Annotated in this window: 56 protein-coding genes and 1 pseudogene (1 of these 57 running past the window's edge); 11 read left to right on the top strand and 46 right to left on the bottom strand. The window is 36.1% G+C overall.

The features are described from left to right. Window positions 1-378: 378 nt before the first annotated feature. A complete protein-coding gene (locus GMB29_RS07520; protein WP_155443850.1) occupies window positions 379-522 on the top strand; it encodes a hypothetical protein in 144 nt (47 codons plus the stop codon). A 134-nt stretch (window positions 523-656) separates the two neighbouring features. Here GMB29_RS07520 and GMB29_RS07515 read toward each other — a convergent pair whose 3' ends face one another. The 5 genes from GMB29_RS07515 to GMB29_RS07495 form a co-directional block, all read right to left on the bottom strand. Beyond that, a complete protein-coding gene (locus tag GMB29_RS07515) occupies window positions 657-1,907 on the bottom strand; it encodes an NADP-dependent malic enzyme (protein WP_136357661.1) in 1,251 nt (416 codons plus the stop codon). Between the two features lie 63 nt (window positions 1,908-1,970). Beyond that, a complete protein-coding gene (locus tag GMB29_RS07510; protein ID WP_136357659.1) occupies window positions 1,971-3,314 on the bottom strand; it encodes a 2-hydroxycarboxylate transporter family protein in 1,344 nt (447 codons plus the stop codon). Between the two features lie 120 nt (window positions 3,315-3,434). Beyond that, entirely contained in the window at window positions 3,435-4,142 is a 708-nt protein-coding gene (locus GMB29_RS07505) for a response regulator (protein WP_136357657.1), read from the bottom strand. Next, on the bottom strand, window positions 4,139-5,740 hold the full coding sequence (gene dcuS / locus GMB29_RS07500) for a DcuS/MalK family sensor histidine kinase (RefSeq protein ID WP_136357655.1): 1,602 nt from the start codon (window positions 5,738-5,740) through the stop codon (window positions 4,139-4,141). Before dcuS ends, GMB29_RS07505 begins: the two co-directional genes overlap by 4 nt. Before the next feature lie 280 nt (window positions 5,741-6,020). Continuing rightward, window positions 6,021-6,203, bottom strand: a complete 183-nt coding sequence (locus tag GMB29_RS07495; protein ID WP_136357653.1) for a YolD-like family protein — start codon at window positions 6,201-6,203, stop codon at window positions 6,021-6,023. A gap of 767 nt (window positions 6,204-6,970) precedes the next feature. Here GMB29_RS07495 and GMB29_RS07490 point away from each other — a divergent pair. After that, window positions 6,971-7,348, top strand: coding sequence for an SET domain-containing protein (locus GMB29_RS07490; protein ID WP_136357651.1), 378 nt, complete (start codon window positions 6,971-6,973; stop codon window positions 7,346-7,348). A 100-nt stretch (window positions 7,349-7,448) separates the two neighbouring features. On the opposite strand, the gene GMB29_RS27970 is transcribed toward GMB29_RS07490, so the two are convergent. The 7 genes and pseudogenes from GMB29_RS27970 to GMB29_RS07455 all read right to left on the bottom strand — a co-directional run bounded on the left by GMB29_RS27970 (window position 7,449) and on the right by GMB29_RS07455 (window position 12,189). After that, window positions 7,449-7,709: a hypothetical protein gene (locus GMB29_RS27970; RefSeq protein ID WP_168733949.1), complete on the bottom strand. Its 261-nt coding sequence runs from the start codon at window positions 7,707-7,709 to the stop codon at window positions 7,449-7,451. A gap of 393 nt (window positions 7,710-8,102) precedes the next feature. Further along, the gene (locus tag GMB29_RS07480) at window positions 8,103-8,549 is read right to left on the bottom strand and encodes a GNAT family N-acetyltransferase (protein ID WP_136357649.1); all 447 of its coding nucleotides are present in this window, start codon (window positions 8,547-8,549) and stop codon (window positions 8,103-8,105) included. Window positions 8,550-8,630: 81 nt separating this feature from the next. After that, entirely contained in the window at window positions 8,631-9,506 is an 876-nt protein-coding gene (locus GMB29_RS07475; RefSeq protein WP_136357647.1) for a DMT family transporter, read from the bottom strand. A gap of 286 nt (window positions 9,507-9,792) precedes the next feature. Next, complete coding sequence (locus tag GMB29_RS07470) at window positions 9,793-10,305, bottom strand: DinB family protein (protein ID WP_196305233.1); 513 nt, start codon at window positions 10,303-10,305, stop codon at window positions 9,793-9,795. Between the two features lie 416 nt (window positions 10,306-10,721). Beyond that, window positions 10,722-11,117 (bottom strand): annotated as a pseudogene (locus GMB29_RS07465) (sugar O-acetyltransferase); the annotation flags it as partial. Beyond that, the gene (locus GMB29_RS07460) at window positions 11,118-11,651 is read right to left on the bottom strand and encodes a prephenate dehydratase domain-containing protein (RefSeq protein ID WP_136357645.1); all 534 of its coding nucleotides are present in this window, start codon (window positions 11,649-11,651) and stop codon (window positions 11,118-11,120) included. It abuts the pseudogene before it with no gap. Between the two features lie 82 nt (window positions 11,652-11,733). Further along, entirely contained in the window at window positions 11,734-12,189 is a 456-nt protein-coding gene (locus tag GMB29_RS07455) for a GNAT family N-acetyltransferase (protein WP_136357643.1), read from the bottom strand. 214 nt (window positions 12,190-12,403) lie between these two features. Here GMB29_RS07455 and GMB29_RS07450 point away from each other — a divergent pair, with 214 nt between their 5' ends. Next, window positions 12,404-12,832 carry a MarR family winged helix-turn-helix transcriptional regulator gene (locus GMB29_RS07450; protein WP_136357641.1) on the top strand — a complete coding sequence of 143 codons (429 nt, stop codon included), beginning with the start codon at window positions 12,404-12,406 and terminating at the stop codon, window positions 12,830-12,832. A 128-nt stretch (window positions 12,833-12,960) separates the two neighbouring features. After that, window positions 12,961-13,587, top strand: coding sequence for an FMN-dependent NADH-azoreductase (locus GMB29_RS07445; protein ID WP_136357639.1), 627 nt, complete (start codon window positions 12,961-12,963; stop codon window positions 13,585-13,587). A 225-nt stretch (window positions 13,588-13,812) separates the two neighbouring features. On the opposite strand, the gene GMB29_RS07440 is transcribed toward GMB29_RS07445, so the two are convergent. After that, on the bottom strand, window positions 13,813-14,313 hold the full coding sequence (locus tag GMB29_RS07440) for a CBO0543 family protein (protein ID WP_136357637.1): 501 nt from the start codon (window positions 14,311-14,313) through the stop codon (window positions 13,813-13,815). A gap of 428 nt (window positions 14,314-14,741) precedes the next feature. On the opposite strand from GMB29_RS07440, the gene GMB29_RS07435 reads away from it, so the two are divergent. Then, entirely contained in the window at window positions 14,742-15,203 is a 462-nt protein-coding gene (locus GMB29_RS07435) for a hypothetical protein (protein ID WP_155443849.1), read from the top strand. A gap of 794 nt (window positions 15,204-15,997) precedes the next feature. Here the strand turns inward: GMB29_RS07435 and GMB29_RS07430 are convergent. The 17 genes from GMB29_RS07430 to uxaC all read right to left on the bottom strand — a co-directional run bounded on the left by GMB29_RS07430 (window position 15,998) and on the right by uxaC (window position 33,358). After that, window positions 15,998-16,717, bottom strand: coding sequence for a YebC/PmpR family DNA-binding transcriptional regulator (locus GMB29_RS07430; protein WP_136357632.1), 720 nt, complete (start codon window positions 16,715-16,717; stop codon window positions 15,998-16,000). Window positions 16,718-17,053: 336 nt separating this feature from the next. Then, on the bottom strand, window positions 17,054-17,476 hold the full coding sequence (locus GMB29_RS07425) for a hypothetical protein (protein WP_136357630.1): 423 nt from the start codon (window positions 17,474-17,476) through the stop codon (window positions 17,054-17,056). Between the two features lie 81 nt (window positions 17,477-17,557). After that, window positions 17,558-18,163, bottom strand: a complete 606-nt coding sequence (locus tag GMB29_RS07420) for an ABC transporter ATP-binding protein (RefSeq protein WP_136357628.1) — start codon at window positions 18,161-18,163, stop codon at window positions 17,558-17,560. After that, window positions 18,153-19,076 (bottom strand): ABC transporter ATP-binding protein, encoded by a 924-nt coding sequence (locus tag GMB29_RS07415; protein ID WP_136357719.1) that lies wholly within the window; start codon window positions 19,074-19,076, stop codon window positions 18,153-18,155. The genes GMB29_RS07420 and GMB29_RS07415 overlap by 11 nt, the downstream gene beginning before the upstream one ends. Window positions 19,077-19,186: 110 nt before the next feature. Next, on the bottom strand, window positions 19,187-20,023 hold the full coding sequence (locus tag GMB29_RS07410) for an ABC transporter permease (protein WP_136357626.1): 837 nt from the start codon (window positions 20,021-20,023) through the stop codon (window positions 19,187-19,189). After that, window positions 20,020-21,006 (bottom strand): ABC transporter permease, encoded by a 987-nt coding sequence (locus tag GMB29_RS07405; RefSeq protein WP_227551574.1) that lies wholly within the window; start codon window positions 21,004-21,006, stop codon window positions 20,020-20,022. The genes GMB29_RS07410 and GMB29_RS07405 overlap by 4 nt, the downstream gene beginning before the upstream one ends. A 16-nt stretch (window positions 21,007-21,022) precedes the next feature. Continuing rightward, complete coding sequence (locus tag GMB29_RS07400; RefSeq protein ID WP_136357622.1) at window positions 21,023-22,645, bottom strand: ABC transporter substrate-binding protein; 1,623 nt, start codon at window positions 22,643-22,645, stop codon at window positions 21,023-21,025. Between the two features lie 49 nt (window positions 22,646-22,694). After that, window positions 22,695-23,114, bottom strand: coding sequence for a nickel-responsive transcriptional regulator NikR (gene nikR, locus GMB29_RS07395; RefSeq protein ID WP_136357717.1), 420 nt, complete (start codon window positions 23,112-23,114; stop codon window positions 22,695-22,697). 227 nt (window positions 23,115-23,341) lie between these two features. Further along, window positions 23,342-24,040, bottom strand: a complete 699-nt coding sequence (locus GMB29_RS07390; RefSeq protein WP_136357620.1) for a GntR family transcriptional regulator — start codon at window positions 24,038-24,040, stop codon at window positions 23,342-23,344. Window positions 24,041-24,432: 392 nt separating this feature from the next. Further along, entirely contained in the window at window positions 24,433-24,915 is a 483-nt protein-coding gene (gene larC, locus GMB29_RS07385) for a nickel pincer cofactor biosynthesis protein LarC2 (RefSeq protein ID WP_227551573.1), read from the bottom strand. Window positions 24,916-25,142: 227 nt separating this feature from the next. After that, window positions 25,143-26,099, bottom strand: coding sequence for a nickel pincer cofactor biosynthesis protein LarC (locus tag GMB29_RS07380; RefSeq protein WP_136357615.1), 957 nt, complete (start codon window positions 26,097-26,099; stop codon window positions 25,143-25,145). After that, window positions 26,096-26,854, bottom strand: coding sequence for a nickel pincer cofactor biosynthesis protein LarB (gene larB, locus GMB29_RS07375; protein WP_136357613.1), 759 nt, complete (start codon window positions 26,852-26,854; stop codon window positions 26,096-26,098). The genes GMB29_RS07380 and larB overlap by 4 nt, the downstream gene beginning before the upstream one ends. A gap of 76 nt (window positions 26,855-26,930) precedes the next feature. Beyond that, complete coding sequence (locus GMB29_RS07370) at window positions 26,931-28,403, bottom strand: gluconokinase (RefSeq protein ID WP_136357611.1); 1,473 nt, start codon at window positions 28,401-28,403, stop codon at window positions 26,931-26,933. A gap of 100 nt (window positions 28,404-28,503) precedes the next feature. Then, window positions 28,504-29,304 carry an ATP-dependent sacrificial sulfur transferase LarE gene (gene larE, locus GMB29_RS07365; RefSeq protein WP_136357609.1) on the bottom strand — a complete coding sequence of 267 codons (801 nt, stop codon included), beginning with the start codon at window positions 29,302-29,304 and terminating at the stop codon, window positions 28,504-28,506. A 132-nt stretch (window positions 29,305-29,436) separates the two neighbouring features. Beyond that, window positions 29,437-30,207 (bottom strand): SDR family oxidoreductase, encoded by a 771-nt coding sequence (locus GMB29_RS07360; protein ID WP_136357715.1) that lies wholly within the window; start codon window positions 30,205-30,207, stop codon window positions 29,437-29,439. A gap of 72 nt (window positions 30,208-30,279) precedes the next feature. Continuing rightward, the gene (locus tag GMB29_RS07355; RefSeq protein ID WP_136357607.1) at window positions 30,280-31,548 is read right to left on the bottom strand and encodes a nickel pincer cofactor-dependent isomerase, group 22; all 1,269 of its coding nucleotides are present in this window, start codon (window positions 31,546-31,548) and stop codon (window positions 30,280-30,282) included. Window positions 31,549-31,954: 406 nt separating this feature from the next. Continuing rightward, a complete protein-coding gene (gene uxaC, locus GMB29_RS07350) occupies window positions 31,955-33,358 on the bottom strand; it encodes a glucuronate isomerase (RefSeq protein ID WP_136357605.1) in 1,404 nt (467 codons plus the stop codon). A gap of 342 nt (window positions 33,359-33,700) precedes the next feature. On the opposite strand from uxaC, the gene GMB29_RS07345 reads away from it, so the two are divergent. Beyond that, window positions 33,701-34,915: an ROK family transcriptional regulator gene (locus tag GMB29_RS07345; protein ID WP_136357603.1), complete on the top strand. Its 1,215-nt coding sequence runs from the start codon at window positions 33,701-33,703 to the stop codon at window positions 34,913-34,915. A 155-nt stretch (window positions 34,916-35,070) separates the two neighbouring features. Here the strand turns inward: GMB29_RS07345 and GMB29_RS07340 are convergent, their stop codons facing one another. From GMB29_RS07340 to GMB29_RS07305, 8 genes are all read right to left on the bottom strand, one after another. After that, complete coding sequence (locus GMB29_RS07340) at window positions 35,071-35,931, bottom strand: sugar phosphate isomerase/epimerase family protein (RefSeq protein ID WP_136357601.1); 861 nt, start codon at window positions 35,929-35,931, stop codon at window positions 35,071-35,073. Further along, a complete protein-coding gene (locus GMB29_RS07335; RefSeq protein WP_136357599.1) occupies window positions 35,928-36,941 on the bottom strand; it encodes a Gfo/Idh/MocA family protein in 1,014 nt (337 codons plus the stop codon). The genes GMB29_RS07340 and GMB29_RS07335 overlap by 4 nt, the downstream gene beginning before the upstream one ends. Window positions 36,942-37,166: 225 nt before the next feature. Then, window positions 37,167-38,324 carry a Gfo/Idh/MocA family protein gene (locus GMB29_RS07330; RefSeq protein WP_136357597.1) on the bottom strand — a complete coding sequence of 386 codons (1,158 nt, stop codon included), beginning with the start codon at window positions 38,322-38,324 and terminating at the stop codon, window positions 37,167-37,169. Window position 38,325: 1 nt separating this feature from the next. Then, window positions 38,326-39,213, bottom strand: coding sequence for a sugar phosphate isomerase/epimerase family protein (locus tag GMB29_RS07325; RefSeq protein ID WP_136357595.1), 888 nt, complete (start codon window positions 39,211-39,213; stop codon window positions 38,326-38,328). A 38-nt stretch (window positions 39,214-39,251) separates the two neighbouring features. Continuing rightward, the gene (locus GMB29_RS07320) at window positions 39,252-40,112 is read right to left on the bottom strand and encodes a helix-turn-helix transcriptional regulator (RefSeq protein WP_136357593.1); all 861 of its coding nucleotides are present in this window, start codon (window positions 40,110-40,112) and stop codon (window positions 39,252-39,254) included. An 883-nt stretch (window positions 40,113-40,995) separates the two neighbouring features. Continuing rightward, a complete protein-coding gene (gene gndA, locus GMB29_RS07315) occupies window positions 40,996-42,411 on the bottom strand; it encodes an NADP-dependent phosphogluconate dehydrogenase (RefSeq protein WP_136357713.1) in 1,416 nt (471 codons plus the stop codon). 521 nt (window positions 42,412-42,932) lie between these two features. Then, window positions 42,933-44,030: an amidohydrolase gene (locus GMB29_RS07310; RefSeq protein WP_136357591.1), complete on the bottom strand. Its 1,098-nt coding sequence runs from the start codon at window positions 44,028-44,030 to the stop codon at window positions 42,933-42,935. 364 nt (window positions 44,031-44,394) lie between these two features. Next, the gene (locus GMB29_RS07305) at window positions 44,395-44,595 is read right to left on the bottom strand and encodes a cold-shock protein (protein ID WP_136357589.1); all 201 of its coding nucleotides are present in this window, start codon (window positions 44,593-44,595) and stop codon (window positions 44,395-44,397) included. A gap of 219 nt (window positions 44,596-44,814) precedes the next feature. Between GMB29_RS07305 and GMB29_RS07300 the strand changes: the two genes are divergently transcribed. Continuing rightward, a complete protein-coding gene (locus GMB29_RS07300) occupies window positions 44,815-45,606 on the top strand; it encodes a Cof-type HAD-IIB family hydrolase (RefSeq protein ID WP_136357587.1) in 792 nt (263 codons plus the stop codon). Between the two features lie 259 nt (window positions 45,607-45,865). On the opposite strand, the gene GMB29_RS07295 is transcribed toward GMB29_RS07300, so the two are convergent. The 3 genes from GMB29_RS07295 to galU all read right to left on the bottom strand — a co-directional run bounded on the left by GMB29_RS07295 (window position 45,866) and on the right by galU (window position 49,299). Continuing rightward, window positions 45,866-46,861 carry an NAD-dependent epimerase/dehydratase family protein gene (locus tag GMB29_RS07295; protein ID WP_136357584.1) on the bottom strand — a complete coding sequence of 332 codons (996 nt, stop codon included), beginning with the start codon at window positions 46,859-46,861 and terminating at the stop codon, window positions 45,866-45,868. A 93-nt stretch (window positions 46,862-46,954) separates the two neighbouring features. Further along, window positions 46,955-48,262, bottom strand: a complete 1,308-nt coding sequence (locus GMB29_RS07290; RefSeq protein WP_136357582.1) for a UDP-glucose dehydrogenase family protein — start codon at window positions 48,260-48,262, stop codon at window positions 46,955-46,957. 149 nt (window positions 48,263-48,411) lie between these two features. Next, window positions 48,412-49,299, bottom strand: a complete 888-nt coding sequence (galU, locus tag GMB29_RS07285; RefSeq protein WP_136357580.1) for a UTP--glucose-1-phosphate uridylyltransferase GalU — start codon at window positions 49,297-49,299, stop codon at window positions 48,412-48,414. 492 nt (window positions 49,300-49,791) lie between these two features. On the opposite strand from galU, the gene GMB29_RS07280 reads away from it, so the two are divergent. Continuing rightward, window positions 49,792-50,889: a CotS family spore coat protein gene (locus GMB29_RS07280; RefSeq protein ID WP_136357578.1), complete on the top strand. Its 1,098-nt coding sequence runs from the start codon at window positions 49,792-49,794 to the stop codon at window positions 50,887-50,889. A 2-nt stretch (window positions 50,890-50,891) separates the two neighbouring features. Further along, a complete protein-coding gene (locus GMB29_RS07275) occupies window positions 50,892-52,328 on the top strand; it encodes a glycosyltransferase family 4 protein (protein ID WP_227551570.1) in 1,437 nt (478 codons plus the stop codon). Between the two features lie 160 nt (window positions 52,329-52,488). On the opposite strand, the gene GMB29_RS26925 is transcribed toward GMB29_RS07275, so the two are convergent. The 5 genes from GMB29_RS26925 to GMB29_RS07250 all read right to left on the bottom strand — a co-directional run bounded on the left by GMB29_RS26925 (window position 52,489) and on the right by GMB29_RS07250 (window position 56,821). After that, a complete protein-coding gene (locus GMB29_RS26925) occupies window positions 52,489-53,292 on the bottom strand; it encodes a hypothetical protein (RefSeq protein ID WP_196305232.1) in 804 nt (267 codons plus the stop codon). A gap of 257 nt (window positions 53,293-53,549) precedes the next feature. Beyond that, the gene (locus tag GMB29_RS07265) at window positions 53,550-54,785 is read right to left on the bottom strand and encodes a PucR family transcriptional regulator (RefSeq protein WP_136358956.1); all 1,236 of its coding nucleotides are present in this window, start codon (window positions 54,783-54,785) and stop codon (window positions 53,550-53,552) included. A gap of 124 nt (window positions 54,786-54,909) precedes the next feature. Continuing rightward, on the bottom strand, window positions 54,910-55,245 hold the full coding sequence (locus GMB29_RS07260) for a TetR/AcrR family transcriptional regulator (protein ID WP_168733987.1): 336 nt from the start codon (window positions 55,243-55,245) through the stop codon (window positions 54,910-54,912). Between the two features lie 83 nt (window positions 55,246-55,328). Next, window positions 55,329-55,901, bottom strand: a complete 573-nt coding sequence (locus tag GMB29_RS07255; protein WP_136358960.1) for a thioredoxin family protein — start codon at window positions 55,899-55,901, stop codon at window positions 55,329-55,331. Between the two features lie 287 nt (window positions 55,902-56,188). Next, complete coding sequence (locus GMB29_RS07250) at window positions 56,189-56,821, bottom strand: NAD(P)-dependent oxidoreductase (protein WP_136358962.1); 633 nt, start codon at window positions 56,819-56,821, stop codon at window positions 56,189-56,191. A 206-nt stretch (window positions 56,822-57,027) separates the two neighbouring features. Between GMB29_RS07250 and GMB29_RS07245 the strand changes: the two genes are divergently transcribed. Both GMB29_RS07245 and GMB29_RS07240 read left to right on the top strand, forming a co-directional pair. Further along, window positions 57,028-57,474 carry an Rrf2 family transcriptional regulator gene (locus tag GMB29_RS07245; protein ID WP_136358964.1) on the top strand — a complete coding sequence of 149 codons (447 nt, stop codon included), beginning with the start codon at window positions 57,028-57,030 and terminating at the stop codon, window positions 57,472-57,474. 167 nt (window positions 57,475-57,641) lie between these two features. Continuing rightward, window positions 57,642-57,671 carry the beginning of a hypothetical protein gene (locus tag GMB29_RS07240; RefSeq protein WP_136358966.1) on the top strand. 192 nt of this gene lie beyond the right edge of the window, so 30 of the gene's 222 nt are visible here — the first part of the coding sequence; it begins with the start codon at window positions 57,642-57,644; its stop codon lies off the right edge, out of view.

Below are 57,671 nucleotides of genomic sequence, written 5' to 3'. Positions count from 1 at the left end.
AAAAACAACAATCTTTACGAAAATAGCCTTCTTTTTTCATTTGTTTCTAACGGACAAATAAGCTAACTTTTTTCCGTTAGAACAATGCTGTTCCCTTTGCATTTGTTAGATTTAATCAATTAGTTCCAAAACCATACTACTTGGTATCGTGATTACTTTTGCATGTAAAGGACAAAAAACAAATATAGTGATAATAATATTCCTAAAATAAATTGTTCCATGTAACACTTCTTACAATCCCTCTGGTAATTTCCCCTCTTATTGTCCCAATATTGATCGCTTTATCTACAATAACCCGCTCCGTTCGTCCAAGTCTGAATAATAAGAAGATATTCCAGGGATAATAGATGGTGAAAATTAGTATTGGAGGCTAACCTGGTGAAGTCAAACAAAAGACAACAAAATAATAAAATAAATAGTAAGGAACAGCTTGTACAAAATAAAGCGAATAATTCACAGATAAAAGAAAGTGAAACTGCCCAAAAAGACGGTTTTCGCTATGATTACAATGATAATATTTAAAGAAGACATAGTATCATAATTTAGTAATTAGAAAGCGGTATGACTTCAATTTACAAATAATAAAAGACCGTTAAGAAGGAATTTCTTAACGGTCTTTTATTAGAATTCAAACACCACCAGGTCGTTGTCAAAATTTATACAAAAACAGCTTGTTGTTGTTCTACTGCTAGGGTTAATAGACGTTGTTTGATATCTTCTACATTTACATTTTTTTGCGCAACGTCTGTTTCCATTGCAGCGTACGCAACAGTTGCTGCTACATATGCAGCAACTCTGCGGTCAAATGGATCTGGAATGACATAATCGGCATGTAGGTCTTCCTCTGAAATTAGTCCTGCGATCGCATGAACAGCTGCCAGTTTCATTTCTTCATTAATTTCTTTTGCTTGAACATCTAAAGCTCCACGGAAAATACCAGGAAATGCCAGAACGTTATTAACTTGGTTCGGAAAATCTGAACGCCCGGTTCCTATGACAAGTGCCCCCGCTTCTTTTGCTTCATCTGGCATTATTTCTGGGACCGGATTGGCCATCGCGAAAATGATTGGATCTTGATTCATCGAACGAACCATTTCTTTTGTGACAGCACCTGCGACTGATACTCCTACAAAAACATCAGCTCCGATAAGTGCATCTTCTAAACGGCCATGTTTTTGGTCTCTATTGGTTATAAGGGCCATTTCCTCTTTAAATGGATTCATTCCTTCTAAGCGACCTTCATGAATGATGCCTTTCGTATCACATAAAATGATATCTTTTACACCCATATGAAGAAGGAGCTTCACAATCGCCACTCCTGCAGACCCCGCTCCGTTTACGACAACACGGATATCTGCAATGCTTTTGTTTGCTAATTTTAAAGCGTTGAGTAACCCCGCAGCCGTTACAATCGCTGTGCCATGCTGGTCATCGTGGAAAATCGGGATGTTACAAGCTTTACGTAAGCGATCTTCAATGTCAAAGCATTGTGGTGCGGCAATGTCTTCTAAGTTCACTCCACCAAACGTCGGCTCTAACAATTTGACCGTTTCTACTATTTTATCCGGGTCCGTTGTATCTAGACAAATAGGGAACGCATCCACATCAGCAAATGCTTTGAATAACAACGCTTTCCCTTCCATGACAGGCATAGCCGCTTTCGGTCCGATATTGCCAAGACCAAGTACAGCTGTTCCGTCTGAGACAACCGCAACCAAATTCCCCTTCATCGTATACTCATACGCTTTGCTTTCATCGTGATAAATGTCCAAGCATGGTTCCGCTACACCAGGGGAATATGCAAGACTTAAATCTTTTGCATCGCGGACAGGAACTTTTGAATGAACACCTAATTTCCCCTGATTTTCCTTGTGCATTTTTATTGCTTCTTCACGTAATGTTGACATAGTATGTCTCTCCTTTTTTCAATGTTCAAAACTGCTCTTAGCTGCTGTTTTTCATCTATGTTTTTAACTTAATAACTTCATTAAGATTGTTGCTAAAATAACCGTAGAAGCACCCCCGAGTCTTGTCGCTACTTGGGCAAATGGCATTAATGACATACGGTTGGAAGCGGACAAAATCGCGACATCTCCTGTACCGCCTAACCCGCTGTGGCAGCCTGTTACAATCGCGGCATCTACCGGGTACATTTTCATGAATTTTCCGACAATATAACCTGTACCTACCATTGCGACTACGACAGCCGTACAAATCACTACATAAGCTGGCGTGACGATTTTTACTACATCTTCTAAAGGAATATAAAGGATTCCTAAACCGACCATGAGCGGCCATGTTAAGCTTGTAGACACAAATTTATACATATGATAAGCTCCCTGCTCCATTTTCGCAGGCATTAGTTGAAGGCACTTAACCAAAGTGGCAGCCACAATCATTAGGACTGGTCCTGGAATTCCTAGAAATTTATGGGCAAGTGCACCGAAAATGAAGAAACTGCAGGCAATCAGTAATCCAGCTCCCATTAGAGAAAAGTCGATCGGCTTTTTGATACTTGTTTCTTCTTTTATTCCGTCTCCGCCTTTTGTTTTGACTAATACACCGTTTCCTGTAAGGGCCGGTTTTCTTTCACCTAAGTTTTTCATTAATCCTGCACAAATGATCGCAACGATATTTCCGATAACTGCTGCTGGTATCATTTGTGATACGAATGATTCTGCAGACTCACCTAAAATTTGAGAGTATGCTAGTGATAACGGTAAAATCCCTTCACCAATACCTCCGCCAATAATCGGAACAACGATATAAAAGAATGTGTGCTTCATGTCATATCCAAAAAGGGCTCCTACTGAGACACCTGCGACAACAGAGGCAAGAGTACCGAGAATAAGCGGAATGAACATTCTTGAAAATCCTTGGATTAATACACTGCGGTTCATTCCAAGAATACTTCCAGCAACTAAACACGCAATGTACAAATAAAGAAAGTTAGACGTTTTCATTAATGTTGTCACCGCTTCCATTGCAGCGGGGTTTATCAAATTAAAAAATACGAGCATAGATGGGACTAACAGGGCTAAAATAGCAGGTCCTCCAATGTCTTTTAAAATAGGGATTTTCATGCCAAGGTCCCCAAGTAAAATACCCATCACCATGATTACCGCAAATCCTCCGATCATGTCTGGCGGCAGCTGATTATAGACTGATGCAGCATAAATAACCGCTGCTAGTACTAAATAAAGTGGTAAAGGTATGACCCCTACTTTCAGTTGATTGAACTTAGATAAAAAGCTTTTTTTCTCTTCCGTTACCCCCACATAGGGAAGCGTTTCCAACTTTTTCACTGGTTCCATATTATACAACCTCCTATTACTTGTACTCTTATATTAGTAGTTTTGTAGACACTTACATAGATTTTGTAACTTATGAAAGTGTTTTTGTAATTAAAAAAAGTAAGCAGCCAAGTTGGCTGCTTACAAATATTGTTTAATCACATTGCTTTTCGTTTCATTAAATTCATGTTGGTAAACCGGCCTGCCGATCGTTCCATAGATGACTTTTACGTCAAGAACACCGATATCTTTTAGGAATTTCAAGTATTTCCGAACCGATACCCTTGAAATACCTGTCCGACTTACGATGTCTTCTGTAGAAAACGGGGCTGTTTTGATGTCTAAGATCACAGTCCATATGATCTTTAATGTATCGATCGTCAGTCCTTTAGGCAATTCTTCAGGGAGACGTTTTTCTTCCTTACGCAAAATCTGTTGATCCAAATCCTCTTGATTGAGAACATGCTGATTTTGTATAAAAGCTGTCTTTTCCTGATAAGCGGCTAATGCCGTACTAAAACGTTCAAACTCAAAAGGCTTAATTAAATAATCGACCGCCCCTAGCCTTAATGCCTTTTGAATTCTTTCAATATCAGAAGCAGCTGAGATTACGATAACGTCAACCTTTTTTTCACTCTCCCGAATATATGAAAGCAAATCAAGTCCATGTTTTCCTGGCATAAAAATATCCAATAGTAATAAATCGACGCTCTGATTTTCTAATTCATCCATTGCCTGCTCCACTGTAAAACAGACAGTCGCTAGCTCAAAGCCCCCGATCTGTTCCAAATAACGCTTATTAAATTCAGCAACCATTGGATCATCTTCAACAATCATCACACGAATCATTTTGTATCACCTTTACTCTTATATGGAATGTAAACAACAAATGTTGTTCCTTGGCCTATTTTTGAAGAAATATCAAGATCTCCACCTAGTTTTTGCAGGCTCTCATTGACTAAATAGAGTCCATATCCCCTGTTCTCTCCCTTTGTAGAAAATCCTTTTTGAAGGATATGATTTTGTATCTGCTTGTCCATTCCTATACCTGTATCCTTTACCTCGACTGTCAAGATCTCATCTCCGAAGTCAAACTCTACTTCAATTTGTTTGATCGGGCTCTTTTGAACTGCTTCGAGTGCATTATCAATGAGATTTCCAATAATCGTTATTAACTCATGAGTAACACTTGTATCCTCTGGTTCAGGTAATTGAAACTCTGATGAAAACATAAGTTTCGCACCAGCTTCCCTTGCAAAACTTAGCTTACCAATTAAAAAACCAGCTAGTACAGGGTCTTTGATTTTTCTCGCAATAAAACCGATTTCGTTTTTACTGTTGTCGGAGATTTCACTAATATAAGCAGCCAGCTTATCATAATAACGCATATGCACCATACCAAGAATAACATGAAGCTTGTTCATAAATTCATGTGACTGTGCCCTGAGCGCTTCGGCATATAACCGAACACCAGTTAACTGTTCAGCTAGTTGACTAATTTCCGTTTTATCTCGAAAAGTTGCTACAGCGCCGACAATTTTGTTGTCAACAAGCACTGGAACACGATTGGCCAGCAACATAACGCCATTTAAGTTTTGTTCTTCATCCAACTGGACTTGGCCTGTTTCTAATACTCTACTTAATTTTGAAGTGACCATATAGGCATCAATCTTTTTTCCGACTGGATTTTCGTCTAAGCCTGCTTTCTGCAAAAGCCCTAAAGCTGTCTTATTAACAAGCGTTATCTTTGCATCCTGATCGACAGCAATAATTCCTTCGCGTACTGATTGTAACATGGCACTTCGTTCCTCGAGCAGTTTTGAAATCGCAAACGGTTCAAGACCAAATAAAATTTTCTTAATATATCGTGCTAAAACGACTGCTCCGACAATTCCTGTTAAAATGCCCAAAAGTGTTCCGATATAAATATCCCCGCGGCTTCTCTTAACAGCCTCATTGACCTTATCTAGTGAAATCCCCACCGCTACTGCTCCGATCTGCTTTCCGTCTGAATCGAATACTGGTGTGAAGGAGCGTAAAGAAACGCCTAATGTACCTTCTGAAATAGAAACATGCTCTTTTCCTTTTAAAACCACTTCTTCATCTCCCCCAACAAAACGCTTTCCTACCTTATTCGGATCGGGGTGGGATTTACGGATTCCCTCCATATCCATCACAACAACAAATTCGACATTTGTGACCGATTGGATCTCATTGGCAAAATTTTGAATATCTCTATCGTCTCCCTTCCCGCTCAACCCTTCGATTACAACTGGTGAATGCGCCATCATTCGCGCTGTATTTCCTGCTTTTTCAGACTGGGTGTCTTCAATGCTCTCAGCAACGGTTTGACTAATTAGTAAATCGGTTATTAACAGTGAAAGAGCTACAACTGCACACACAAAAATGGTAATGGTCGCCTGTAAACTCCATTTTCCCTTTTTCATCTTTTCTTTTCACCTCAAAAGTTCTAAAACGCTATTTTGCTTATGTAATAAATCATCCTCAAACAGATTGCATACGAACAAAAAGTGTACTCGTAAAACCGTGCAGTACACCTCTTCCCGTTACTAATAGTTTTGGTTTATAATCCTTGAATAACTACCTAATATCATAACTCATTTCGGCCCAAATGATAGTAGATTTGGTGAAATGAGTTATGATTTGTAAAAGTGAATCTTTTTGTTAAATTTCCACCTTTAATGCTAATTTCATACTAGAACGATCTTAATGAATTTCCTTAATATCAGCTAACCTAATTGTACATGACTTTTTCTGGTCATTTTTCACAAAAAGGGTTTGTAGCTGTAAATCAAGATTATACACATGTCCCTTGCATGTTTGCAGCAATCCGTTTTGATAATAAGTGATCGTAATGCAGCTTTTTTTGCTTAATTCTTTTAAGAACATCTCTTTTCTTCCTTTCTACTAAAATAGTTGGGCAGTTATATAAATAAATGGTTCACATCAACATCATCAAATTAGCTCTACTATATAAGTAAGCGTTGCCAATTTAGTCGGAAAAATTTTCGTATTAATCCTTGTCATAGCACCTTTACTTTTAGTTACTGCTAAATTCATGTTAAGTGAATCTTTAAACTTTCATGAAAGTTAGATGATCCAGAAAGCGTTTGCATTATTCACATACCCGGCACTTTCCTTCTATAACCATATCTTAATCATTTTTGAAGTAACTTCATAGATTACGTTACTTTTGTTCGTATTTTGTAATTAAAAAAAGTAAGCAATTCACTAATGAACTGCTTACCGTAGTATGAAGCAATCCTTAAAGATTGTTAAATATTTGTATTAAATTCAAATTCACCCTTCAAAGCATAAACTTTATTACCCTTGTTCAACTAATGAATGCTTTGCTTTCCCCAATAACTGAAGCAGCACCAGTAACGACAACTTTTTCCCCTTCACAGTAGCTACCTAAACAATTAGGTCGCATACTAAGAAAAATATCAGGTTAAATACTCCGCTTCTTTCAAATAATAAAAGAAAGAATATATTACTTCTCTATAACATTTACAAAAGAATGCTTTGAGTTTATTATTAACCTGTTCGTTTAAAAGCTACACGAAATTGATGAAGGATTTATATCGATAGAGATTATACCTTTATTATCAATCAAAAGCTAAAAATAAATCATAAAAGATGAGAAGGTGACTAAGATGATTGAGGTAAAAACCTCTCCACTAAGTGATGGAGAATTCAATAGAGGGGTATTCGCAACATGCGATATAGCAAAAGGGGAACTTATACATAAAGCACCTGTTATTCCTTATCCTAACGACCAACATAAACACATTGAGAAAACATTACTCGGTGATTACGTTTTTGAGTATGGGATAAACCATACAGCGATTCTTCTTGGTTATGGAATGCTGTTTAACCATTCGTATGAACCTAATGCAACGTATGATATTAATTTTGATAATCACACATTTGATTACTATGCTTATAAAAATATAAAAGCAGGAGAAGAAATTCTAATCAACTATAATGGTGATGTCGATGACAAAGACCCGCTATGGTTTAATAAAGACTAAAAAAGTATTGAGGATGTGCATTATGTTTTTATACCATCCTAAAAAGTAACACCCCTCTTAGAGTAAGCTAATATCTCATTGGGGGGTGTTGGTTAATTAACTAACCTGAACGGAGATAATAAAGATAAGTGTCACTTCTATAAGAAAGCTCCCGAATTCGTTCAACCCCTACCAGGCTAATGACACTCTGTATAGGAACTACTAGAGATTTACCCAAATCGTCAGTGTGAACTTTGTTCATTCGTGATGCTAACCAAAGAGCCAGGTGTCCTCCTGCTGAATGCCTAAGAATAACCAATCGAGAAAGGTCAAGCTGGAAACGATCATCTAAATTTGACAGATGATTTACAGCATCTATCACATCATGAAATGTACCTGTCCAGCCTCTTCCATCTTCTTCGACCCTCCGATCCTTCGATATTCAATATTCCATGCTGCATAACCACGACGAGTTAAGTCATTAACAATTGAATCATTTTCTTCGAGTCCATATTTCGCTTGCCAAAAATCTCAATGAATAGTAATCACTACGAGACACTTCCAGTAAACTCCGGAATACGCAATTCTCTAAATTGTGATGAGTGATCTCCATATGCTATTTGAATCGAAGAAACGGATGTCTTTTATAAACCTCTTTCTCTCTATAAGTTACTGACTTTTCATCACTTATATAGCTTCTATTCCTATTTCATTACTTCAACAAAAAAATATGTTAATCCATTTGGATCATAGCATCCTATTAAATAAAAAGGTGTCATTCAAAGCTTTTCTTCATAACTATCCGATTCTCATTCATTACATAGTTATTTTTTTCATAAAACGCTTGCGCAGGTCCTCTATTTGCAGTTAATAAGTAAAGACTATGTATATCTCTTTTCTTTAGTTCACCCTCTAAACAAAGAAGCAATTTTTTACCATATCCTTTACCTTGAATTATATTATTTATACAAAGTTCAGCCAAATAAAAAGTTAATCCTTTAGATGTTTTTTTACTATTACCTGCAATGAGACCAATTAAATGGTCATTTTCGTATAATAAAAACCCAAGGAATTTTGGTGTATGCAGTAAATCAGTAAGTCTTTCCTTAGTAGTTTGATATGTCCAGGTTTCATTCCACGGCTCACAATTAAAAACGTTTATATAGAGTTCGATACATGGTTCCAATTTATCAATTGTCATAGGTACAATTGTTTCTGACACGATAAACTCTCCTTTCACCATAATAAGATAGAAAAGAACCTTTGGACTTATAGATTCCAAAGGCTTTCATTCTTGATTCTTCTACTTTTCTTCCCTAATAACCAGCAAAACTCCACTAAGAATTAAGATTGAACCTATCCAAAACGTTCCACCTATGTTTTCTCCTAACAAAAGCCATCCAAGTATTGTTCCAACTAAAGGTTGAAAAAAGAAAAATAAACCTCCACTTGAAGCATTCAGCAATTGTAATCCACGATTCCAAAGGATAAATGCACAGGCAGTTGAAACGATTCCCAAATATAAAATTCCACCCCAAATTGACGGATGAGTTAGTTGAGAGAAATTAATTTCATCTAAACGTCCCAATACAAAAGGAGTCAGAATAATGATGGCAACTAAAATTGAGTAAGTTGTCACAACAATTGGAGAATAATGACTTGGAACACGTTTTAAAAGTACAGACATCAGTGCCCATGTTAATGCTGCAATAAGCAGCGAAATTCCACCTAGTTGGTTGGACATGTCAATTTGACCGTTTCCAACAATAAGGAATACTCCAGATGTAGCTAAACCAACAGATAGGCACTTTTTAAGGTTCAACCGTTCGTTAAGCAATAGCCTCGCAAAAAGAACCATAAATGCCGGTGTTGAAGAAGTAATGATTGCTCCCATTTGTGCCGTAGACAGGTTCGTACCTATTTCTTGAGTTACAATCGAAATCGTATTACCAACTATCCCAATAATGCTAATCAATAAGATATCACGTCTATGAATCCGCCATGACTGTTTTTTTACCAAGCCAATAATGAGCAAAGCGATAATAGCTACTAAATATCGCATCCAAACAAGTTCTAATGGCGGTATAACTGATACGACAACCTTAACAACAACGTACATACCACCCCAAATACTGGCGGCTAAAGCCAAATAGATCGAACCTAACAAAGTGTTTTTCATTTTTGCACCCTCCGTATTTAAGTCTAGGTCAATATAAATGCCCTAACGGAGAGAAGTAGTCACCTTACCTCCATTATGGGCGGAGAAGGGCTACAGGTACATCATTTTCAAATAATGGAATCCAAAGCATGTTTATTCACCTCTGTCACAGATTAAAGTATTGTTATTATAAGTGAACGCAGTAGAGTAGTAAACTAGTATTTAAATACCTTTTCATACAAGTCACTTGAAACTTGCTTATCTTAGAAAGGAATTAACCTTTTATTTTTATTGATGAAGAACATTCTTATCTTTGGCTAAACCATTTTCGAAGTTGGTTAACATGTGCTTGATGATACCTATTATGGTCTGCTATATGCCAGATCCCCCATCTGATAGTAGCTTCTTTTCCATTTTCATAATCAACTGTTTGATTTAATTGTTTATCTGTTAACTCGTAGCATAAATATTTAATCATGTCTATAATTTCATCATAATCATTAATAAGAATCTCTAGAGAAATACCATTAATTTGCGGTATTTGGTTGTTTTCATTTAACATTGGACCGTATTTCGCTTCAAGTTCTAAGGGCATATCCTCCCCCTTTATTCGAAACACCCAGTTGAGATCCACGTAAGCTAAATGCCTTAGTAATTGTGCAGTACTGTTGTATTTTTGATTAGGACCTTTATAATCTAATTCATCCTGTGTCATACCAGCAACAATCGATTTTAACCGATTATAATTCCCCTTCACCATTGAGTAAAGCATTCCTACAACAGGTTCCATTTCAGGCTCGCCTCTTACATCTAAAATCATTTACACACACCTCAGATCTTTATGCTGTATAGAATTTTAGGTTAGCTACATCTAACTTTAAAAAAACATGACATACTGAAGTATAACTGGCGATCCAAAATAAATTGGTTCTTCTTTTTCACTTAACTCCTAATAGAGCAACTGTCAATAACGTTAAACCTATACTTAATAATAAAGATATTCCCCAATGTCTCTTTTCTGTCATTTTAAGAAGTATATTTAAGACTGAGCTAATACAAATAAAAAGTAAAAATACAAATATAATCATAAAAAATTCCAAAGATACAATTCTCCTAACCTATGAATATAGGTAACACTTCTATCCACTTTATTTAAATAAGCAATAAAAGTTAAGAAACGACTGCTCTTATTAAGCTGTCTTTTGTCATGATGAAATTTCTATTCTCCAATTTGTTTCAATATTTTCCAGAATTCCCACCGACCACATCATCATCTGGTACATCCTTTGTTACGACTGCAACCAGAAGCAATCACAACATTATTCCCTATGTTAACTCCTGGATTTATGACCGTTCTACCGCCAATCCAGACATTATGACGAATATGTATTGGTTTTCCGTACTCTGCACCCGATATTCTTTCCTCTGTTACTTGGGTGAGTTGCTGTAAAGATATGTACATCTGGTGCGATAAAACAGTTATCACCCATGCGAATTTCACAAACATCTAAAAAGACACAATCAAAATTGGCATAGAAATTTTCACCAACGTGAATATTATAACCATAATCACAAACAAAACGTTGGTTCTATGTATAGACTTTCTCCTGTTGACCCAAACCGTTCTTTTAATTAATAGCCTACTATATAAAAAATCGTATAGTCATTATCATTTTCTATATTTTCTGCTAATATTTCTAATCCATATAACTGTGCTGCCCTTTTTGAAGCAATTGCTGCTGTATGTTTCTGCTTATTTTCAGCAATATATCTCGCACCTGCTGCTGTATTAAAATATTCTTCTAATGATACATTCATGTTACGAAGAAACATACTGCATTCCTGAAGGGCCTTTGGATGTGAACAGACGGTATTGACTGTTTTTATTTGCTCACCTTTTAAGGCCAATAAGCAATGATGGGTATGGAGCTTATAGGTTGATTTCACATTCCAATCCCCTGATTTCAATAGTTTCATCACCTCTGTTACATCACCAGAGTTTGATGTCTTTACAGGTACTGCCGCACAATCAGATCGTTTCTCTTTAACAGAGTTTAAAGCATCTTCAAAACTAGTACAGTACACTATTTTTATATCTTCGCTAAATGCTTTTTGTGCAGCCATTTCTGCAAAAGAACCTTCAATTCCACAAATAGATATGATCATTTAACAGCTATCCTTTTCATTTTTTCGATAAATTATATCAATCCGTTTTAACAATGCCGAAAAAGGATCAACATCTAAAAAACTATAATTCCTTCGTCATAAATACACTATTTATATCTTCAATATAATCTGAAAACGGCTTACAATAGTGAAATCCAAAACTAGCATATAATTTTTGAGCCGGTTCAAAAGCCTCCATTGAACCCGTTTCCAAACTAAGACGCTGATAGCCTCGCCGTTCTGCTTCTCCAATGATGTGTTCGAGCAGTCTCCTAGCAACACCCTTCCTTAAATGTAAGGAAGACGTTCGCATTGATTTTATTTCTCCATGTTGACGACCAAGCTCCTTAAGCGCTCCACAGCCAAGTAGTTCATCTTTTTCCCAAACACTCCAAAAAGTAATTTCCGGTTTTCTTAATTCATCAAGATTCAAGGCATGGATACTTTCTGGCGGGGAATGTTGGGACATACCGTGTAGATGTTCCCCAACTAATTGAGCCACTTCAGGTCCGGTTAAATCATCAATTTTAATATTCAAATGACATCCCTCCACACTATATTTTTTTAACACTAGTATATGTTTTCGTATAGTTATACTCAACTATTTACTGTTCTTCTGAAAAACTGCTTTATATCTAACTAAATTTACATAGTAAAATAGGACTAGATTCAATTAATTTATTTCGTAGAATACATTGACAATTTTCAGTCAATTACATATAATTCGATCAGCCGAATATAGGGGGATCTCCATGAATTTATCTCTAAATGATTATATAAGCATTTTCATTCATCAAACAGATTTAACCGTTACAAATTGTGTAAAAAGTAAATTAGCACCTTTCAATCTGGCACCGGAACAAAATCTTATTATGATGCTTCTTTGGGAAAAAGATGGAATGACTCAAAATGAAATAGCTGAAAAGCTTTTAAAAGATAAAACCAATATTGCAAGAATGGTTTCTAATTTGGAAAAGAAGGGGTTTATTAAAAGAGAGCCATGTGAAAAGGATCGGCGCTCTTTACACTTGTTCCTTACTAATAAAGGGAGAGAGCTAGGTCATAGAGTCATTCCTATTACAGAAGACCTTAACAAGCTAGTATGTGAAGGGATCACAGATGAAGAGTTAAGTGAAGTAAGAAGAATTCTTTCTAAGATTCAGGAAAATGTACAAAGGTAGTCCGTACATTTTCCTGAACAATAGTTGCTACACCAACTATATGTATGGTATTATGATCAAGGTTTGCATGCAACTCTACTAAAAAGTTGCTATAGCAACTTTTTAACTACATAATGGGGGAATTATATATGACAAATGTTTTATTTATTAAGGCAAATTCACGACCAATTGAACAAGCAGTAAGTGTTCAGCTTTATCAAGCTTTCCTTGAGAGCTATAAAGAATCTCATCCAGACGATACTATTACAGAGCTTGATTTATACAATGAGAATTTACCTTATTTAAATCCAGACATGATGAATGGAATGTTTAAATTAGGCAGAGGCTTAGAATTAACGGCTGATGAGAAAAAGGCAACAGATTTAATTAACAAATACTTGGACCAATTCCTTGCCGCAGATAAAATTGTTTTTGGATTCCCGCTTTGGAACTTCACGATCCCTGCTGTTCTGCATACTTATTTAGATTATCTAGGTCAAGCAGGTAAAACATTCCGTTATACAGCAGAAGGCCCTGTTGGATTATTACTCGATAAAAAAGTTGCAATATTAAACGCAAGAGGCGGCGTGTATTCTGAGGGACCTGCACAAAGCGTCGAGATGTCTGTTAACTATGTGCAAACGATTTTAAACTTTTGGGGTGTTACCGATCTTACAAAAGTAATTATCGAGGGACATCATCAATATCCTGATCGTGCTGAAGAAATTATTGAAGAAGGCATTAAGAAGGCAATGACAGCAGCGAACATATTCTAAGAGTTTATTTGCTTCAACCTATGACGAGCTACACATTGGTTATCCCAATGTGGCTCTTTTTTACATGTATAGAATAAGGATTTTTGAGCAAAATGAGGAACTGAATGAATACTATAAGTGGCTAATTTGAAATGAAAAAAATAAACACCTAAATTTCTCCTCAAGTCCTCTCCTTATATTAAAATTTCTCGAAATAAACACTGATCTCATTTTTTTAGCACAGAATTATTTAATAGGAATAGAATTTAGAAATATGAGAATAATTGAAATTGTTACTGATAGAATCAACGTTATTACTGGCATTTTAAAGTGCAACCGAATAAGAATAAACATTAGAATGTTAAACAAAAATGAGTCAAACAAAGTCCACCCATGGTGATATGTAAAAGTACCTGTTTTTAATAATATCCATTCATTTATTGTGTAAATAATAACCCACAATGCCGTCCACCAAAACGAGATAAAATGGTCACGTGGATACTTACCTATATAGATTAAAACAGTGCAAGCAAAAACAATAAACTCTCCCACTAAACAAATAAGTTCGTTTTTTAACGGCCATGTTGGCTCAAGCGTCCAAAGTCGATGTTGATATGAGACATAATAATAAAGAACGTCACCAAGAATGAAATAAAGGATCGTTGCATGATACTTGTTCCAATTTCTCCAGTCTCCCCAACGTAAAGCCGCAACTATCCAAGTACTAACTCCAATAATTTCCGCCATTTTTTCTCCCCTAATACAATAGGATTACAATCTATATAAAATAGTAATACCCACTAAGACGATGAGATACTAGTAATGAGTACTTTTTAACACCGCGCAAATGATTATTCTTATTGATCACTTTTTTATTTTCTGTAGGTCCATCATGTTTTAAAAATGAAAAAGATGAAGTTGATCTCCTGGTTATTTAGGGTCACCTCATCCTATTCAGGCTTTAATTTTGCTAATCCAGTCCCACTACCATTTGAATACCACACCCTAAAATGTTCGATGCTTTCTAATAAAAGACATTACTTTTCAAGAAAATATTTGGTACAATGAGTCATGGTATTTCAGCAATTTTCGTACAATTTGCATTTTTTATGTATAAGCCTGCAAAATCATTCGACAATCGCGTAATAGAATCTATTTATGATGGGAAGATATGTATGATTAAGTTTTTACTTAGGAAATCCGTTAAGCCGCTTTATATAGGAAATCAACTAATAGAATCTACACCATATCTCGCAATCGTTGTACCTAAATATAGCAGGTACCAACGTGACGAATTTTTAAGTGAATTTACAAGTATTGCTTATTCTCATGGACTAATAAAAAGAAAAAAACCAATACATGTGAATTATTGGTATGACGGACCACATGGTAATATGGGGTTACGATTGTGGGAAGATGGGGCGTATCATCACGCTAAAAATGGTGTCATTGGAATATCCAGGTTAAACATCCATCCTGATATCGATCCTAACCTATTATTCGACATTGTAAAAAGTGCAGTGAAAACCTTACTGGATAACAATAACATCGTCTTTTTCCTTCCAGCAGAACATGAAGAAAATTATGTAGAATTCTACCAAGATTTATTCCCGGAAGCTAAAAAGTTTATTATATGATTTTTTGAATACATTTTGTTTAACATGAATGTTGATAGTTGAGTCATTTACCATAGACTCCAAGCCATGATAAAAAGTCACGCCTGATCATACTCCTTCACTCCCTTTTTTTTCAAGCACAAAAATGCTCTACAACAAATTAAGTAGTAAGGCGTAAAAAGAACATTATGGAACGAAAGCGATCATTATTGAATAACTTCTATCATATGAAACTTAGTTTGTATTTATCTTTTTGATTGTTTCTTTTTGTAAAATGATATGAAATTTAATGCCCTTTTATCCTTAATACAAGGTTCTTTTCTTTTTACAAAAGCACCTGATTAATAGAATTTTAAAAATAGTACGGGATTATTTATATAGGATTGGAACCCCCAACAATATTTTAATCCAAAAAAAAGATCTGCATAAGCAACCTTTAATCTCGTATTCTAGCACCATTATTACTGCCTTATTACCTGCTTGAATCGCGCTTATCAAGATAGGAGTTACCTGTTTTTATGTGAAATTTATTCTACTTCTACAACTCCTTCTTTAACTTTTACTCTTCCTTTCACAATCCGCCTGTTATTCATTAAGTATTAGTTCACCTTCATACCTTATTATTTAGTTACAACACTGTTACATCCAATCAACTACTCGTAGGATTGATGATTTTATAAATAATTGTTAAAGAAGAAAACTAAAAAAAAGAGGTTCCAGTTTAAAAAACTCCTGTTACTCAATATCCTGATTTTAGAAGTATAAACAAAAAGACCTTTTGTTATAAAACATAAGGTCTTTTTGGATTTATTATATCATTCACCAAGGTCCACATTGTGATACACTTGCTGAACATCTTCTAAGTCTTCGATCGCATCAATCATTTTTTCGAATTGTGCTTGTGCATCTTCAGGAAGTGTTACTTCACTTTGTGCAAGCATCGTTAATTCTGCAACGGTAAATTCTGTGATCCCTGCATTTTTAAATGCCTCTTGTACAGCATGGAATTGGTCAGGTTCAGCATACACGATAACCGAATCATCTTCACCGATGATGTCACGTACTTCAACATCTGCTTCCATTAAGAGTTCAAGTACTTCATCTTCTGTCTTGCCTTCGATACCGATAACAGCTGTTGCATCAAACATATAAGAAACAGAGCCACTTACTCCCATATTTCCGCCGTTTTTACCGAATGCAGCACGAACTTCAGATGCTGTTCGATTTACATTATTTGTTAATGCATCAACAATGACCATTGATCCATTTGGCCCGAATCCTTCATAACGAAGCTCATCATAGTTTTCTTCAGAGCCGCCTTTTGCTTTTTCAATTGCGCGATCAATAATATGTTTAGGTACACTGTATGTTTTTGCACGCTCGAGAACAAATTTTAGCGCTTGATTTGATTCTGGATCTGGTTCTCCTTGCTTTGCTGCTACATAAATTTCACGTCCGAATTTTGCATAGATACGACTAGTATTTGCATCTTTAGACGCTTTTTTCTCTTTAATATTGTTCCACTTACGGCCCATATTAACACTCTCTTTCCACATTAAATCTATACTACTAATATGAAAAAACTTTCCGCACAATCCTAGAAAGCTTCCATTCATGAACTAAGATATATTATACCTCAAAAATAACATTTATTTAAGAGGGAAAAGAAGTCTAATACTGTGTGTATTTTTCCGGGAAAGGTAGAGTTTCGCTGATATATTCAGAATTTAGCTGATATATCCTTTATTTTCGCTGATATATATCTATTACAATCTCATATTCTATATTTGAACTAAAATGAACCACAGTTTAAACAAAAGAAAAAAGGCAGATCAGAATGACTGCCCAATTCCCCTTTTCTTACCTATTATTTAACTTTCATCCATTTTTTCTTGAGACTCTAATCTTGCTTTTTCTTTTAAATAATGTAAGTAGTTTGTTTTATCCTCAAGCTCTCGTTCTAAATAGCCGAGATAGGCAAAGAGGAGACTAATATCTTTTGATATTTCCCCTGTTTGATGGATATATTTCTCTCTTATTTTTCTAACTTCTTTTTTCACGATCCACCGCTCATTTTTATTGTCTATTTCAACGGTTTCAAAATGCTCTACATTTGTTTCTGGGATTAGCTCAATTCCCATAAAGCGTTTTATTGGATTTTCATCACTTTTATTGATGATATAGACGAATTTTTCAGATTCCAGTTCAGATAATGCATCAGGATGGATTTTAATTGATTTTGGAATCACATCCTGATTAACAATAAATTCCTTTAAGCGATCAACAACCTTCATACTTTTACCCCCATTTTTAAGCACTAAAGTTACATTAGTACAACCTATTCAATAGGAGCTGAAAAAAGTACAATCATCATCTCATTGGTTCTGATCAAAATGGATGACTTTATCGCAGAGTCTCTGCATTAACTTAGCTTCATGGCTTACGACTAGAATTCCCATTTCCCGTTCTTTTGCAATTTCAAGGACTGCATGCCAAATTTGAGCTTGTGTGATGGCGTCTAGCATTGTTGTCATTTCATCTGCGATTAAAAATCGAGTTTGCGGACCAAGTGCCCGAGCTACACAAAATCTTTGCAGCTCCCCGCCGGACAATTCATTGGGCCATCTTGATAACCATTCACGTTGTATCCCTAACGCATCTAAAATCTTAGCATCAGGCTGCCATCCTTCGTTTAATGTTTTTTCCATTTTCCATCGTGGATTGACGGCTTTCTCAGGATGCTGAAAAACTAATTGGACTGGGTGGTAGCCTTTATTAGAGATGGGTGCTCCATTTAACGTAACTATTCCCATTTTTGGAGTCAATAAACCAGCTAATACCCGACAAAAAGTGGTTTTCCCACAGCCGCTTGGACCAATTAAGCCGACGATCTCTCCTTGTTCTAATGTTACATTTATATTTTTAAATATCCATGGTTGTTTACCATAACGAAACGCTAAATCATGTGCTTTAAGTTGCATGAATACATCTCACCATCCCATTGCGTAGTGTTCTCATATCAGGTCGTGTGTTTCTGCAATCTGCTGAAGACATTTCACAGCGTGGTGCGAATAAACAACCTTGAGGCAAGTGACTTGGATGAGGACTTGTACCTTGTATTGGGATAAAATCATTTTGCGGAAGAGCTCTCCACAATGCCTTCGTATATGGATGGCGTAATGCTTCACCATTTCCTTGGAAATTTTCAACAGGTGCAATTTCAACTGTCGTACCTGCATAGAAAACGGCAATTTTATCGGCAATCGTTAGGGCTGATTCGATATCATGTGTAATAAGCATGACGGCACACCCTTTATCGGCAAATTCTCGAAAGCTTTGCAGGGCTTCAGCTATAACAACTGGATCAAGTCCAGGTGTCGGTTCATCAGCAATAATAACTGAAGCACCACTTACCATTGCTGTTGAAAGGAGTGTTCTTCGCGCCATACCGCCAGATAATTGAAAAGGATACATGTGTTCAACATTCGATTTTAAATGATAGCGTTCGAACACTTCTTTTTGTGCGGCCGCTTTATCCCCCTTCTTTGCGGATGTACGGACCTGTGCTCCGACACGCATAAGCGGATCTAGAAAATTAACGGATTGTGGAATTAACGCAATTTCTGTTCCTCTTAACTCACTTTGGCGCAAAGGAGTGAGCTTTTCACCGGCATATTTTATTACGCCACCCATCCTGGCATTTTCTGGCAAAATTCCTAAAATGGCATGTGCAAGCAAACTCTTACCAGATCCACTTGCACCCACTACTGCAAGAATCTCACCTTTTTCAATTGATACATTCAAACTAGAAATGACGTTACTAGTTTCTTGAATGAGACCTCTTTTATATTGTTTGAAAGATACAGATAAATTTTCTACTTCAAGGATAGGCATAATATCTCCTTTATATATGAAAAGCGTAAACGCCTGATAGCCTAGATTTGCATAAGATCTTTTTCTATCATGCACTCACACTTCCTTGTGCAATATTGTCGACTCATTTCTTATTCATGAGCCCTGTTTGGATCTGTTAAACTTCTTAGCTTTTCACCGATCACATCAAATGCACGTACAATCAATAGCAAACAAAGTCCTGGGAAAAAGGCAAGCCACCACATTCCTGATGACAAATATTTCATCGATTCTGAAAGAATGATGCCAATTGCTGGTTCATGTGGTGATAAGCCAAGACCTAAAAATGTGATCGCTGCTTCATGTAAAATCGCATGTGGAAACAGCAACAAAAATCCTACTACTATTTGTGGAACAATATGTGGGAAAATATGTTTAGTTGCTATCCACCAATTGGATCTCCCCATTTTTTTAGATAGTTGTACATACTCTGCAGTACGTATTTGCATAACCTCTGCACGAATAACACGTGCAAGACTTGGCCAATGTGTCAGTGCAATTCCAATGACAATCCCCTTAAATCCTCCTCCTAATGCAAATGAGATAAGAATAAGGGTGACAAGATGCGGCACACTTAGGAAAAGATCAATCAACCATGATACAATCCTGTCGGCCATTTTGCCCATCGTTGCTGCAATCATTCCTAAAAGCATGGCAATGAATGTACTCCCAAAAGCTCCAATTAAACCAACACCTATACTTAATGAAAGTCCCATGAATGTACGTGAGAACATATCTCTCCCTAACCAATCAGTACCAAAGGGATGATGAAGTGATGGGGAAGAATTTCGCTGTTTGAGATTTGTAGAAATACTTTCTTCATCAAGAAAAATACCTATTGCCACAACACTGATTAGAAAAATGACAGCAAGAACAGCAATGATTAATGACCTTTGCCGTTTATTAGAAAATTTAAGGGGTTGAATCATGATGATCCCACCTCCCTCATCCTCGGATCTAACAGACGATATAGCAAATCTGCGATTAAATTTCCTACAAAAACAAACATTGTACTAAAAAGAACTAAGCCTAGTAATAATGGCACATCGCCTCGCAGACCAGCTTCAACGGTTGCCTGTCCAAGTCCTGGATAGGAAAAGATTTGCTCAGCAAGAACCGCCCCTCCAAACAATTCACTAAAAGCTGTAAATTGCAAGGTGATGGCTGGTATGGCAATATTCCGCAACCCATGTCTCCAAAATAAGACAACTCCTCGTTCTCCCCTCGCTCTTGCAAACAGAACATAGTCACTAGCCATAACATCAATTAGCTTCTGTCTAGTATGAAGAGCCACATTTCCAACCCCGACAATACTTAACGTAACAGCTGGTAAAATGAGATGTTTGATTTGATCTCCTATCGTGACTTCTTCAGCTAGAACACCAGCTGGTACACCCAATCCGATTGGAAACCATCCTAGCCAAACAGCAAATACGATCAAAACTAAAAGTCCCATCCAGAATGTTGGAGTTGATGCGAGCGTATAACAATACCATTTAATGATTCGGTCAATCCACGTATCCTTTTTCATTGCTGAGACAACGCCTAAAGTAAATCCAATGACGCCAGATAAAATCCACGCAGTCAACATTAAAACAATCGAATGCATAAATCGTACACCGATGATTTCAGCAACAGGCTGGCGATAAATCATGGATGTTCCCATATCTCCTGAGAGCAAGGCAGTACACCAATTAATAAACTGCACCATAATTGGCTGATTTAATCCCCAATACTCAGCAATTTTCTCACGCTGCTCAGGTCCGACGTTCAACATATCAGCACCAATATAAGCTTGTATCGGATCAATCGGAGAGTTCTTTAGTAAAAGAAATGAAATGAAACAAATGGCAACTAATAAAGTTGCCATTCTTACTATTTTCAGCAAAAGAAAATTCACTAGCTCTCTCAACCTATTTTTATCCACCTTACTCAGTCCATTTCCATTCTTCAAGATTGTTTGTTACAGGCCAACCATGGCCGTGTGGCTGAATTCGCTGTTTCCCGATATCGAGACCATCTTTTACTAAGTACAAGTGGTCAATGTTCACTAACCATGCCCATGGAGTATCACCTTTTACACTTAAACCAGTCGTTCCATCCCACTGCGCTTTTTTCCAATACTCATTCGCTTCTTCTGAATCAGTAGAAGTTAGCGCTTTTTCAAAATATGCATCTACCTTATCATTTTTATAGAAACCAATATTATAATAATCTATCCCGGCAAATTTGCTGCTGTATATGTTATACATTTCATGCGGGTCATGGCTTCCCCATCCCATTAGTACAGCATTTGAATACATTTTCTGTTCGATCTTATCCCAGCTTGCGCCCTCTACTGTTATATTGATACCAAGTGGCTTCATCATATCTGCAACAGCTATAGCAAGGGATTGTCTGATCGCATCATCTGCTGGATAATATAAACTAAATTCAGCTTTCAAAGAACCTTTTTCTAAAATTCCGTCACCATCAGTATCCTTCCAGCCTGCATCTTCTAATAGTGTTTGTGCCCCCTCAACATCACCATCCTCAAAAACAGTCTCTGGATTCCACCAAGGTAAGTGATCAACTGAAGTATAGGCTTTTGACCCGTATCCTTCTAACACTCCGTCAATTAATGCTTGACGATCCACAGCAATATTTATTGCATGGCGAATCGCCGGATCAGCCGTTACATCATGGCCGATTGGGTAACCATCTTCTGTTTCTTCACCTGATTTTACATATGGAAAAACAATACCGCGATTATCGACTGATTTTACTGCCACAAGCCTCATCCCAGGTACTTCTTGTTTACTAAATGAAGCAGGGATTGCTGCAACATCAACTTCACCTGCTTGTGCAGCAGCAAAAGTAGCATCTTCTGTTAAAAATAAGAATGTTACCTTTTGAAAATATGGCTTCTTATCATAATATTCCGGATTAGCCTTTACAATAAGTTGCTGCCCTTTATCCCACTGTACAAGCTGATATGGACCTGAGCCGATCGGATTTTCTGCATAATCTTTTCCATAAGCATGTTTAGGGACAATGCCGGTGACAACTAATGAGTTAATAAATGTTGATTGTGCTTCTTTTAGCGTAAATGTTACCGTGTACTCATCAACCGCTTCAATTTTCTCTACGATCGAAAGGTCAACAACTGATCCATTATTCAAAGCTGTTTCAAATGTAAATTTTACATCTTCAGCTGTTAATGGATTACCATCAGAAAATTTCACATCATCTCGTAACTTAACAGTCCAAACCTTGCCATCCTCACTCACTTCATATCCTGTGGCAAGATCATTTACAATATTAAGATCATGATCTCTTTTTAATAATGTACTTTGAAATAATGGTGAACCATAACGTCCCCAACCTGTTGTCGGGTCAAAACCTGTTTCAGGCTCTCCTTCTATAGACAGGACGAGTTCATCCTTTTTCTTCTCTTCACTATTTGCATCTTTTTCACTAGATTGTTCCGGCTTTGATTGTGTACAGCCTGCTAACACAAACGAAAAAGCAATTGTCATAATTGCGATAAGACCCAAAACCTTCTTTTTCATGGAAACACTCCTTATTTTATGTATCTCTTAATGAAGTTTTATTAAACAATTATATTTTTTCAACAGGTGAAACAGTAAATTTCCCATATTCCACACCTTTTAGACTTGTTAATTTATTGCTAAGCTGTTGAATGTCTTTTCCTTTCCCTTTCACAACGATAATCTCAAGACAGCTATGATGATCGATATGAAAATGTGTTGTTGCCAGGATTAAATCATGCACACTATGTTGAATCGCTGTCATTTCTTCAAGCAAATTTCGTTGATGATGGTTATAGAATAATAGGATTGTTCCCGCAACAATTTGTTCATTACCTTCCCATGATTGCTGAATAAGCGCATCACGAACAAGATCACGTACTGCTTCAGAACGATTTTCATACCCTCTCTGTTTAACTAAATCATCAAACTTTTGCAATAAATGATTTTCCATTGAAACACCAAATCTTTTTAAAGTTGAATCTTGCACATTAAATCCACCTTTATCCCATTCTAGTAACACATTTTCCAGAAAACGTAGCACGATCATGCGTGCTTCATTCAATCATTTGACTTCTGCTAGATAAATGAAATCAAAACGTTAAAAACCATATATTTTCTATTATTCTCTTTATTATTAATCAAGCATATTCCCTATACAATAAACGGATGAAAAGTTTAAACAAGTTTGTTTAGAAGGGAGCTTACGTTCTCTCCCTACTCTGTAAAATAATCTTTATACGTTTTGCGAAGCCGTGGAATTTCAGATTCAAATTTACACAAGTGATGCTCCAGTAACTGGATCACTTCCTTCTCATCTTGACGCTTTAAGCCCTTAAATAGTTCACAATGCTCATCAACCAGGTTTTTAGTCATAACCAATTCTTTCATTGCTAAATACCGAAAACGATTCAGATACCCTCTCATATGGTAAACAACACCAAGTAATGTCTCATTACCTGTTAATTGAAGGATGCTACGATGGAAGGATTCATCCAATTGCAAAAACTGATAGTAATCCTGTTGTTCTGCTGCATCACTTTGAGCTTGTAGAATACGTTTTATTTCTTTTTCGGCAATCATATATTTCTCTGTATCATCCCAATTCCTTGCAACAAGACGAAAGGCACTACTTTCCAAGCTTAGCCGGATAAAGCCGCTTTCTTTCACTTTCGCTTCTGAAATATAAGCAATTTTTTTCGTGCGTTGAGGAAGAACATCTATCAATCCTTCAGCGATTAAAAGTTGAAATGCATCACGGATCGGAGTTCGACTGATATTAAATGCTGAGGCAATTTCACTTTCATAAATCGTTTGTCCTGGTTCAAATTGCAAGGTAATAATTGATTCACGTAGAGTTTTATAGGCTTGTTCACCTAAGTTCTGGGAAGTTGAACCAGAAGCAAAAAGAGACATTATCTTTCACCACCAACTATTTTACTATTATCACTTTCTCGAGTATACATGTATACGTGTATACACGTCAATAACGATCACGTGTTACTAGTTTTATATGTTTTTCTTGCCGGTTTTGAAAGAGGTAGGACGATGAGATGGGTTTATATAGAAGACGTGTATTTTAAGATGAAAGATTGCAGTGGATATTGATAGATTGAGATGGATACTAAAGAGTTGTTGCAAATTAATTTATTGTCTCGATGACGGAGTTTATGATGTCCATCTAAGACTTTCAGGCCTTCATAAGCTTGTTGATTAAAAGAACAATGGATATCTTGCCGCCATACCTTTAAAACGGTAACCTTCTAAAAAGCCAACAAAAAAACACTGATAAAAGTCAAAACCTTTTATCAGTATTTCTGTTCGTCCTGATCTACTTTTTTCCATACCTGCTCATATACTCTTTTCAAAGGAATTTGATGAAGCTTGGCAATTTCTTTACATTCTTCATACTCCGGCGCTCTTTGTACGAGTTGCCCTTCATAATATCCCTCCTTAACAGTAAGAGGACCCCACTCTGTTTCAATACGTTTAAATTTCCTCTCCAGTCGATGGACAGATAAGGGATAATAGCGGACACCTAATGTTGTCGTTTCTTTAAACAAGATTTCTTTCATTTTTGGCATTTTATCACGAGATGAAAGGAGTTGAAGTAAAACACCTGGTCGATTTTTTTTCATATAAATCGGGCTATAAAATACATCATTCGCCCCAGCTTCAAAAAGTAAATCCATGACATAACCGAGCCATTCTCCTGATACATCATCAAGATTCACCTCAAGCTTGACCATTTCATCATCAATATGTTCATCTTTATGAGGATGAGAAACCACTTGCATACTCCTCTCATTCAATTTAATCAGTTTTATTCAGATTTAAATTTAAGATTCTGGTAAATATTTGGTTAGATTGACTAAATTAATTTTATCAGCGGAATTTTCAATATATCAGTGAAATTCGATTTTTATCAGCGATATTCTCAATATATCAGCGAGATTCGATTTTTATCAGCGATATTCCCAAAATATCAGCGAATTGCCTCAAAATCTCATCCTAACACCTATTCACCAATGATGACACGAAGAACATTCGGACGATCTTTAAATGTTTTCGTTCCAGCTCCATATCCGATCGATTTGACTTCCATTGATGGAATGGTGCAAAATTCTTCTGCTAAAACAGCTGCAATCGCTGCTCCTGTTGGTGTTGTCAGTTCAAATCTTACATCGCTTTGTTCAATCGGAACACCTTTTAAAACTTCAAGTGTTGCTGGTGCTGGTACTGGATAAATTCCATGGTCGATATGTATTCTACCTGTACCTACAGGAATTGCTGACGATTTAACATGCTTTATGTCTAATTGATGAATTAAAATCGCAGCTCCGACAATATCAATAATCGAATCTACTGCACCTACTTCATGAAAATGAACTTTTTCTAATGGCAGACCATGAATATGCCCTTCCGCTTCACCAATTTTTCGAAAGATTCTCAAAGAAGTCTCTTTCACATCAGCTGCTAATTCTGATGATTCAATCATTTTGACAATATCACTGTATGATCGGTGATGATGGTGATGTCCATGGTGATGATCGTGCCCATGATGGTGGTCATGCTCATGATGGTGTTCGTGCTCATGATGGTGATCTTGCTTATGATGGTGATCTTGCTTATGATGATGATCATGCTCATGATGGTGTTCGTGCTCATGATGGTGATCGTGTTCATGATGATGATCGTGGTCATGCTCATGATGGTGATCGTGTTCATGATGATGATCGTGTTCATGATGATGATCGTGTTCATGTTGGTGATCATGTGCTAACAAAACATCGAACTTTGTACTTGTGATCCCATTCTTCACAATTTTTTTCCATGATAATTCATATTCATCTTCAAACTTTAATTTTTTTAATTCTTTTTCTAAAAGAGTAGGATCTGCACCTGCATCGATTAGGGCTCCAATGAACATGTCGCCGCTGATCCCTGAAAAACAATCAATATAAAGTGTTTTCATCCCTTTTCGGCTCCTTTTTTTGCTAAGTTATCAATTAATACAGCATTGTATGCTGCACCAAAGCCATTGTCGATGTTGACAACACTAATGCCTGATGCACACGAATTTAACATTGTCAGTAAAGCAGACAATCCATTGAAATTTGCGCCATATCCTACACTTGTCGGAACCGCAATGATTGGATGGGAAACGAGACCGCCAACTACACTTGGTAGAGCCCCTTCCATTCCCGCGACTACTACTGAGACGGTTGCCTGTTGAATTTCTTCAATATTATCTAGAAGTCGATGAATACCTGCGACACCAACATCATAGAAGCGTCGCACTTCACTGCCTAATGCTTGTGCAGTAACAGCCGCTTCTTCTGCTACTCGTAAATCGGATGTTCCTGCACAAACAATCGCAATGTATCCTTGGAAAGAATCTTTACTATTTTTCTGTTCCTTCCAAAATAGAATTTGTGCCGTCTCATTATAAATAAATTCAGGATATTCTTGCAGAATATAATCCGCTTTATCCTTTGAAATTCTTGTAACTAGTACATCATTCCCTTTTGATCTGATTGCTTTAATTATGGAGAGAATTTGAACATCTGTTTTCCCTTCTCCATAAATCACTTCAGGGAACCCTTGACGGTTTTTTCGATGATGATCAACTTTTGCAAACCCTAAATTTTCGTAGGTAGCTAATTTTTCTTTCGCTTCAGCTACACTTAATGAGCCCCTTTGTACTTGCTCCAAAATCTCTTCCATCATTGTTTTCACTCACCTTAATCGATCACGTTCGAAAAGAAAAACATTTGAACGATGTTTCTATTTTTTTACAAGGATCTTAGAAATACTTTGAAATGTCATTCGCTAGCATTTCATACTTATTAAAGATCTTTGAATAAATTTTATGATTTTCCATATTTGGTTTGACCGCCTCACCCATTAGCACATTCTTTTTAATATCTGCAAAAGAGTCTGCTTTACCAAGCGCGACTAAACCAGTCCAGGCAGCTGCCCATGCAGCACTATGATGACTTTCTGATACGTACACTTCTTTTCCAAAAACATCGGCAAGCATTTGTAACCATAATGAAGATCTTGATAATCCGCCATTTACAAAAATCTTCTCTGGCTCACCGGCTAACTCTTCCAACGCTTGTCCAATTTGATAGAGATTAAATGTGATTCCTTCTAAGACAGCACGAACAAAGTGTTCTTTTTTATGTGTAATGGACATACCAAAGAAATTTCCTTTTGCATGTTGATTCCATAGTGGTGCTCGCTCACCATTTATATATGGCAGAAAAATTAAACCATCGGCACCAGGTGCGACCTGCTCTGCTTCTGCCGTAAATTCATAGAAACTGCCTTGGTAGTTTAAAAGTTCTTTCAGCCATTGTAAAGCAATACCGCCATTATTAGTCGGTCCTCCAATTATAGAATAATCTTCGGTAAAAGCATAACTGAAAGTTTCTTGTTTGTCACTAATTCGAAAACCTTTTGTAAATTGGCGAATCGCTCCGCTTGTTCCAGCCGTAATGGCAACTTCCCCTGGAAGAATCGCACCAATACCTAAATTCGCTAATTGTCCATCAGCTGCACCGATCACAATCGGCATATCATTTGAGATCCCCATGTTTTTGGCAACATCTTTATTAATTCCAGTTAACACCTCAGTTGGTGGAACAATTTTCGATAGCTGTTCTTTTGTAACTCCTGCAAGCTCTAGTATTTCATCATCCCATTGAAATGTGTTTGCATTAAATAATCCAGTTGCTGCTGCCATTGAATAATCAATGACACATAGGCCAAACCATTTTTGAAGGATATATTCTTTGATAGATAAGAAATAATTTGCTTTAAGATATGGTTCATATTCTACTTCTTTCATCCATAACAATTTAGATAATGGTGACATCGGGTGATTTGGCAATCCCGTTCTTGCATAAAGTTCAAATCCATTTGTTTCTTTTAGTTTCTCTGCTTGTTCGCTGCTTCTACCATCAGACCAAATTAATGCTTGTGATAAAGGCTCACCGTTCTCATCCACACAGATGAGTGAATGCATGGCTGCAGAAATCCCGATTGTTAAAAGTTTATGTTTTTCAATTTTTGCTTCATCTATAGCGTCTCTAATTGCTTGTACAGCATATTGTTCAATCTCAACAGGATTTTGTTCTACCCATCCTTGTTGTGGGTAATGTGACGTTATCATTTTCTCTGTCTCTGTTATCACTTTACCGTTCACATTAAAAACAACTGCCTTAACACTCGTTGTCCCAAGATCAAGGCCAATAATAAATTCTCTCGTCATGATAATCATCCTTTACAACTAATTGAAGAATAGGGGGTTATATTGAAGTATTATTTTACGTAGAAAAAGCCTTGGAGGTACCCCCAAGCCTTTTTTTATCCTACGAAAGAAACTTATTCATACTGCCGCTCTTATACCCTATTAAATCTAATGTTACATATTTGTACCCATAGTTCGCAAGTTCTTTTGATATGGCATCATGATTTTCCAATATGATTTTCATATCATTTGGTTCCACTTCGATTCTTGCAATTTCTTGATGTGTTCGAACGCGAACTTGGCGAATATGAAGCGACTTTAAATATGCTTCTGCTTTTTCAACTTTCGTTAGCTTTTCAATAGTAATTTGTTCACCATAAGCAATTCGAGAAGATAAACAAGCAAAGGAAGGTTTATTCCATGTTGGTAAATCAAATTCACGGGAAAGTTCTCTTATTTCATCTTTAAATAAATTAGCTTCTTGTAGTGGACCTCGGATTCCCCTCTCCTTAGCAGCTTTCATTCCCGGGCGAAATTCATTCATATCATCAGCGATAACCCCGTAAACCACATTGTGAAATCCAACATTTTCCATAACAGGGATTAAATGTTCAAATAAACTGCTTTTACAAAAATAGCATCGATTTTTATCATTTTCTGTATAACCTGGAATCGCTAATTCAGAGGTCTCGATGACACGGTGTTTTGCCCCGATTTTCTTTGCTAATTCTTTTGCTTCAAGCAATTCACTTGAAGGATAGGTTTCAGAATCAGCTGTAACGGCTAACACCCGATCTGCACCTAATGTATCAACAGCAGCCTTTAATAAGAATGTACTGTCTACACCACCAGAAAAAGCTACAACTACTGAGTTCATTTCTCGGAGAATTGACACTAACTTCTGATATTTTTCGTTTATCATTTGCCCTCTCCTTTCCAAATGGTGATTGACCTATGTCTCTATAGGTTCTGTACCCTAACTTGGTTGTTTCATCAAGTTGCCCAAATTCTCCTTTAAGGTAAGTCACCTAGTCAGTCACCTGCTCAGTCATCGTTAGATTGTCATGCTTCCAAATCCGCCGTCTACACGAATAAGAGCTCCTGTTACAAAGCTTGATGCCTTATCTGAAGCAAGCCATACTGCTGCACCTTGTAATTCTTCAGCCTCACCAAAACGTTTCATTGGCGTGTGGTTCATAATTGACTCAATACGAGCATCGTCTAAAATTTTACGATTTTGTTCTGCAGGGAAGAATCCTGGAATAATCGCATTTACACGTATTCCGTATGGAGCTAATTCTCTTGCTAAATATTGTGTTACGCTGTTTACACCTGCTTTTGAGACAGAGTAAGTGAATACTCTAGATAATGGAGTTGTTGATGAAACAGATGAAATATTAATAATGCTTCCTTTTGTTCCTTTATCAATCATTTTCTTTGCAAAGATTTGGTTAACAACTACCGTTCCTTTTAAGTTTACATCCATGATATCGTCATATTCATCCATTTCAAGCTCTAAAAATGGTGTTGTGCTGTTTTTTCCTGGTAAATTTAATAACACTTCAAAAGATCCTGACCATTTTTCAATATCTTCTGCTACTTTTACAACATCTTCACGAGTACTAACGTCTGCCTTGAATGCTTTTGCAGTACCCCCTTCAGCTTCAATTTCTTGGACAACTTTTTCAGCTTTTTCAAGATTGCGTCCAATAATCGCAATTTTTGCACCGTGTCCTGCTAACCCTTTACAGATTGCAGCTCCTAATGTACTATTCCCACCAAATGCAACGACAGTTTTTCCTGTTAAATCAAATAAATTCATGATGTTAATCCCCCTCAAATTAGTTAGCAAATTTCATATAAAAATAATCTTCAGTAATTGGCTAAATATAAAGCTTTATGCTAAATTTCCATTTTCATCAAAACTAGGTAGAGCTAATTCTGAAATTTGTTCTAAACTTGGATGTTGTTTTACATGATCAAGTAATGCTTCAGATACTTCGATTTCACTTATTTCTAACGTATTTTTAATGCGAACCATTTTTACTTTTGTAAAGTCTAAAATATTACATGTTTTAATGGCAGCTTTTATCGCATCATGGTCATTTGGTAACGTTGTTGCGATTTTAGTTGGTGCTACAACGGTTGATGTTAACCCATTCGCATACGTAACTTCACGGTCCATTTTGTCAACAAGGCGCTGTGTCGTAAAATCTGCTGTTCCTACTCCATTTGCATTACCTTCCGTCTGTGGAGTTAAATCAAGGACAACCATTTTATTAACGTCCGGACCACCAGTTGCATATGGTGTCGGATAGCGTCCTGTGATATTTGGATCCATTCCATCACCGCTGATATTTTTACCAATTTGATCAATGACAAGAACATCTAGTTGCTCGAAGAAAAGTTTAGGCAGTAATTGTTTTGCTTGATCTTGTAGATCTGGTTCTTTTTCTTCAATTTCCTCAACAGGAAGTACCTCAACACGAGCGATTTTATCAAAAGCATTTTCCAATGTCGCTACTCCAAACAAAATCGGCGATTTTTCCATCATGACTTTCGCCATTGCCGGGACATTTTCAGCCATATATTTAAATCCTAATTGATGGGTTACTTCAGCACCTCTTTGCTTACCTAAACCAATCGCGATCATCTTCATAATTCCGCTCTCTACAGGTCCGCGAAAAGCTGTATGAGGCTTAATACGATTAAGGACAACAATTCCATCAGCTTCAGAAGCAAATTTGTCGATATAAACAGGTAATCCGTTCGGTAATTCATCGAGCTTGACAACTTCCATCGATGAGCGAATTTCTGCTCCAACACTTTCTTCTGTAACACCAAGATGGTGTAAAACCTCTTTTTGTCCTTCAGCTGTTGCACCGCCATGGCTTCCCATACTTGGTACGATAAATGGAGTTGCTCCTAATTCCTTAATAAAATCAACTGTGATTTTCGTCAGTTCTGGAAGTTTATCTAAACCGCGGCTTCCAACTGCGATTGCAATTTCCATACCTGGCTTAACCTTTTGTTTAATGGCATCTTGGTGCAATTTTTCTTTTAAGACTTGCTCTAGATTTTCAATCTTTGTATTATCAAAATTTTGTTTAACCTTAGCCATCTTAGGTAGTGGAATGTCTTTAATCAAATCTTGAAGAATACCCATCAGCAAAATTCACTCCTTTGAAAATAGTAAAGAATGTATATCGTTCTTTATCAGTTTTGGTTTTAATGTTCATGTACAGCGCCTAGCCCCTCGGGGTCTTAAGCCACTCATGAATTGAAGGCAAAGAACACCTTCTATTCATGATCGTCTTAATCCTGTCGAGGCTGTACTAGGCGCTTCCGCTTTTCTTTGGCTAACTGCAGGTGCCATCGGCTCGAGACATAAGTCAATTCGTCTTGCCTTATGTTATTCGCCGATTAGCAGGCACCTTCCGTTTTTCTTGTCTAGCTGCAGCGCCTAGCCCCTCGGGGTCTTAAGCCACTCATGAATTGAAGGCAAAGAACGCCTTCTATTCATGATCGTCTTAAGCCTGTCGGGACTGTACAAGGCGCTTCCGCTTTTCTTGTTATCTTTCTAAAAAATACGTTTGTGCATTATTATATCCAATGTTTTTAATCATTTGCTCAAGTATAGCTTCGTCGTTTGGTGCTTTTCCTTCTTCGACCCATTCGCCGATGATTTGACATACGATTCTGCGGAAATATTCATGGCGAACATAAGAAAGCAGGCTGCGTGAGTCAGTTGTCATTCCGATAAAGTGGCTTAGAACACCAAGGTTTGCTAAGTCTGTCATTTGATTCAACATGCCGTTGTATTGATCGTTAAACCACCAGCCTGAACCGAATTGTACTTTCCCTGGAATTCCTTCTTCAAAGAAATTCCCAATCATAGTTCCTAAAACATAGTTATCGCGAGGGTTTAAATTATATAAAACTGTTCTTGGTAATGAGTTTGTTTGATCTAACGCGTCTAAGAATTTAGATAATCCTTCAGCAAGTAGATTGTCACCGATTGAATCAACACCTGCATCGGCACCTACTAATCTTTGAATTCTTGTGTTATTATTTCTGATCGCACCCATATGCAATTGCATAACCCATTGCTTTTCTGCATACATTTTTCCTAGTTCAACCAGGAGAGCCGAGCGATAGCCGATGATTTCATTTGTTGTTAAATCTTCATTGTTTAATCGTTTTGAGAAGATTTTTTCAACGTCCTCTTTTGAGATTTCGTTATAGACCATTTTTGGAATATCATGGTCTGATGCACAACAGCCGTTTTCAGTGAAGAAATCTACACGTTGTTGAAGTGCTTCGACTAATGTTGTAAATGAAGAAACTTTTACATTTGCAGCATTCTCTAGTTTTGTTAACCACTCTTGAAAAGTTGCTTTCTCGATAAAAAGAGCCCCATCAGGACGGAATGTTGGAACTACTTGTACAGAAAATGTCTCGTCGTCTTTTAATAATTTATGATATTGGAGTGTATCTGTTGGATCATCTGTTGTTCCGACTAGTGTCACATTCGATTTTTCGATAAAACGGCGCGGTTTGAAATCTTCTGTTTGTAATTTTTCATTACACTCATCCCAAATTTCACGAGCTGTAGCTGGAGATAACCGTTTATCAATTCCAAAGAATGTTTTTAGTTCCATATGTGTCCAGTGGTATAAAGGATTACCAAATAGATGTGGAACTGTCTCAGCCCATGCCTCAAATTTCTCCCAATCACTGCTATTGCCTGTAATTAAATCTTCACGTACGCCATGGATGCGCATTGCACGCCATTTATAGTGATCACCTGCAAGCCAAATTTGGGTAATATTTTCAAAGCATACATTTTCAAAGATCTGCTTAGGATCTAAATGACAGTGATAATCAAATATTGGTAGCTCTTTCATTATTTTATGATAAAGATTTTTAGAAGTAGGATTTGTTAATAAAAAATCTTGGTCAAGAAATGCTTTCATCGTAAATTCATTCCCCCATCATTCTTTAGTATTCACACTATTATTTAATAATATCTAAATTAGTAAAAAAGTGTAAACCCTTTCACAACTATTTTGTATTATGTGCTATAATGTTATTAGTTCACAGAACTCGAATAAAATAGTATCTCAATTAATTTGTTTACAAAACAAATTAATTGACTACTTGTAGAATATCATTTCAATAGTTTTCCGTCAATATTTTGAGAGTAATATCTATTATAATAAATAAAATAGATTCAGTATTCATAAAATCGTGTATTTTATGTCATAATTGTGTACTAAAAGGGCTTATATATTATTGTTTATGAAGGGTGATTTTTAATGGCTATTGGTGACGCTGCTTATATAAAAAAAATAAACAGGAGCTTAATAATAAGTAAAATTATTGAACACGGGATGATTTCACGCGCTGACTTATCCAAGATCACAAAATTAACGAGAGCAACCATTTCCGTTCAAGCTGCTGATTTATTAAATGAAGAACTCATTGTCGAATCCCAGCAAGAACATAATAATGTAGGCCGAAAGCCAATCATGCTTTCCCTTAATCGAAAAGCTGGATATGCATTAGGAATCGATTTAGAATACCGCCATATTACATTTACTTTATCCGATTTGATTGGCTGTCCCGTTCAATCAACTACAATTGAGATTCATAACTCTAATTATGATGAAATTCTTGAAATCCTAATAAATCAGATAAATGTATTCAAGGAACAGAGCTCGTCAAGCCATTTTGGGCTTGTCGGTATTGGGATTGCTGTTCATGGTATTGTTACAAATGATCAACTGATCAACTTTGTTCCGCGCTATCAATGGAGAAACAAAGACCTCAAGGGGGATTTAAAAAAGAGCATAAATATTCCCATCATTATTGAAAACAATGCAAACCTATGTTCTTTTGCAGAAAAGGTATTTCAGCATCATCAAAGTGATAATTTATTAAGTATTAGTATGTACTCCGGGATTGGTGTTGGAGTTTTGATCAAAGGAGAGCCTCTTAAAGGCTACCATGGTTATGCAGGGGAAATGGGGCATATGATTGTTGTTCCTGAGGGAATACCTTGTAAATGCGGAAATATGGGCTGTTGGGAGCTTTATGCTTCTGAATCCAGCTTCTTTAAAGAATTGGCAGAAAAACTGCATAAAACAAATCTTACTTATCAAGATGTCCAAAAACTCTTTTTATCCGAAGATCCAACTGCATGTGATCAAATGGAGCATCTTATCAAATATGTATCGATTGGTCTAAATAATATTATTAATTTGTTAAATCCAGAAACAATTGTGCTAAATAGTGAGCTATTGAAGCTGTATCCTGACACAATCAATAAAATTAAAGCGAATTTAACATCTTCTGTCAGCCACTATAGTGAGCTTTTAATATCAGAGCTTGGTAAAAATGCAAGTGTCATGGGAGCATGTGCATTGGTTATAAAAAACTTTTTAGAAATTCCTGAGCTTAGTTTTAATGTTGAAAATGGCGCTTTCGATGAGAATTGTATCAATTTCGAGAAAAATAAGTCATTAGCATAAATTTTTGATAGGAACTAAATCCCCCTTCTAACTAGAACAGGGGGATTTTTTCTTGCTATCATGTTGTTTTCTCCTAGATAAAAAAAACGGCTAGATTAATAGATCTCATCTACTAATCTAAAGCCGCTTAATTCTTATACTACACACGTAATCGTTTAAAACCAATCAGAATATCCTAATTTTCTTAAGTTTTCCGCAGAAGTTTCTAAGCAATCAAATGGATCACGTCCATATACATTGTCTTGCTCAACTAAAAAGTATTGAGCTCCACTCTCAAGTCCTGCTTCAATAATTGCTTTCATATCAAGATTACCTTCACCAACTTCTGCAAATTCAATCGTATTCGTGAAGATTTGCATGAAATTAGCCATGTCATTAAAATCTACTTTTGATAAATCCATTTGTCCAATTCGGTAGTCTTTTAAGTGTAGGAGAGAAATACGGCCAGCATATTGTTTTACAAATTCAACCGGATTTTCACCTGCTCTTTGAATCCAGTGAACATCAAGCTCAAAACCAAGTTTTGTTGTATTATTTTTGATCATATCTAATAAATACACACCATCATATTTTTGGAATTCTAAGTGATGTGTATGATAATATAATTCAATGCCATGTTCCGCTAATCTTACTGCCATTTCTTCCGCTCTACTAATAAAATCCATAATTTTATCTTTATCGCCCATTAAGTGTAACGGCATCATCCCGATACGTAAGAAGTTACACTCCAACGTTTTGCAATCGTTAACAATTTTCTCGAAATCATTTGTTAACGTTTCTCCTGGAGCACCTGGTAACATTGGTTCAAGGCTGGCAGACATAGCGGCAATTTTGATATCAAAGTCTTTACTTGCTCTTTTCAACTCAGCTACATTTTCCGCTGTCATAGGAATTTGTGATACTTCGACTGCGCGATAGCCAAGCTCTTTAATCTTTCTCATTGTTTCATAAGCACCCAGCTCTTCTACTTTACCTTTTAACATCATCATTTGAACACCGATTTTGCCTTTTTTCATTTCGCCAAAACCTCCATTTTTAGTTCTTTTTTGTTTTCTGATGATTCGCGAATAATGTCAATTATATTAATTGATGGAAGGGCATCTTTTGCATGAATATACTCTTGTGTATTGTTTTCAATACACGTATAAAAATGATTGATACATTTTGTATGACTTGCCCCGTAATAAAATTTGGATCCAGGCAGCTTTGTATCTTCGATGATCTCTACTTTTTTGCCACTTTCATTCACTTTTGTTAAAATGCTATCCTTGATCGTGAACTTAGCTTGTTCAAAGACTACCTGCAGCTCCACACTGGAGTTCCCTGTATTTGCATTTGTCGCAAAAAACAACCCTTTTGCACCGTTTTTAAATTTTATGTTTGCAGTAGCTGTGTCTTCTACTTCAATATCATAATCTAATAGATTGTCAACAGAGCCCCTGATCGATTCAATTTCACCGCCGATCAGCTGCATTAAATCTAACGTATGAAGTGATTGGTTTATCATGACACCGCCGCCAGCATATGCCATTTTTCCGCGCCATGGTTTCACATCGTAATAGGCTTTTGGTCGATACCACGTTACTAAACCTTTAATTCCGATGACTTTCCCATATTTACCGCTGTTAACAATTTCATAAAGTTTCTCAAATGATTCATTGTAACGGTTTTGAAGACAGATACCGATTTTAATATGACGATTGTCTTCTTCTAACTTAACTAGTTGTAATCCCTCTTCCGTATGAAGTCCTAGTGGTTTTTCTTGAAAGACATGAATACCCTTTTGCACACAGGCTTTCGTTACTGGATAGTGAAGATAATGCGGCAAACAATTATGAACACAATCTAATGATTCTTGCTCTAACATTTGTTGATAATCAGTGTAAAAATTCACACCACTTACATGATCTTTTAATGTTTCATCTATATCACAAACAGCTACCAGTTCAACATTTGGGTTAGCTTGGATAGCAGAAATATGAATATTCGAAATATCTCCAAGCCCAATAACGGCTACTTTTAGCATAATCCTATCCCCCCTTTGAATCACTTAAGATACCTAACTAATGATCAAGGCAGAAGCTCCTTTGATAAGCCTTTAGAAACAAACAGGAGACGATCATCTTAAGAAAGGTGACTTACCTATCTTTAGATGATCGGTTTTTGTATGTTCAAGCATTTAAAGGCAATCACGTTAATCACCTTGAAACACCGCCGCGACCTGTTCTTCTAGGCTTGGTGCTTATCAATCTTATTTAATCGGATTCTTTTTTTCTTCTTCAATTTTTTTACTTAATTCAGCAAAGTAAAGCTCTTCATCGATTGGAAGTTCTACTTCTTTTCCTAACCAGCTTGAAAGGTGGATAGCGTTTGCTAGTGCAACACCGTGAATGCCGTCACTGCCAGGAGCAATTAAAGGTGTACCGTCTAGAATATTTGCGGCAAAGTTTTCTAAAACAGAGATATGTTGACCGCCCCATACACTTTCAAATTCAAGCACTTCTTCCGTGTAAATATCTCCTGGATTTCCACCCATGAAAATTTTCATAACATCATGCATGCTCATTGTATCGCTCATATCAGACTCAGGTTTATTTAGACGTTTGATTGTAATTTTCTTACTATCATCAACAACGATTTTTCCTTTATCACCTAAGATTTCAAATCGATCTGTTCCAAGGACATCATGTGTACAAGTAATAAATACACCCGTAGCACCATTTCCGTAGTCAAGAATTGTTGTTACTTCATCTTCAACTGCGATATTTCGTTGGTAGCCATATTTAACACTTGAATAGACTTTTTTAGGCATACCGCAAATCCATTGAAGTAAGTCGATTTGGTGTGGTGCTTGGTTAACAAGGACACCGCCGCCTTCACCGCCCCAAGTTGCTCTCCATGCACTTTGATCATAATAACCTTGTGGTCTCCACCATGTTGTAATAATCCAGTTTGTACGGCGGATATTACCAATTTCTCCATTATCAATCAGTTCTTTTAATTTTTGATACAGTGGATTTGTTCTTTGGTTAAAGAAAATACCGAATGTTAATTCAGGTTTTGATGCAGCAAATTCATTCATTTCTTTTACTTGTTTTGTGTAAACGCCAGCTGGTTTTTCAACTAATGCATGGATATCTCTTTTTAATGCTTCAATTGCCATTTCCGGATGTAGATAATGTGGTACACAAGTAACAACTGCATCAACATTACCGCTTTCAATCATTTCAATGTAGTTATCATAAAAAGGTACATCAGGATACTTTTCAGCACACATTTCCTTTTTAGCAGGATCAATGTCACAGATCGCACCGATCACCATGTTTTTAACTTTACCTTCTGAAATAAATCCTGCATATGTTCCACCTTGTTGACCTACACCGATAATTCCTAATCTTACTTTTGACATTTTATTTCTCCTCACTTTCAATCTTTTTAAGTATTTCTAAAAGTGCTTCATACTGAAGCTTATAGCCGCCTTCACCGTCAAGCCCTTTATTGTCCTTAATAACTTCTGCAGCATCCTCAAGTTCTAAATCTTTTAAAGAATCGAATAATACTAGATGTGGCTCAAGGGTTAAAAAGCCTTCGTAGCCGCTTTTTATGAATTGAGAAAGCAGTTCTGGGATCTTTCCATCACCAGTACCACATACAACGTTTTGACTATCTGTCGTAACAGCATCCTTGATATGGATGTAAATGATCTCATCTCTTAGTAAATCGTAGCATTGTTGAGTATCTTCTCCACATTGTACAAAGTTCGCGAAATCGAAAATGCCTTTAAACGCTGGCGAACCTACTTCTGTCAAAATATCGTGGCAGCGTCGGCCAATATCACCGTAGATATCCTTCTCGTTCTCATGGACTAAAACTATATTGTATTTTTCTGCAATTGCTGCAAATTCCTTTAACTTGCTAATGACTTCCTCTTTATATTGATCTGGATTTTCACCCTTAGGAATATAAAAACTAAAGATCCGAATATAGTTACAATTTAATAGATTTGATATTTGGCAGAGAATATCCAACATCTTCTTCTGTTTAGAAAAGCCTTCTTCATCATTAATGAAAACCTTACCGATTGGTGAACCGATAGAGGAGACGTTGACACCTGATTTTTGTAGTCGCGGCTGCACATTTGCTTTTATTTCATCTACTGTAAAATCTCCTATATTTTTGCCATCAATGCCGCGCAATGAAATATACTTCATGCCAAGCTTTGTGACAACTTCAAGTTGTGTATCAAAATTTGAAGAGATTTCATCAGAAAATCCAGAAATCTTTAAGTTGTTATTCATTGTTGTCATATCCTCCCTTACTGATCTAATCAATTTGTTTATTTCATTACTTGCGATTTTCGCAAACGCAACTGACGATATTCCTTTGGAGTAACCCCTACTTTGTCTCGGAAATAGCGACTAAAATGTGATGCGCTTTCAAAACCGCAATCATGTGCAATTTCATGTAATGATTTATCAGGTTCCATTTCAAGTGAATATTTTACTTGGGTTAATCGACATCCCATTACATATTCCATAACTGTAAACCCTGTCATTTCTTTAAATACATGTGACACATAAGACTTACTTAAATTTAATGCCTCTGCAATTGATTCAAGCGTCATTTTCTTCATGTAATTCAATTGAATATAAGCGGCAATATTTTCAGCATGTTCGACTTTATCTCCTTTTTGATAAGGATTTTTAAAGGACTCCATTTGACCTAGTCGATACACACTAATTAACACTTGAATTAATAATACTTTCATTTCTGTCTCAGCTATTGGATCGTTTCCATTAGATCTTTTCTGAAGCTCATCTAGACGACAAATAATTTCCTCAAGCCGTTTCGATTCATCATTTCCATTTGTACGTATTAAACAATGATGAAGTCTTTGAAAAACTTCAATCAAGTACATACTTCCCAGTTCTTCCAGCAAACTTTTAATCCAATGAGGCGAAAAGTGAACAACACTTCTCACATACTCAACGGTTGGGTTTATATTTGGTTTATGAAGGGTCAAGCCATCCATTAACAAAATATCACCAGGCTGTAAATCATATATTTGATTATGAATTAAATATCGACAAGATCCTGAATGAAAAAAATAAACCTCATATTCTTGATGTGAATGGTATTCTAAAGAATACCCTCCCAACCCCTGCATTCGATAATTTACAGCAAGCGTTTCATTCAAATGAATCAATCCTTTCAATGAAACTATCTATAGTTTATACCATTTATATTGATTTTTCGTTACCTGAAACTGTTTGGTTTTTGCGAAAAATTGACTGAGAGTGCTTTCATTGTCATGCGATAGGATAATAATTATTTTTATTATACAGTGATTTATTTATGTATTGAGTTGAAAAACTAAGCTGGCGCTAAATCCTTAATGACAATTTTAGTTAGTTTGGGCTTCATCGGAGGGATGAAGGACTTTTCTTTTGGTATTTTCATTAGTTTTGGCCTTCATTCGGGGGATGAAGGACTTTTCTTTTGGTATTTTCATTAGTTTTGGCCTTCATTCGAGGGATGAAGGACTTTTCTTTTGGTATTTTCATTAGTTTTGGCCTTCATTCGGAGGGATGAAGGACTTTTCTTTTGGTATTTTCATTAGTTTTGGCCTTCATTCGGGGGATGAAGGACTTTTCTTTTGGTATTTTCATTAGTTTTGGCCTTCATTCGGGGGATGAAGGACTTTTCTTTTGGTATTTTCATTAGTTTTGGCCTTCATTCGGGGGATGAAGGACTTTTCTTTTGGTATTTTCATTAGTTTTGGCCTTCATTCGGGGGATGAAGGACTTTTCTTTTGGTATTTTCATTAGTTTTGGCCTTCATTCGGGGGATGAAGGACTTTTCTTTTGGTATTTTCATTAGTTTTGGTCTTCATTCGGGGGATGAAGGACTTTTCTTATAAAAACCTCAACATGTCTAGCCCTTCATCCAATCTATAATGGATACTATTCCTCAAATCAATGGAAAAACCCCCTTCAAGTAATGGTTTATTACGAAAAGGGGGTTTTTGGGCTCAATATTCATTGTTATAACACATTGCTATAAATCAGGGTAAGAACGATTTATTTTTCCATCCAGTTTGTATGGAAAATTCCTTCTTTGTCAACACGTTGGTACGTATGTGCACCGAAGTAGTCACGTTGTGCTTGAAGAAGGTTAGCTGGTAATGTTTCCGTACGGTAGCTGTCATAGTAAGCAATTGCACTTGAGAATGATGGTACTGGAATACCATTTTCAATTGCTACTGCAAGAACTTGACGTAATACTGATTGGTAACCTTCTGCAATTTCTTTGAAGTATGGATCTAATAGAAGGTTAGCTAATTCTGCGTCACGATCATATGCATCTTTAATTTTTTGCAAGAATTGTGCACGAATGATACATCCGCCACGGAAAATCATCGCGATTTCTCCGTAACTTAGGTTCCAATCGTATTCTTCAGATGCTGCGCGCATTTGTGCAAAACCTTGAGCATAAGAAACAATCTTACTTAAGTATAATGCTTTACGTACAGCTTCAATTAATTCTTCTTTATTGCCTTTGTATTCTTGTGCAGATGGTCCTGCTAATACTTGGCTAGCTTTTACGCGCTCATCTTTCATTGCTGAGATGAAACGAGCAAATACAGATTCAGTGATAATTGGAAGTGGAACACCTAAGTCTAATGCGTTTTGGCTTGTCCATTTTCCAGTACCTTTTTGTCCAGCAGTATCAAGAATCACGTCAACAAGCGGTTTACCTGTTTCTTCATCAACTTTTGTGAAGATGTCAGCTGTAATCTCGATTAGATAGCTGTCAAGCTCACCTTTGTTCCACTCAGAGAATACTTCATGGAATTCTTGTGCGCTTAAGCCAAGGACATTTTTAAGGATGAAATATGCTTCACAGATTAATTGCATATCGCCATATTCGATTCCGTTATGAACCATTTTCACATAATGTCCTGCACCGTTTGGCCCGATATATGTAACACATGGGTCGCCTTCAACTTTAGCAGAAATTGCTGTTAAAATTGGCTCAACAAGTTTATATGCTTCTTTTTGTCCACCAGGCATAATAGAAGGTCCTTTTAGAGCTCCTTCTTCACCGCCTGAAACACCTGTTCCAATGAAATGGATTCCAGTTGATTCTAATTCTTTATTACGACGAATTGTATCTTGGAAGAATGTGTTACCGCCATCCATTAAAATGTCGCCTTCTTCAAGATATGGTTTTAATGAATCAATTGTTGCGTCTGTTGCTGCACCAGCTTTAACCATTAAAAGAATTTTACGTGGTTTTTCTAATGAATTAACGAATTCTTCAACTGTTTTAGCACCAACAAAGTTTTTTCCTTCAGCTTCGTTCTTTAAAAATTCTTCTGTTTTATCGTAAGAACGATTGAATACAGCAACTGAGTAGCCTCTGCTTTCAATATTTAATGCAAGGTTTTTCCCCATTACTGCTAAACCAATAACACCTATTTGTTGTTTTGACATATTCATTTCCTTTCTTGTTACATAATAAATATATTTTAACATATAGTTAAATCATTATGAATGGCAAGGGACATACCCGTTTACCTCTGTATCTTGTGAGTTTTATTAGAATTGGTAAGTTCACAAAATTCAGTTAAATAAGGCTCATTTATACATTCTACTTCAACTGCTTCAAAATTACCAGATTGAATAATGAATTTAGAAGAATACATCAAAGGAACACAACCTATTTTGTGTATCTTTTCCCCCTTTTATTTAATAAAATAGGTTGAGATGGCTTAAATCCGGATTAGCATTTTAATTAATTTGTTTTGTAAACTAATTAACAATAGAAGAATATCATCAATAGGTTCATTTCGTCAATATATAAAACAGCTTTCAATAGAGAGAAAAACTATTAAAAATTAGACCCTTTAAACCCTGGCTTGTTCTGGTCTCAGGTAAATAGCCGCACAGCTATAAGGACGTTCCTTCCTTACAATTCTGAGCAGCTAAACCGGAGCACTACCAAAAGTTACTATTTAAGCTTTCATTAATGTTTCTGCTAATACACGTGAACCAATATTAAGGGCAGCTCTATTAAACATCATCTTTGGATGGTGCAATCCAGGAGTTAGGTCCGCTCCAACTCCAATCATGGATGCTTTCACTTCAGGATGTTTAACCGTATAAAAATGAAAATCATCGCTTCCAGAGGTAATAACTGGCTGTGCAACAGCGTGATCACCAATGATTTGACGTATCGCTTTTTCAGCTATTGCCTCTGATTCAGCTGATACTTCTGCACCGGGTGTAAAATCATTCCATTTCCAATCAATGTCTACATTGTAAAGATGTTTTAAGGAAGTTATCCCTTCATCTATTTTTTCTTTTAACATATTTAAAACTTCATTGCACTGGGCACGTACATCCATTGCGAACTCCGCCTTACCTGGAATGATATTTACACTCTCGCCGCCTGTGATAATTTTTGTCAGCTTAGCAGAATGTGGTTCGAAAGGTGATACATAGATGGATTTTATGTATTGATGTAATGCAACAATGACGTCGATGGCATTTTTTCCTTGATGTGGCCTTGCACCATGTGCGTCTATCCCATTAATTTCACCTTCCATAAAAATCCCAGCTCCATGATGAATGGAAGGTGAAATTTTTCCAAATGGCAATTCATCGACTGGACGAAGATGAATGCCAAATAAATGTGTAACACCCTGGAGTGCCCCTCTCTCAATCATGGCAATCGAACCATTGCCTTTTTCCTCAGCAGGTTGAAAGATAAAGCGAATTTTCTTATTTAATTGCTGATTTTGTAAATATAGCAAAGCCCCAAGAACCATGGAAATGTTCGCATCATGGCCACATGAATGATTTGCTTGCCAAGTGCCATCTACCTCCTGCCATAGAGCATCAATATCAGCACGGACGGCAATCACTTCATCCCCTACCCCTATTTCGGCAATGAGACCTGTTACGTCTGAAAATCTGCGATAGTGTACTCCAAGATCATCTAAAATCTCCGCAATTTTATCGGTCGTTTTAAATTCTTTCCAACTAACTTCCGGATGTGTATGAAAATGATTAAACCAATCTAAAATATGTTTTTCGATGTTTTGTGACACTGACGACACTCCATTTCATCATTCACTAAAAGAATAAGACAACATGCTTAATAAGCAGTTATATTTGTACAACCTTAATCATCTTTGTCTATAAAAAATAGGATAGAAAGCGGTAAAAGGGTAAAAGCATTCATTTCAATCCAAAGTAGTAAATGTTCTTTTGAATAAGACTCCAATAAAGGGATATACTTTAACTATACCTTTTTCAAGACATGTTTTACAGACGGATTCTCCAAGAGGGCTAACTTATTTTCATATAAGTCGGTCCTTCTTTTTATTTGTTGAAATATTTAAAAACCAAACAAAAACAGCCCATTAAAAAATGGACTGCTTGTTTGTATGGTTTATATTTGGTTCTATTGGTTTATATTTTTTGAACGTTAGCTGCTTGTGGGCCTCTGTTACCTTGTTCGATATCAAAAGTAACTTCTTGGCCTTCATCTAAGCTTTTGTAACCTTCACCTTGAATAGAAGAGAAATGTACGAAAACGTCTTCTCCACCTTCTACTTCAATAAATCCAAAACCTTTTTCTGAATTAAACCATTTTACTTTTCCTTGTGCCATTAACTATTTCCTCCTAAATCAAAACACGTTTGATGATTCATTTCGATATTATTATTCCCGAGAAAAAGAATATTAAACCAAAAATGTATAAAAATATTTTTTTCCTAAGATTTTATTGTGTATGAATGAAGCTTGAAGGGATTTTCACAAATAAGCGATGATATGGTAAAATTTATGTAAGTATTGTCCAAATAAAAAATAAATGTGCGGGAGTAGATGATGACAGCTTACAAAGTTTTATTTTTAGACATTGATGGAACCATTTTAAAGCCTGATGACACAATTGAGGGTTCAACGAAGCATGCAATTGCAGAGGTAAAGAAAAAGGGACTTGAGGTTTTCCTTGCTACTGGCAGACCACTACACGAAATCGCTCATATCGCTAATGAACTTACTATTGACTCCTTTATTGGTTATAACGGTGCATATGCTATACATAAAGGAAAAGATATTTTTAAGTCGCCAATGAATGAAAAAACAGTAAGGAATTTCGTGGATATTGCAAAAAAGAATGATCATGAGCTCGTTTTATACACTCATGAGAAAAATATCTTTTCTGATTTGAATAGTTCGATTGTAAAAGAGTTTATTGAAGCTTTTCATATTAAACAAAATGAACCATTCTCGTCAGATGCTCTTCAGCAAATACTTGGAATTACGCTAATGAATTTAAGCGAAAATGAGCCAGCTCTATATGAGCAAGAGGAGCCAAGTATCCACTTATCACAAGTAAATGTTGATGGATTACGTCATGCATATGATGTCATTAGAGATAATGTTAATAAAGGAATTGCTGTTCAGCATATCATTGAACTCCTTGATCTTCCGAGAAGTTCATCCATTGCATTTGGTGACGGGATGAATGATAAAGAAATGCTGAGCTTTGTTGGAGAAGGCTTTGCAATGGGAAATGCACATCCAGACCTGTTTCAGTATGCAAAGCATACAACAACAAAAGTGACAGAGTCTGGTATTTATAATGGATTAAAATCAATTGGTCTGATTGATTAGTTTCGTGTTAAAACAAAGTTACATACTATGGTTATCACTAAGCAGTGCAATTCACTTTTTGCACTGTTTTTTTAGTTCATGTCAATCTCAATGATTGTTACAAAACTATAAATTCCATTTATGTCCCTTTGCAAATCAGGATGCCAATTTTATTGTTTGTGTATAGCATTTCTACGAAATTTGATGAAACACGAATGACAAATATCAAACTAAGTAATCATGCCCCATCAGGATATGGGGCTTATTTTATTCCAAGAAATTAAGAAATTTTATAGTATTGTTTAAACCATTTCACAAACTGAGGAATTCCTTCGTCGATTGTTACGAGGGGTTTGTAGGAAATATCCTTTATTAACTCATCAATATCTGCATATGTCTCCAACACATCTCCTGGCTGTCTTGGTAAAAACGTCTTAGTTGCTTGCTTACCTATTTCTTTTTCTAGTATTTGAATAAAATCGGTTAATTCTACAGGTTGATTATTTCCGATGTTATAGATTTTATGAGGTACGGCTTGATCTGCTAGGGGCCCTTTCTTCATTAAACGATATATCGATTCAATGACATCATCTATATAAGTGAAATCTCGTTTCATCTTCCCATAATTGTAAATTTCAATTGGCTGTTGATTGCAAATTGCGTTTGCAAAGGTAAATAAGGCCATGTCAGGTCTGCCCCATGGGCCATATACAGTGAAAAATCTTAGTCCTGTTGCAGGAAGTTTATATAAATGACTATACGTATAAGCCAATAGTTCATTAGACTTTTTTGTAGCAGCGTATAAACTAATTGGATTGTCAACCCGATCATTTACTGAAAACGGAATTTGCTTATTATCACCATAAACAGAACTTGATGAGGCATATAACAGATGGTTGATGTGATAGGTTTTACAGCATTCTAATATATTTGTAAAACCAACAAGGTTTGACTGAATATACATATGTGGATTTATAAGGCTGTATCTTACTCCAGCTTGTGCTGCCAGGTTAACAACTGTTACTAGATTGTATTGCTCAAAAAGACTTTCTAATAATTCTAGATTTTCGAGAGAGCCTTTTACAAAGCTAAATTGAGGATGACGCTTTAAGATACTTAATCGATCTAGTTTTAATTGAGGATCATAATAACCGTTCAAATTATCTAAACCTAGCACATAATAGCCTTCATCTAACAATCTTTTAGCTAAATGAAAGCCTATAAAACCAGCACAACCAGTTATAAATATATATTCAGGAGTTTGATGTTGATGCAAGGTTGAACCCCCTTCCTACCATGGTATTGTCTTGATGTGAGGATAACCTGATTTTAGATTAAAATCAGAGGAAACTAGGGAAAACGTGTGGAATTAGTTCGAAGGCAAGCCAACTCCAAAATATGAGTAGCCTAATTTCACCATTCTAGAAGCATTTAGAGCATTTCTTCCATCGAATAAAAACGGTTGATTCATGCTGTTTTTCGCAGCCTTCCAATCTATCTCAATAATGTCTTTCCATTCTGTTACAAGTATAATCGCATCTGCTCCTTGTAAAGCTTCAAAAGGTGTTGAAGTATAGGTTATTGATGGAAATATTTTTTTTACATGTTCTATCCCTTTTGGATCATAAGCTGAAATAACAGCTTGATTTTTAATGAGGAAATCGATGATTTTAATCGAGGAGGCTTCTCTTATATCATCAGTATCCGGTTTGAAAGTAAGCCCTAGAATAGCAATTCGTTTTCCTGAAAGATCACCAAGTGTATTTTTCACCTTTTGCATAAACCATTCTGCTTGTGTGTCATTTATATGTGTTACTGCTTCAAGAATGTGCAAAGGAATTTTCTCTTGTAAAGATAAGGCTTTCAAAGCTTTCACATCTTTAGGAAAACAGGATCCCCCATATCCAATTCCGGCATGAAGGAATTGCGGGCCAATTCGGCTATCCAATCCCATTCCTTTCGCTACATTCGTTATATCAACACCCATTTTTTCGCAAAGTCTAGCTAATTCATTGATAAAAGAAATCTTCGTTGCTAAAAATGTATTTGAGGCATACTTAATCATTTCCGCATCTTTTACAGACGTAATCAATAGTTGGGCGTTTACCTCTTTATACAAATCTTTCATTTCTTTTTCTGCCTTCTTGCTATTACACCCAATGACAATTCTTTCAGGGTATCGTGCATCATGTAATGCTTTTCCTTCACGTAAAAATTCAGGGTTTGAAACGACATCGAATGGTATCTGTTTATTTCTATTTGCTAATTCTTCATTTATAATGTCCTTTACTTTATCACCTGTACCGATCGGGACGGTGCTTTTGATCACAATGATTTTATGATCATTCATATGTTGTCCGATCGTCCTTGCAACTTCCTCGACATATGAAATGTCTGCTACTCCATCGTCTAATGAAGGAGTACCGACCGTAATAAACAACAGATCACTTTGATTAATGGCACTATTAACATTTTCTGTAAATGATATATTTCCTTTCGTAATGAGCACTTTTAATAAATCCTCTATTCCTTCTTCATAAAAGGGGAGAATAGACTGTTGTAACTTTTCGATTTTTTTTAGGTCATGATCAACCACAATAACCTTATGACCATATTCAGCAAAGGCAACACTTGTTGTCGTTCCCACATAACCGGCACCGATCACTGCAATGTTCATTCAAGACACCTCAATTCTCTTCATATCTCTTGTTTGAAAAACAGTTTCTTATAGATTATGGCAGCAAAAGGGGAAATGACACGGAAATGATCTAATATCCTAATCTTTCTTCGTGTCTCTTCTAAATATCACAATCCCTGCCCTTTTCACTATTCATTTAAATCGTTAATCGCGATCACCTCTTTTAAATAGCGAATGACCTCATCACGCAAATCCTGACGCTGTAAGGCAAAATCGATTGTTGCCTGAATAAAACCCATTTTATTTCCTATGTCATATCGCTGGCCGTGAAACTGATAGGCATAAACAGCTTGAGTCTGATTCATTTTATTGATAGCATCCGTTAATTGAATTTCACCACTCTTGTCTGGTGGTAAGTCTTTTAAGATATCAAAGATTTCAGGTCTCAATACATACCTGCCCATGATCGCAAAACGGGAAGGAGCATCCTCCTTCTTCGGTTTTTCTACTAATGCTTCAATATTGATGACATTTTTATCAATTTCGCTTCCTTTTGGCTTGATGATTCCATATTTTGAAACATCATCCTCCAAAACTTGTTGGACGGCAACAATGGAAGAATGATAACGATTAAACACCTCAATTAATTGTTTTAAACAAGGTTTATTAGATTTGACAATGTCATCCCCCAGTAAAACAGCAAATGGTTCATTTCCAATAAAACTTCTCGCACAATAGATGGCATGACCAAGTCCCTTAGGTTCTTTTTGTCTTATATAATGAATATTTGCTAAGCTGGATATTTTTTGAACTTCTTCAAATAATAGTTGTTTGTTTTTTTTTAAAAGAGCATCCTCCAACTCGTATGATTGATCAAAATGATCTTCAATCGAACGCTTGCCGCGGCCGCTTATGATTATAATATCTTCAATTCCTGAAGCAACAGCTTCTTCAACAATATATTGAATCGTCGGTTTATCAACGATAGGAAGCATTTCTTTCGGCAATGCTTTTGTTGCAGGTAAAAATCTCGTACCTAGCCCTGCAGCTGGAATAATCGCTTTACGTATCCTCATCCTAACCCCTCCTTTTTTTATACCTTCAGGTGACGAGAGCTTTCTATATACTTATGGAAGAAACACCAATTGTGTATATGGGATTCGTTTAAAATAAGGAATTTTTTTTAACTATTACATCTTTGTCCCTAATGTAAACATACAACTAATACATAGCAGTTTAGGTAAGCTGTCCTATACAATATTTTTATTTTTACATAGGTTAATAAAAAGTATGATTACTCCAGAGGTGTCGATCTACCACAATCAAGGATATGTAAGTCACAAAAACTTCCCCATATAATATTAACTACTTGGGCAACAAGTGATGTAACTATTTAATCGATTTAATTAATAGTTACCCCCCCCCGTCTCTGTTGCGGTATCCCATTTGATGACTATTTGTGCATAACTTGGTGTCTCTATATCATTAAAACAAGTGGGAAAACATGATGAATTTGTCGCGACCTGCCTGGCGGAACATACTTTAATAAGTTCATAGGAGGGGTTTTTATGGAGAAGATCTTAATTGTGCCATGGGAAGAAGATGAATTAACGTATGAATTTTTTGTTCCTGAGTACATTGAACAAATTGCACAAAATGTACTTGAATACTACGATTTCTCCGTACAGAGCATTAAAGTCGTTACGACAAAACCAGATAAAGGCGGCTCCATTTGGAAGTTAGAAACAAGTGCAGGTCCTAAAAGTTTAAAACTTTTACACAGAAGGCCTACTAGAAGTATGTTCAGCCTTGGAGCACAAGAATATTTAGTCAATGTTAAGGAAGCACGCGTACCTCCAATTATCAAAACGAAAGATGGCAGCAATTATGTTGAAGCAGGCGGGAAATTATGGTTTGTCGCAGAGTGGATTGAACCATTAACACCTGTAACAAAAGATTTGGAAGGCGCTAAACATCTTTGCCATGCACTCGGGGAATTTCATCAATTAAGCAAAGGATATGTACCCCCGTCCCAATCTGAAGTTGCCTCAAGATTATATAAATGGCCAAAGAGCTACCAAAAAGTCATCACGAAAATGGATTGGTTTCGAAACATTGCCAATGCATATAATGAATTGCCTGCAAGTTCTCATTTATTGAGTGTAGTAGATGGTTTTGAAGAACAAGCAAAAAGGAGCTTAGAAAGATTAAATCAATCAAGCTATTTGGAGTTAGTTCAACACGGCAATGAATATTGGGGATTGGTGCATCAAGATTATGGCTGGTCAAATGGGCAAATGGGAGCTAATGGGATGTGGATTATTGACCTTGACGGTGTTGCGTATGATCTCCCGATTCGCGATTTGACAAAACTGATCACCGGCACTATGGCAGATTTATATAGATGGGATGCCACTTGGGTAAGAGAGATGATTAAGGCCTATCACGAGGCAAATCCAATTTCATCAAAGCTATATGACATCATCATGATCGAGTTATCTCTTCCAAATGATTTTTACAAAAATATTAAAGAAGTCGTATATGATCCAGAAATATTTCTAAATGATCCAACTACCATATCAATGATTCAAACAATAGTTGATACAGATCAGACAAAATGGCCAGTATTAGAAGAAATAAAAGACGATTGGAAGGGAGTTGAATAAACATGAAGATACTAATGATTTGTACAGAAAAGCTACCTGTTCCGCCAGTACTAGGAGGTGCTATTCAAACCTATATTGCCGGCAGTTTACCCTATTTAAGTAAAGTTCATGATATTACGATACTCGGAATAAACGATCCTTCACTCCCTGATCAAGAAACAATTAATGGCACACATTATGTTCGTGTAACAGGTAAAATATTCGAAGTTTATCGAGAAGAGGTGGTTCGCTACCTGCAAACAAATCAATTCGATCTAATCCATATCTTTAATCGCCCCCGCCTCGTCCTACCTGTTCGCCAAGCAGCACCACATGCAAAAATCACCTTAAGTATGCATAATGACATGTTTAATCCGGAGAAAATCGCCCCTGAAGAAGCAACAGCTGCCTTAAATGAAGTCACAAACATTGTTACCGTCAGCAATTATATAGGGAATGTCATCAAAGAATTATATCCGCAGGCATCATCAAAGGTTCAAACTATTTATTCTGGTGTTGATACGAATCGATTCTTACCAGGCAGTCATCCTAAAATGCAAAAAATCCGCAATGAAATTCGTGCAGCAAATGGTTTAGTAAACAAAACGGTCATCTTATTTGCAGGGAGACTGTCAAATAACAAAGGTGTAGATCGGCTTGTTCGAGCATTACCTGAGCTTTCAAGAAAATTTAAAGATTTAGCATTAGTCATTGTCGGCAGTAAATGGTTTAGTCAAAATGATGTCACAGATTATGTCGCATACGTAAGAGCATTGGCAAATAAACTACCTATACCCGTAGTGACGACAGGCTTTGTCGCACCAAGTGAAATCCAAAATTGGTTTGCAGCTGCTGATTTATTTGTATGTACATCAATTTGGCAAGAACCGCTTGCACGTGTCCACTATGAAGCAATGGCAGCCGGTCTTCCGATTGTTACAACCGCAAGAGGCGGAAATCCAGAAGTCATTCGAATCCGAGAAAATGGCCTTATCGTTGAGAATCCAGAAGATCCCGCAGCTTTCAGAGAAAAGATATCAGAAATTCTTTCAGACAGATCACTAATGAAAAGAATGGGAAAACGCGGAAGAGAACTCGCCCAAACATTATACGAATGGGATCGGGTCGGGGCTGATATACTTGCTGTGTGGAAAAAATCATTTGAAGCGAAAGAAACTGTTGTAACTCAATATGAATTTGTTCCTGAGATGAATAACTCTGTCATTACTGATGAAGTCATAACACCTCCAAATGAAGTGGCCACTCCAACAAGCGAAATGGAAACTATCCCACTTGCCATTCCTGAAGAAAGTCATGATGATCAGAAAAATGTAGTTAATATCGACAAAAATGACAAGAAGAAAGAAATGCTTAGAGTCGTGCTTAAAGCGTGGGTCAAACATTCTGCAAAAGCAAACTTTGAAACTTTACTCAAAGAAACGAGCAGAAAATCATCTTAGTCCCTAGCTTTTAATTGGTAGTTTTCATTGAAGGAATGAATAACAATAACCCTGATTGGATTACCGCATAATTGTGTTGCAATAGATAAAACACCTTTTCAAATCCTTGAAAAGGTGTTTTGATTAAACGATTATGTTTCTGTGTACAGCACGATCAAATCTATTCAGGTTGAAGTTTGGCAATTACTGCATGGATAATTTCCCTTCTAAGTTCCTCAAGGTCAACTTCTGCATATTCATTTTCGTTTGATTCATTCATTACGACATCTTGAATCATATCTTCCGATTTCTCTATTTCTTGAACATGTAGTTGTTCGTCATCTTCGTCTTCTTCATCTTCTTCGTCTTCTTCATCTTCTTCATCTTCTTCGTCATCTTCGTCATCTTCGTCATCTTCGTTATCTTCATCTTCTTCGTCTTCTTCGTCTTCTTCGTCATCTTCGTCATCTTCGTCTTCTTCGTCTTCTTCGTCATCTTCGTCTTCTTCGTCTTCTTCGTCATCTTCGTCTTCTTCTTCGTCTTCTTCGTCTTCTTCGTCTTCTTCGTCTTCTTCGTCTTCTTCGTCTTCTTCGTCTTCTTCGTCTTCTTCGTCTTCTTCGTCTTCTTCGTCTTCTTCGTCTTCTTCTTCGTCTTCTTCGTCTTCTTCGTCTTCTTCGTCTTCTTCGTCTTCTTCGTCTTCTTCGTCTTCTTCGTCTTCTTCGTCTTCTTCGTCTTCTTCGTCTTCTTCGTCTTCTTCGTCTTCTTCGTCTTCTTCGTCTTCTTCGTCTTCTTCGTCTTCTTCGTCTTCTTCGTCTTCTTCGTCTTCTTCGTCTTCTTCGTCTTCTTCGTCTTCAAAAACTAATCCACTGCCGTACATGAAATCATGTTTCTCCATAACGTCTTCACCGTCTTCTTCTAATGATTCTCTTAATGCATCTTCTTGATTATCGATTTCATAGTTTTCTAAACTTAATTCACTTTTCATTTTTACTCCTCCTAGATCTATAAAACAATAGTTTGAATCAATGTATTTTTCATTACGACCCATTTTTGGGATACAGTCCATAATTTAAATACTTTGTAATAATTTATGAAGGATGAAAATAAATGGTACGGTACAGCTTAACCAACTTAAATATGAACAAGTTCGATTTCAGCTTTAGCCTCATATGATAACGTTTTGTAAAAAACAATAGGACCTCCATATACCACTGTATATGGAGGTCCTATCACTTATCGTTGTCAACTGTTTCCCTTCAGTAGCATCAAATCAAGGAAGAGCTGACATTTTTGATTAAAGTCTGAAAAATCAATGGACGTTAAATCTGTTATTTGTTTAATTCGATAATTTAATGTGTTTGGGTGAATAAACATTTGCTCAGCTGTCGGCTTTAACTTACAGTTGTTCATTAAATAATATTCAAGTGTTTTGAGCAATTCTGTTTGACTTTCTTGATCCTTTGCTTTAAGAATTTGGATATTTTGATTTAAATAATTTCGTTTCCTATTTTTTTCTTTTATTACGTCAAGATAATGTAAGATTCCCAATCTATTATATTCATATGGAACATTCTCTTGGGTACCAAGTTTTTCAGCAATCTCGATCACTTCAAGTGCTTCTTCATAGCTTGCATGCAGAGAGCATAATTGTTGATATTCATTACCTACACCTATAAAAATATTCGAGTATCGTTTCACATCAAAATTCGTTAATAGATTTTCAACGATTTGTAATGAAGCGGCTACAGGCGAATAGTTAAGAGAATAACAGCCAACAATTATAACAATAATCGACTGATTAATTAAGACATGACTCGTATTATCTTTTAAATTGAGATATGATCTAATCGTTTCCTTTAACTCCTCAACAAGATCCTCTTCGGCATTTATTGCATCTACTACCATCACATTATATATAGAAGGTAGAATGATGTTCAAATTAGTTGCCTCACGCCTTAACTCTTTTTCACTTTTAAATTCATTATTAATGGCTTTACGAAAGAAGATCTCTCTACACTCTTCTTTTTCCTGCTTCCGTTTATTTTTTTGATTAATAATCTTTCCAACATGAAAAGAAACATCATATAAAAAGTTCATTTCTTCATCAGTTAGCTGGTTATCCAATTCTTGCACCCAAATATATCCCATTATGGAATCCTTATATTTAGCGCTTACAACAACTCGTTGATTCAAACCGATTTCTTCCATTTTATCGATACGAAACGGTGTTGGAATTGTTTTAAGTTGATCAATGATCCCAGTCTCAACGAATTTTTCGAAAATATTTAATGGGCATTTTTTTGCAAATATTGTTTGTTGATTTGCAGTATCATAATGATTCACATAATAGGAATTGTAAGCTAGTAGAAAAAAATGATCACTTTCAAGAATAACCGGTTTTTTTAATACATTACTAATATGATCGATGATATCATTTATATCTGCTAAAGAGAAAATTCTGTCTAGCAATTCATTCATACAATTTCCCCTTACTAGTTTTTATCTTTATAATACTTTGCAAAAGGCTGATTGTATAGATGAATTGTTAGGAAATCTTACAAGAAAATGATAAATTGATAGCCTACAATAAAGGCATCTTTTTTCAGGAAATTAAAAAGGCGTTGATAGCTTCTCGCCATCCACGCCTGACCCTCATATCTATTTTCCACATTAGGAAATCAAATTGCCTTTTAAATCCTTTTATCGTATCAATTTGTTTTAACTCTAAAAGAAATTCATTCATCTCAAAGACTAGGAATGATGAAATTAACTCATCTTTATTTTCGTAATATTTATACAATGTCCCTCTTGCTACATTTAATTTGTCAGCTAATAAACTAAACGTAAAACCATCATAGCCTAATTCGATGAGGGAATGTTTTGTTGTTTGAAAAAGCTCTTTCGCCTGAAAACTTACGCTCTCTTGCCATTTGCTCACCTCACTACATATTTATTATAAATGATAAACCCTATAATGAAAATGTAGTGGCGGTGAACTTCTCAATGCATCATTTTATCTTCTTATTTATGATGAAGATCATTTCCTTTTAAAAGAGTAATCATACTATAAGAAATATGTTCCCAAATTGATTCATCATTTAAATAAGATTCGCGGAATTTTTTAAACATTTCGGATTGCTTATCTTTGAAATTAGGCGAATCAGCTGCTGGTAGCTTAGCTCTTTCAAGATCAACCATGTTTTGAATTTTTTGCGCTCTCGGTCCCCATACTGCTTGTTCATTCCCATTTTGATCAATAAAAATAAAGATTGGAATTGAACGTGATGTACCGTTTGTTAAATATTGATCCATCAGTTCAAGGTTTTGATCTCTAAGTAAAAAACGAACTTCCATATTTGCAGCCTCTGCAACCTTCATTAAAATTGGATTATTGACAAGAGCATCACCACACCAATCTTCTGTTAAAACAATCACTCTCAGCTGCTTATCTTGAATCTTTTCTAAAAATGCATCATCATCTTCATTTAAAGTAAATCTGTTATAGATTGACAGCATATCATCCTTATTCACATTCATTTGATCCGTATATTGCTCATATGTAAGTCCTTTTAAAAACCAATCATTTAGACTCATTGGATTCACCCCTTTATTAATATTGTATTTCTATTCTATTTAAAATATCAAAAATCCTTTCCATCATCTAGAAATATGCCTCTGTACACCTTGAAAAAGTGAGAAAAAACATACGAAGTGATATTTACAGGATAGGATATTAGCTACATATCAAAGCATATTGTCCAAAATGACGATCATATAGACCCGTCACATTTTTCCGTAATAAACGATTCTTTCATTAAAAAAAGGCTGGGGAATCAATTCCCAGCCTTAATACTTTTCAGGGCATGAACAAGGCGCTTTACTTATTTTGAAGCAACCGTAAATCGTTCATTTTTATGTTTTGGATGTTCAATTTCATCCAATACTGCAATAGCAAAGTCAGCATAGCTGATATAGCTTTCCCCTTTTGCGTTTACAAGTAGGTGATCTTTCCCTGCTTGATAAGCTCCGGTTCTTTCTCCTTCAGAATCAAATAGGGCAGATGGGCTAATAAATGTCCATGAAATATCAGTTGTTTCCTGTAATTCTTGAAGGTTTCTTCCTTGTCCTGATGCTGTTGGTTTAAACATCTCAGGAAAATCAGGTGTGTCCATTACTCTTACCGTTTTAGCCTCATCAACATATAAACTTCCTGCACCACCTACGACGATTACTCTTGTATCAGTACCTTTGAGTGCTTCAATAAGTGCATGGCCGGCGTCAACATGTGCTTGTTCTTCTCCTAATGGCGCACCAAATGCATTGACAACTACATCAAACGGCTTTACATCTTCTGAAGTTAAATGAAAAATATCTTTTTCTAAAACAGTTGCATTTTTATCTGTAAGTTTAGCTGCGTCTCTAACGACAGCTGTTACTTGATGTCCTCTTTCAACAGCCTCTTTTAAGATTAGGCTTCCTGCTTTTCCAGTTGCTCCAATGATTCCAATATTCATACTCTATACCTCCAGAAATTTTATTTTATTAAGTTGTAACTAATTTGATTACATGTAATAATATAAGTTACAGGTTGCGTATTTGTCAACTACTATTTTGTAACATCATCTTAATTTTAAGATTCTTATCACATGTCATCACTTGTATTAAAGGTTTCTTACTTTATAATAAATAAATAGATTGAAGATAAAGGAAGGCGAATATTATGTCCATCAGTAGTCGATTTGCTGTGGGAATTCATATATTATCTCTATTAGAAATAAACAAGAATGGTGTTAATACATCAGAATTTATGGCAGACAGTGTCAATACAAATCCTGTTGTGATCAGGAAAATTACCGGAATGCTAAAAAGTGCAGGATTGGTAAAGGTAAAACCTGGAGTTGCAGGAGCGGAACTTGCTAAACCGCTATCAGATATATCTTTATTAGATGTTTACAAAGCAGTGAATGTTGTGAAAGATAATGAACTTTTCGGTGTTCATGAAAAGCCAAATCCAAATTGCCCAGTCGGCAGAAATATTCAAAGTACAATTGAACCACTGTTTTCTATTGCACAACTTGCCTTAGAAAAATCATTAGAAAATGTGACGATTGAAGATGTTGTAAAGGATTTGACTGAAAAGGAAAAAGTAACTAACAAGGAATCATAATTTACCTTTCCAATTTTTTCATATGAGGATTCTAGTTTATTCCTTTATTTGATAAGATATAAGTATACTCGATCACAAACATACTTCTAGGTCCCTTTCATTTAGCGAATTTAAAAAGTAGCTATAAACATTTACATTTACCTGAAAAATAACGAGGAGGAACCGTTTTGACCGGATTAGTTGCCGTTGTTATGACA

The sequence above is a fragment of the Metabacillus sediminilitoris genome, assembly GCF_009720625.1.
GTDB classification, from domain to species: Bacteria; Bacillota; Bacilli; order Bacillales; family Bacillaceae; genus Metabacillus; species Metabacillus sediminilitoris.
The sequence above is the reverse complement of the archived record's forward strand: the minus strand, read 5'-3'. Positions and strand labels throughout refer to the sequence as shown.

What these genes read in the sequence shown, in the direction of transcription:
- GMB29_RS07435 (WP_155443849.1), top strand. Translation starts at nt 14,742, where the DNA reads ATGATTAAGTTTTTACTTAGGAAATCCGTTAAGCCGCTTTATATAGGA.
- GMB29_RS07400 (WP_136357622.1), bottom strand. Translation starts at nt 22,645, where the DNA reads ATGAAAAAGAAGGTTTTGGGTCTTATCGCAATTATGACAATTGCTTTT.
- GMB29_RS07495 (WP_136357653.1), bottom strand. Translation starts at nt 6,203, where the DNA reads ATGTTCTTAAAAGAATTAAGCAAAAAAAGCTGCATTACGATCACTTAT.
- GMB29_RS07470 (WP_196305233.1), bottom strand. Translation starts at nt 10,305, where the DNA reads ATGATTTTAGATGTAAGAGGCGAGCCTGAAATGGAACCTGTTGTAGGA.
- GMB29_RS07490 (WP_136357651.1), top strand. Translation starts at nt 6,971, where the DNA reads ATGATTGAGGTAAAAACCTCTCCACTAAGTGATGGAGAATTCAATAGA.
- GMB29_RS07475 (WP_136357647.1), bottom strand. Translation starts at nt 9,506, where the DNA reads ATGAAAAACACTTTGTTAGGTTCGATCTATTTGGCTTTAGCCGCCAGT.
- GMB29_RS07330 (WP_136357597.1), bottom strand. Translation starts at nt 38,324, where the DNA reads ATGTCAAAAGTAAGATTAGGAATTATCGGTGTAGGTCAACAAGGTGGA.
- larE (WP_136357609.1), bottom strand. Translation starts at nt 29,304, where the DNA reads ATGATAAACGAAAAATATCAGAAGTTAGTGTCAATTCTCCGAGAAATG.
- GMB29_RS07250 (WP_136358962.1), bottom strand. Translation starts at nt 56,821, where the DNA reads ATGAATATTGGAATCATTGGAGCAACTGGAAAAGCAGGAAGCCTAATC.
- GMB29_RS07340 (WP_136357601.1), bottom strand. Translation starts at nt 35,931, where the DNA reads ATGAAAAAAGGCAAAATCGGTGTTCAAATGATGATGTTAAAAGGTAAA.
- GMB29_RS07275 (WP_227551570.1), top strand. Translation starts at nt 50,892, where the DNA reads ATGAAGATACTAATGATTTGTACAGAAAAGCTACCTGTTCCGCCAGTA.
- GMB29_RS07370 (WP_136357611.1), bottom strand. Translation starts at nt 28,403, where the DNA reads ATGACGAGAGAATTTATTATTGGCCTTGATCTTGGGACAACGAGTGTT.
- GMB29_RS07380 (WP_136357615.1), bottom strand. Translation starts at nt 26,099, where the DNA reads ATGAAAACACTTTATATTGATTGTTTTTCAGGGATCAGCGGCGACATG.
- GMB29_RS07390 (WP_136357620.1), bottom strand. Translation starts at nt 24,040, where the DNA reads ATGTCTCTTTTTGCTTCTGGTTCAACTTCCCAGAACTTAGGTGAACAA.
- GMB29_RS07415 (WP_136357719.1), bottom strand. Translation starts at nt 19,076, where the DNA reads ATGCCTATCCTTGAAGTAGAAAATTTATCTGTATCTTTCAAACAATAT.
- GMB29_RS07515 (WP_136357661.1), bottom strand. Translation starts at nt 1,907, where the DNA reads ATGTCAACATTACGTGAAGAAGCAATAAAAATGCACAAGGAAAATCAG.
- GMB29_RS07300 (WP_136357587.1), top strand. Translation starts at nt 44,815, where the DNA reads ATGACAGCTTACAAAGTTTTATTTTTAGACATTGATGGAACCATTTTA.
- galU (WP_136357580.1), bottom strand. Translation starts at nt 49,299, where the DNA reads ATGAGGATACGTAAAGCGATTATTCCAGCTGCAGGGCTAGGTACGAGA.
- GMB29_RS07410 (WP_136357626.1), bottom strand. Translation starts at nt 20,023, where the DNA reads ATGATTCAACCCCTTAAATTTTCTAATAAACGGCAAAGGTCATTAATC.
- GMB29_RS07420 (WP_136357628.1), bottom strand. Translation starts at nt 18,163, where the DNA reads ATGCAACTTAAAGCACATGATTTAGCGTTTCGTTATGGTAAACAACCA.
- GMB29_RS07450 (WP_136357641.1), top strand. Translation starts at nt 12,404, where the DNA reads ATGAATTTATCTCTAAATGATTATATAAGCATTTTCATTCATCAAACA.
- gndA (WP_136357713.1), bottom strand. Translation starts at nt 42,411, where the DNA reads ATGTCAAAACAACAAATAGGTGTTATTGGTTTAGCAGTAATGGGGAAA.
- GMB29_RS26925 (WP_196305232.1), bottom strand. Translation starts at nt 53,292, where the DNA reads ATGAAAAGTGAATTAAGTTTAGAAAACTATGAAATCGATAATCAAGAA.
- GMB29_RS07265 (WP_136358956.1), bottom strand. Translation starts at nt 54,785, where the DNA reads ATGAATGAATTGCTAGACAGAATTTTCTCTTTAGCAGATATAAATGAT.
- GMB29_RS07290 (WP_136357582.1), bottom strand. Translation starts at nt 48,262, where the DNA reads ATGAACATTGCAGTGATCGGTGCCGGTTATGTGGGAACGACAACAAGT.
- GMB29_RS07425 (WP_136357630.1), bottom strand. Translation starts at nt 17,476, where the DNA reads ATGAAGGTTGTTGATCGCTTAAAGGAATTTATTGTTAATCAGGATGTG.
- GMB29_RS07255 (WP_136358960.1), bottom strand. Translation starts at nt 55,901, where the DNA reads ATGAGTCTAAATGATTGGTTTTTAAAAGGACTTACATATGAGCAATAT.
- uxaC (WP_136357605.1), bottom strand. Translation starts at nt 33,358, where the DNA reads ATGAAAGCATTTCTTGACCAAGATTTTTTATTAACAAATCCTACTTCT.
- GMB29_RS07460 (WP_136357645.1), bottom strand. Translation starts at nt 11,651, where the DNA reads ATGATCATATCTATTTGTGGAATTGAAGGTTCTTTTGCAGAAATGGCT.
- GMB29_RS07245 (WP_136358964.1), top strand. Translation starts at nt 57,028, where the DNA reads ATGTCCATCAGTAGTCGATTTGCTGTGGGAATTCATATATTATCTCTA.
- GMB29_RS07430 (WP_136357632.1), bottom strand. Translation starts at nt 16,717, where the DNA reads ATGGGCCGTAAGTGGAACAATATTAAAGAGAAAAAAGCGTCTAAAGAT.
- larB (WP_136357613.1), bottom strand. Translation starts at nt 26,854, where the DNA reads ATGATGGAAGAGATTTTGGAGCAAGTACAAAGGGGCTCATTAAGTGTA.
- GMB29_RS07505 (WP_136357657.1), bottom strand. Translation starts at nt 4,142, where the DNA reads ATGATTCGTGTGATGATTGTTGAAGATGATCCAATGGTTGCTGAATTT.
- GMB29_RS07335 (WP_136357599.1), bottom strand. Translation starts at nt 36,941, where the DNA reads ATGCTAAAAGTAGCCGTTATTGGGCTTGGAGATATTTCGAATATTCAT.
- GMB29_RS07305 (WP_136357589.1), bottom strand. Translation starts at nt 44,595, where the DNA reads ATGGCACAAGGAAAAGTAAAATGGTTTAATTCAGAAAAAGGTTTTGGA.
- dcuS (WP_136357655.1), bottom strand. Translation starts at nt 5,740, where the DNA reads ATGAAAAAGGGAAAATGGAGTTTACAGGCGACCATTACCATTTTTGTG.
- GMB29_RS07355 (WP_136357607.1), bottom strand. Translation starts at nt 31,548, where the DNA reads ATGGGTATTCTTCAAGATTTGATTAAAGACATTCCACTACCTAAGATG.
- GMB29_RS07440 (WP_136357637.1), bottom strand. Translation starts at nt 14,313, where the DNA reads ATGGCGGAAATTATTGGAGTTAGTACTTGGATAGTTGCGGCTTTACGT.
- GMB29_RS07280 (WP_136357578.1), top strand. Translation starts at nt 49,792, where the DNA reads ATGGAGAAGATCTTAATTGTGCCATGGGAAGAAGATGAATTAACGTAT.
- GMB29_RS07345 (WP_136357603.1), top strand. Translation starts at nt 33,701, where the DNA reads ATGGCTATTGGTGACGCTGCTTATATAAAAAAAATAAACAGGAGCTTA.
- GMB29_RS07445 (WP_136357639.1), top strand. Translation starts at nt 12,961, where the DNA reads ATGACAAATGTTTTATTTATTAAGGCAAATTCACGACCAATTGAACAA.
- GMB29_RS07325 (WP_136357595.1), bottom strand. Translation starts at nt 39,213, where the DNA reads ATGAATAACAACTTAAAGATTTCTGGATTTTCTGATGAAATCTCTTCA.
- GMB29_RS07510 (WP_136357659.1), bottom strand. Translation starts at nt 3,314, where the DNA reads ATGGAACCAGTGAAAAAGTTGGAAACGCTTCCCTATGTGGGGGTAACG.